52 protein-coding genes, 3 tRNA genes and 1 riboswitch (2 of these 56 cut by a window edge) are annotated in these 57405 nt (G+C 68.7%); of the genes, 23 read left to right on the forward strand and 32 right to left on the reverse strand.

Annotation, left to right across the window (positions count from 1 at the left end; translation table 11 throughout):
* The 6 genes from acs to OC550_RS19930 all read left to right on the forward strand — a co-directional run.
* A protein-coding gene (acs, locus tag OC550_RS19905; RefSeq protein ID WP_262107782.1) for an acetate--CoA ligase crosses the window boundary here: on the forward strand, positions 1 to 1603 show its 3' portion. Its footprint begins 389 nt before the window's first position; only the last 1603 of its 1992 coding nucleotides appear in the window; the start codon falls outside the window, past its left edge; its stop codon occupies positions 1601 to 1603.
* Positions 1604 to 1992: 389 nt separating this feature from the next.
* Entirely contained in the window at positions 1993 to 2289 is a 297-nt protein-coding gene (locus OC550_RS19910; RefSeq protein ID WP_262107669.1) for a hypothetical protein, read from the forward strand.
* A gap of 780 nt (positions 2290 to 3069) precedes the next feature.
* A riboswitch (SAM riboswitch) is annotated at positions 3070 to 3169 on the forward strand.
* Between the two features lie 117 nt (positions 3170 to 3286).
* Entirely contained in the window at positions 3287 to 4468 is a 1182-nt protein-coding gene (gene sfnG / locus OC550_RS19915; protein ID WP_262107670.1) for a dimethylsulfone monooxygenase SfnG, read from the forward strand.
* Complete coding sequence (locus OC550_RS19920; protein ID WP_262107671.1) at positions 4469 to 5944, forward strand: O-acetylhomoserine aminocarboxypropyltransferase/cysteine synthase family protein; 1476 nt, start codon at positions 4469 to 4471, stop codon at positions 5942 to 5944.
* A complete protein-coding gene (locus OC550_RS19925; RefSeq protein WP_262107672.1) occupies positions 5941 to 6441 on the forward strand; it encodes a CoA-binding protein in 501 nt (166 codons plus the stop codon). Before OC550_RS19920 ends, OC550_RS19925 begins: the two co-directional genes overlap by 4 nt.
* A 172-nt stretch (positions 6442 to 6613) precedes the next feature.
* Entirely contained in the window at positions 6614 to 12469 is a 5856-nt protein-coding gene (locus OC550_RS19930) for a peroxidase family protein (protein ID WP_262107673.1), read from the forward strand.
* Positions 12470 to 12780: 311 nt separating this feature from the next.
* Here OC550_RS19930 and OC550_RS19935 read toward each other — a convergent pair whose 3' ends face one another.
* The 4 genes from OC550_RS19935 to OC550_RS19950 all read right to left on the reverse strand — a co-directional run bounded on the left by OC550_RS19935 (position 12781) and on the right by OC550_RS19950 (position 16867).
* The gene (locus OC550_RS19935; protein WP_262107674.1) at positions 12781 to 13710 is read right to left on the reverse strand and encodes a hypothetical protein; all 930 of its coding nucleotides are present in this window, start codon (positions 13708 to 13710) and stop codon (positions 12781 to 12783) included.
* The gene (locus tag OC550_RS19940) at positions 13707 to 14252 is read right to left on the reverse strand and encodes an RNA polymerase sigma factor (RefSeq protein WP_262107783.1); all 546 of its coding nucleotides are present in this window, start codon (positions 14250 to 14252) and stop codon (positions 13707 to 13709) included. Before OC550_RS19940 ends, OC550_RS19935 begins: the two co-directional genes overlap by 4 nt.
* Positions 14253 to 14560: 308 nt before the next feature.
* Positions 14561 to 15367 carry a carbon-nitrogen hydrolase family protein gene (locus OC550_RS19945; RefSeq protein ID WP_262107675.1) on the reverse strand — a complete coding sequence of 269 codons (807 nt, stop codon included), beginning with the start codon at positions 15365 to 15367 and terminating at the stop codon, positions 14561 to 14563.
* Positions 15368 to 15577: 210 nt separating this feature from the next.
* Positions 15578 to 16867 (reverse strand): adenylosuccinate synthase, encoded by a 1290-nt coding sequence (locus tag OC550_RS19950; protein ID WP_262107676.1) that lies wholly within the window; start codon positions 16865 to 16867, stop codon positions 15578 to 15580.
* A gap of 176 nt (positions 16868 to 17043) precedes the next feature.
* On the opposite strand from OC550_RS19950, the gene OC550_RS19955 reads away from it, so the two are divergent.
* Positions 17044 to 17898, forward strand: coding sequence for a DUF72 domain-containing protein (locus tag OC550_RS19955; protein WP_262107677.1), 855 nt, complete (start codon positions 17044 to 17046; stop codon positions 17896 to 17898).
* Between the two features lie 12 nt (positions 17899 to 17910).
* Here the strand turns inward: OC550_RS19955 and OC550_RS19960 are convergent, their stop codons facing one another.
* The 8 genes from OC550_RS19960 to pyrE all read right to left on the reverse strand — a co-directional run bounded on the left by OC550_RS19960 (position 17911) and on the right by pyrE (position 25755).
* The gene (locus tag OC550_RS19960) at positions 17911 to 18537 is read right to left on the reverse strand and encodes a thymidine kinase (RefSeq protein ID WP_262107784.1); all 627 of its coding nucleotides are present in this window, start codon (positions 18535 to 18537) and stop codon (positions 17911 to 17913) included.
* 117 nt (positions 18538 to 18654) lie between these two features.
* Positions 18655 to 19074, reverse strand: a complete 420-nt coding sequence (locus tag OC550_RS19965; protein ID WP_262107678.1) for a DUF3151 domain-containing protein — start codon at positions 19072 to 19074, stop codon at positions 18655 to 18657.
* A 2-nt stretch (positions 19075 to 19076) separates the two neighbouring features.
* Entirely contained in the window at positions 19077 to 20123 is a 1047-nt protein-coding gene (fbaA, locus tag OC550_RS19970; RefSeq protein WP_262107679.1) for a class II fructose-bisphosphate aldolase, read from the reverse strand.
* Between the two features lie 84 nt (positions 20124 to 20207).
* Entirely contained in the window at positions 20208 to 20399 is a 192-nt protein-coding gene (locus OC550_RS19975; protein WP_262107680.1) for a hypothetical protein, read from the reverse strand.
* Positions 20400 to 20691: 292 nt separating this feature from the next.
* Entirely contained in the window at positions 20692 to 21333 is a 642-nt protein-coding gene (locus OC550_RS19980; RefSeq protein WP_262107681.1) for a TrmH family RNA methyltransferase, read from the reverse strand.
* Between the two features lie 73 nt (positions 21334 to 21406).
* Positions 21407 to 24073: an ATP-dependent helicase HrpB gene (gene hrpB / locus OC550_RS19985; protein ID WP_262107682.1), complete on the reverse strand. Its 2667-nt coding sequence runs from the start codon at positions 24071 to 24073 to the stop codon at positions 21407 to 21409.
* Positions 24074 to 24152: 79 nt separating this feature from the next.
* Complete coding sequence (locus OC550_RS19990; protein WP_262107683.1) at positions 24153 to 25163, reverse strand: thioesterase domain-containing protein; 1011 nt, start codon at positions 25161 to 25163, stop codon at positions 24153 to 24155.
* 25 nt (positions 25164 to 25188) lie between these two features.
* Positions 25189 to 25755, reverse strand: coding sequence for an orotate phosphoribosyltransferase (pyrE, locus tag OC550_RS19995; RefSeq protein WP_262107684.1), 567 nt, complete (start codon positions 25753 to 25755; stop codon positions 25189 to 25191).
* Positions 25756 to 25883: 128 nt separating this feature from the next.
* Between pyrE and OC550_RS20000 the strand changes: the two genes are divergently transcribed.
* Positions 25884 to 26303, forward strand: a complete 420-nt coding sequence (locus OC550_RS20000; protein ID WP_262107685.1) for a VOC family protein — start codon at positions 25884 to 25886, stop codon at positions 26301 to 26303.
* 3 nt (positions 26304 to 26306) lie between these two features.
* Here OC550_RS20000 and OC550_RS20005 read toward each other — a convergent pair whose 3' ends face one another.
* Positions 26307 to 27458, reverse strand: a complete 1152-nt coding sequence (locus tag OC550_RS20005) for an ROK family transcriptional regulator (protein WP_262107686.1) — start codon at positions 27456 to 27458, stop codon at positions 26307 to 26309.
* Positions 27459 to 27618: 160 nt separating this feature from the next.
* Between OC550_RS20005 and OC550_RS20010 the strand changes: the two genes are divergently transcribed.
* The 10 genes from OC550_RS20010 to OC550_RS20055 all read left to right on the forward strand — a co-directional run bounded on the left by OC550_RS20010 (position 27619) and on the right by OC550_RS20055 (position 38439).
* Complete coding sequence (locus OC550_RS20010; protein WP_262107687.1) at positions 27619 to 29271, forward strand: sugar ABC transporter ATP-binding protein; 1653 nt, start codon at positions 27619 to 27621, stop codon at positions 29269 to 29271.
* Positions 29268 to 30305, forward strand: coding sequence for an ABC transporter permease (locus OC550_RS20015; protein WP_262107688.1), 1038 nt, complete (start codon positions 29268 to 29270; stop codon positions 30303 to 30305). Before OC550_RS20010 ends, OC550_RS20015 begins: the two co-directional genes overlap by 4 nt.
* Positions 30302 to 31417 carry an ABC transporter permease gene (locus tag OC550_RS20020; protein WP_262107689.1) on the forward strand — a complete coding sequence of 372 codons (1116 nt, stop codon included), beginning with the start codon at positions 30302 to 30304 and terminating at the stop codon, positions 31415 to 31417. The genes OC550_RS20015 and OC550_RS20020 overlap by 4 nt, the downstream gene beginning before the upstream one ends.
* Entirely contained in the window at positions 31417 to 32640 is a 1224-nt protein-coding gene (locus OC550_RS20025; RefSeq protein ID WP_262107690.1) for a substrate-binding domain-containing protein, read from the forward strand. Before OC550_RS20020 ends, OC550_RS20025 begins: the two co-directional genes overlap by 1 nt.
* Before the next feature lie 51 nt (positions 32641 to 32691).
* Positions 32692 to 33540: a sugar phosphate isomerase/epimerase gene (locus OC550_RS20030; protein WP_262107691.1), complete on the forward strand. Its 849-nt coding sequence runs from the start codon at positions 32692 to 32694 to the stop codon at positions 33538 to 33540.
* 37 nt (positions 33541 to 33577) lie between these two features.
* Entirely contained in the window at positions 33578 to 34798 is a 1221-nt protein-coding gene (locus OC550_RS20035; protein WP_262107692.1) for a Gfo/Idh/MocA family protein, read from the forward strand.
* A 36-nt stretch (positions 34799 to 34834) separates the two neighbouring features.
* Positions 34835 to 35830: a sugar phosphate isomerase/epimerase gene (locus OC550_RS20040; RefSeq protein WP_262107693.1), complete on the forward strand. Its 996-nt coding sequence runs from the start codon at positions 34835 to 34837 to the stop codon at positions 35828 to 35830.
* Positions 35831 to 35917: 87 nt separating this feature from the next.
* Positions 35918 to 36742: an ammonia-dependent NAD(+) synthetase gene (gene nadE, locus OC550_RS20045; protein WP_262107694.1), complete on the forward strand. Its 825-nt coding sequence runs from the start codon at positions 35918 to 35920 to the stop codon at positions 36740 to 36742.
* Positions 36743 to 36805: 63 nt separating this feature from the next.
* The gene (locus OC550_RS20050) at positions 36806 to 37609 is read left to right on the forward strand and encodes an exodeoxyribonuclease III (protein WP_262107695.1); all 804 of its coding nucleotides are present in this window, start codon (positions 36806 to 36808) and stop codon (positions 37607 to 37609) included.
* Between the two features lie 2 nt (positions 37610 to 37611).
* Positions 37612 to 38439 (forward strand): hypothetical protein, encoded by an 828-nt coding sequence (locus tag OC550_RS20055; RefSeq protein WP_262107696.1) that lies wholly within the window; start codon positions 37612 to 37614, stop codon positions 38437 to 38439.
* A gap of 41 nt (positions 38440 to 38480) precedes the next feature.
* On the opposite strand, the gene OC550_RS20060 is transcribed toward OC550_RS20055, so the two are convergent.
* From OC550_RS20060 to OC550_RS20130, 15 genes are all read right to left on the reverse strand, one after another.
* The gene (locus OC550_RS20060; RefSeq protein WP_262107697.1) at positions 38481 to 39749 is read right to left on the reverse strand and encodes an RNA polymerase sigma factor; all 1269 of its coding nucleotides are present in this window, start codon (positions 39747 to 39749) and stop codon (positions 38481 to 38483) included.
* A 25-nt stretch (positions 39750 to 39774) separates the two neighbouring features.
* Positions 39775 to 40218, reverse strand: coding sequence for a YciI family protein (locus OC550_RS20065; protein ID WP_262107698.1), 444 nt, complete (start codon positions 40216 to 40218; stop codon positions 39775 to 39777).
* 69 nt (positions 40219 to 40287) lie between these two features.
* Complete coding sequence (locus OC550_RS20070; protein ID WP_262107699.1) at positions 40288 to 41412, reverse strand: LacI family DNA-binding transcriptional regulator; 1125 nt, start codon at positions 41410 to 41412, stop codon at positions 40288 to 40290.
* Positions 41409 to 42371 (reverse strand): carbohydrate ABC transporter permease, encoded by a 963-nt coding sequence (locus tag OC550_RS20075; RefSeq protein ID WP_262107700.1) that lies wholly within the window; start codon positions 42369 to 42371, stop codon positions 41409 to 41411. Before OC550_RS20075 ends, OC550_RS20070 begins: the two co-directional genes overlap by 4 nt.
* Complete coding sequence (locus OC550_RS20080) at positions 42368 to 43333, reverse strand: carbohydrate ABC transporter permease (RefSeq protein ID WP_262107701.1); 966 nt, start codon at positions 43331 to 43333, stop codon at positions 42368 to 42370. The genes OC550_RS20075 and OC550_RS20080 overlap by 4 nt, the downstream gene beginning before the upstream one ends.
* A gap of 88 nt (positions 43334 to 43421) precedes the next feature.
* Positions 43422 to 44777 (reverse strand): ABC transporter substrate-binding protein, encoded by a 1356-nt coding sequence (locus OC550_RS20085; protein WP_262107702.1) that lies wholly within the window; start codon positions 44775 to 44777, stop codon positions 43422 to 43424.
* A gap of 208 nt (positions 44778 to 44985) precedes the next feature.
* Entirely contained in the window at positions 44986 to 45597 is a 612-nt protein-coding gene (locus OC550_RS20090) for a hypothetical protein (RefSeq protein WP_262107703.1), read from the reverse strand.
* Entirely contained in the window at positions 45594 to 46214 is a 621-nt protein-coding gene (locus OC550_RS20095) for a hypothetical protein (RefSeq protein WP_262107704.1), read from the reverse strand. The genes OC550_RS20090 and OC550_RS20095 overlap by 4 nt, the downstream gene beginning before the upstream one ends.
* Positions 46211 to 46588: a hypothetical protein gene (locus OC550_RS20100; RefSeq protein WP_262107705.1), complete on the reverse strand. Its 378-nt coding sequence runs from the start codon at positions 46586 to 46588 to the stop codon at positions 46211 to 46213. Before OC550_RS20100 ends, OC550_RS20095 begins: the two co-directional genes overlap by 4 nt.
* Positions 46585 to 46776 (reverse strand): DUF2273 domain-containing protein, encoded by a 192-nt coding sequence (locus OC550_RS20105; protein ID WP_262107706.1) that lies wholly within the window; start codon positions 46774 to 46776, stop codon positions 46585 to 46587. Before OC550_RS20105 ends, OC550_RS20100 begins: the two co-directional genes overlap by 4 nt.
* Positions 46773 to 47312, reverse strand: coding sequence for an Asp23/Gls24 family envelope stress response protein (locus tag OC550_RS20110; protein ID WP_262107707.1), 540 nt, complete (start codon positions 47310 to 47312; stop codon positions 46773 to 46775). Before OC550_RS20110 ends, OC550_RS20105 begins: the two co-directional genes overlap by 4 nt.
* 142 nt (positions 47313 to 47454) lie before the next feature.
* A complete protein-coding gene (locus OC550_RS20115) occupies positions 47455 to 48021 on the reverse strand; it encodes a hypothetical protein (protein ID WP_262107708.1) in 567 nt (188 codons plus the stop codon).
* A 140-nt stretch (positions 48022 to 48161) separates the two neighbouring features.
* Positions 48162 to 48234 (reverse strand) — tRNA-Phe (locus tag OC550_RS20120).
* A gap of 56 nt (positions 48235 to 48290) precedes the next feature.
* Positions 48291 to 48364, reverse strand: a tRNA-Asp gene (locus tag OC550_RS20125).
* An 83-nt stretch (positions 48365 to 48447) separates the two neighbouring features.
* Positions 48448 to 48520, reverse strand: a tRNA-Glu gene (locus OC550_RS20130).
* A gap of 126 nt (positions 48521 to 48646) precedes the next feature.
* On the opposite strand from OC550_RS20130, the gene OC550_RS20135 reads away from it, so the two are divergent.
* The 3 genes from OC550_RS20135 (at position 48647) to OC550_RS20145 (ending at position 51801) form a co-directional block, all read left to right on the forward strand.
* Positions 48647 to 49006, forward strand: coding sequence for a metallopeptidase family protein (locus tag OC550_RS20135; protein WP_262107785.1), 360 nt, complete (start codon positions 48647 to 48649; stop codon positions 49004 to 49006).
* A 2-nt stretch (positions 49007 to 49008) separates the two neighbouring features.
* Positions 49009 to 49941: a cation diffusion facilitator family transporter gene (locus OC550_RS20140; RefSeq protein WP_262107709.1), complete on the forward strand. Its 933-nt coding sequence runs from the start codon at positions 49009 to 49011 to the stop codon at positions 49939 to 49941.
* A 264-nt stretch (positions 49942 to 50205) separates the two neighbouring features.
* Positions 50206 to 51801 (forward strand): NlpC/P60 family protein, encoded by a 1596-nt coding sequence (locus OC550_RS20145; RefSeq protein WP_262107710.1) that lies wholly within the window; start codon positions 50206 to 50208, stop codon positions 51799 to 51801.
* Between the two features lie 42 nt (positions 51802 to 51843).
* Here the strand turns inward: OC550_RS20145 and OC550_RS20150 are convergent, their stop codons facing one another.
* On the reverse strand, positions 51844 to 52860 hold the full coding sequence (locus tag OC550_RS20150) for a universal stress protein (RefSeq protein WP_262107711.1): 1017 nt from the start codon (positions 52858 to 52860) through the stop codon (positions 51844 to 51846).
* A 128-nt stretch (positions 52861 to 52988) separates the two neighbouring features.
* Between OC550_RS20150 and OC550_RS20155 the strand changes: the two genes are divergently transcribed.
* Positions 52989 to 53531 (forward strand): FAD-dependent monooxygenase, encoded by a 543-nt coding sequence (locus OC550_RS20155; RefSeq protein ID WP_262107712.1) that lies wholly within the window; start codon positions 52989 to 52991, stop codon positions 53529 to 53531.
* A gap of 6 nt (positions 53532 to 53537) precedes the next feature.
* Here the strand turns inward: OC550_RS20155 and OC550_RS20160 are convergent, their stop codons facing one another.
* Positions 53538 to 54131: a copper resistance CopC family protein gene (locus OC550_RS20160; RefSeq protein WP_262107786.1), complete on the reverse strand. Its 594-nt coding sequence runs from the start codon at positions 54129 to 54131 to the stop codon at positions 53538 to 53540.
* Between the two features lie 76 nt (positions 54132 to 54207).
* Here OC550_RS20160 and OC550_RS20165 point away from each other — a divergent pair, with 76 nt between their 5' ends.
* Positions 54208 to 55668: an NCS2 family permease gene (locus tag OC550_RS20165; RefSeq protein WP_262107713.1), complete on the forward strand. Its 1461-nt coding sequence runs from the start codon at positions 54208 to 54210 to the stop codon at positions 55666 to 55668.
* Positions 55669 to 55944: 276 nt separating this feature from the next.
* On the opposite strand, the gene OC550_RS20170 is transcribed toward OC550_RS20165, so the two are convergent.
* Positions 55945 to 56817, reverse strand: coding sequence for a spermidine synthase (locus tag OC550_RS20170; RefSeq protein ID WP_262107787.1), 873 nt, complete (start codon positions 56815 to 56817; stop codon positions 55945 to 55947).
* Positions 56814 to 57405, reverse strand: partial view of an O-methyltransferase gene (locus tag OC550_RS20175; protein ID WP_262107714.1) — the 3' portion only. It continues 92 nt past the right edge of the window; 592 of the gene's 684 nt are visible here — the last part of the coding sequence; the start codon falls outside the window, past its right edge — the gene reads right to left on this strand; it ends in the stop codon at positions 56814 to 56816. Before OC550_RS20175 ends, OC550_RS20170 begins: the two co-directional genes overlap by 4 nt.

A 57405-nucleotide genomic window follows, 5' to 3' on the forward strand; every position in this document is an offset into this window, starting at 1 on the left:
CCTGCCGGTGCTGGTGGAAACCGTGGTCATCACGCTGGCCTGCGCCCGGATCGGCGCGGTGCACTCGCTGGTCTTCGGCGGGTTCTCGGCGGAGGCGCTGCGCTTCCGCGTCGAGGACACGGGCGCCAAGCTGCTGGTCACCACGGACGGCCAGTTCCGCCGCGGGACCGCCGTGCCGGTGAAGGACAACGCGGACGCCGCGGTCTCCGGCGAGAACGCGATCGAGCACGTCCTGGTGCTGCGCCGCACGGGCAGCGACATCGCCTGGACCGAGGGCCGCGACGTGTGGTGGCACGACGTCGTCGACACCCAGCCGCGCGTCCACGAGGCCGAGGCCTTCGACGCCGAGACGCCGCTGTTCATCATGTACACCTCGGGCACCACCGGCCAGCCGAAGGGCCTGGTCCACACCACCGGCGGCTACCTGACGCAAGCCTCGTTCAGCCACGAGTACCTCTTCTCCAACCCGGACCCGGCGCAGCGCGACGCCGACGTCCACTGGTGCACGGCCGACCTGGCCTGGGTCACCGCGCACACCTACGAGATCTACGGGCCGCTCTCCAACGGCGTCACGCAGGTCATCTACGAGGGTGTGCCCAACGCGCCGCACCCCGGCCGCCACTTCGAGATCATCCAGCGCTACGGCGTCACCAGCTACTACACGGCGCCCACGCTGGTCCGCTCGCTTATGGGCTGGTTCCCCGAGGGCATCCCGGCCGAGTACGACCTCAGCTCCGTCCGCCTCTGCGGCACGGTGGGCGAGGCCGTGAACCCTGAGGCGTGGCGCTGGCTGCGCACGCAGGTCGGGCGCGATTCGCTGGTACCCGGCCAGCCGTCGTCGGGCGTTCCCATGGTGGACACCTGGTGGCAGTCCGAAACCGGCGCCACCATCCTTTCGCCGCGCCAGACGGATGCCTCGTTCAAGGCCGGCTGCGCCACCCGCGCGCTGCCGGGCGTGGCCACGGACATTGTCGACGACGGCGGCGTCCGGGTGGGTGCCAACGTGCAGGGCAACATCGTGGTCACCAGGACCGGCCCCTCGATGGCCCGGACCGTGTGGGGCAACCCGGAGCGCTACTTCACCAGCTACTGGGAGAAGTACGCCGCCCAGGGCTGGTTCCTCGCGGGCGACGGCGCGCGCTTCGATGAGGACGGCGACACTTGGATCCTCGGCCGCACGGACGACGTCATCAACATCTCCGGGCACCGGCTATCCACCATCGAGATCGAGTCCGCCCTGGTCTCCCACCCCGCCGTGGTGGAGGCCGGCGTGTGCCCGACCTACGACGCGAAGACCGGCCACGCCGCCACCGCCTTCGTGGTGCCGCTCGACAAGTCGCTGATCGCCGCCTCGGTCGCCGCGGACCCGACGCCGGAACAGGCGGCGGCGATCGCGGCGCTGCGGGCCCACGTTTCGACCCAGATCGGGCCGATCGCCAAGCCCCGCGACGTCGTGTTCGTCCCCGACGTGCCGAAGACCCGCAGCGGCAAGATCATGCGCCGGCTGCTTACCCAGCTGTTTGAGGGCACCGCCCTGGGCGACACCACCAGCCTGCAGAACGAGCCCTGCATCGCGGACATCAAGCAGATCTGCACCCGCTAGGCCGCCGGGTCCGGGCCGCCCGCCCGCCCGGACCCGGCCCGCGCCCGGCACCTCCCCGCCCGGACCCGAGACCCCGGCACCTCCCCGCCCTCCCCGCCGTCCCGACACCCCTCACTGCCTGCCTCGAACTTCCCTCGCTTCCCATCGGTCCGCCGCAAAAGCGCAGGTCAGCTCAATGCTTGAAGCCTAAAGCAGGAAACGAACGCCAAATCGAGGGAAGTTTGTGCCTCTCGTGCTCAGGCTCCGCGGCGGAGCACCGACATGACCTGCGCCAGAACAGCTTGTGGGCGAAACACCACGTCCTCATAGACGTACCGGAGGGTCGGCAGTCCGCTAAGGACCCCTTCGTTGTTCCGCCGTCGGTCTTTGCGGAATGCGTCCCGCGTCCAGTGGAAGTCCATGCCGTCAAGCTCCACAATGAGCCGCCCTTCGATGAGCAGATCCACTCGGCCAAGGCCGCGGATCTCGACCTGTGTCTCCACGCGCAGGCCGGCTGCCCGGAACAGCTCGCGCGCTATGACCTCCAGTGGGGAGTCCGCATCCTTCCCTATTCGTTGCACGACGGCTCGGCGTGCCCCGTTTCGTGGACCAGGCAAATGACGTACGAGTTCCGCCTGGCCAACAGCCCCGCGGCGGACAGCAGACTCGGCAAGGACAAGCGCCTCCAACGGAGGACGGCATCGTAGGGTGTGCAGCACAGCGTCGATGACTGGCACATAGGCACCCGGCAGGCGATCTCCGACCAAGGCGCTGCGGTGTGTAGTGACCGATTTCGGCAGGCCCCCATGGTCTGACCAGAGATGGAGGCACTCCGGATCCTTGATGGTCCAAAGCCGCAACTCCTTTGCCGCTGAGATGCAGGTGATCAGACCGTTGACCTTCAATGCCGTCCGGATTTCCGGTTCCCCGTCGGGGACGCCCGCCAGCCCCCGACGCACTAGCTGGACTGCCCCCGCTCGGACAGCAGCTTGGATCCTTGAACGGCTGTGGCCCGCCCGCATAAGGTCTGCGTAACGGGCGGTGCCCCCCAGCCGGACGACGTCTGCCGCTAGACGTTGGTGGTCTTCCATGGCAGGAGCCTGCCGGAAGCGCTCGGCTGAATCCACCGTCGGCGGCAGTGCTGTGGACAACGCACGCATCGTGCATCCGCCAACCTCCCTCGCTTCCCGACCGTCTCCACTAAACGTGCAGGTCAGAGCGTTGCTTGAAGTCTAAAGATGGAAACGAATGCTTAACCGAGGGAGGTTCGCCGCACCGCGTTCCTTTGGGCGGCCCTCCAGGCCGGGTGGCCCTTCCGAGGCTGCGGGGAAAGACGCGGGCCGACGGCGGGAGGCCACGACGGCCACGGCCGCCCGGCAGCTGTGGAAAACCAGCGGGGACGGCGGCGGCGTTCGGGGAATTCCCGGCGGGACGCAATGCGGCTCAACATTCTTGGAGCCGCGCCGGACAGGCTGGCAGAATAGCAAGGACCATCCCGAGCGGCTGAGAGATCTGGCTCTTTGACGCCGCAGCAACCCTCCGGACCTCCCCGTCCCGGAAAGGTGCTACCGCCAGAAGCGATGGAGAGAGCGCAAGCAATCTTTGATCCGGATGGCGTCGGCCGTTCGGCAGGCGCCTGATGGACCGTCATTACCCGGGATTCCCGTTCACGCGCTTTAAGCGCCGACCATCAAGGAATTCGCCATGAGCACGACCGTCAACACCACCGTGGCCAACCTCGAAACCCCGCTGAAGTTCGCCTACTGGGTTCCCAACGTCTCCGGCGGCCTCGTCGTCTCCACGATCGAGCAGCGCACCAGCTGGGACTTCGACTACAACAAGAAGCTCGCCCGCATCGCGGAGAACTCCGGCTTCGAGTACGCCCTGACCCAGACCCGCTACGCCGCCAGCTACGGCGCGGACAAGCAGCATGAGGCCACCAGCTTCTCGCTCGCCCTGCTCGGCGCCACCGAGCGGCTCAACGTCATCTCCGCCGTCCACCCGGGCATGTGGCACCCCGGCGTCCTCGCCAAGTTCATCATCACCGCGGACCACATCTCCGGCGGCCGCGCCGCAGTGAACATCGTGTCCGGGTGGCTGAAAGACGAGTTCGTCAACTTCGGCCTCGAATGGCTCGAGCATGACGAGCGCTACGTCCGTACCGAAGAGTTCATCAACGTGCTCCGCGGCCTGTGGACCCAGCAGAACTACAGCCAGTCCGGCAAGTACTACAACATCAAGGACTTCACTCTGAACCCGGCTCCGGTGGACGTCCCGGGCCGCGCCCATCCGGAGATCTTCTTCGGCGGCAATTCCACCGCCGCCCAGGCCGCCGCCGGCCGCACCGCGGACTGGTACTTCTCCAACGGCAAGGACCTCGAGGGCTTCAAGGACAACATCGCCGGAGTCCGCGCCGCCGCTGCCACCGTCAACCGCACCCCGAAATTCGGCCTCAACGGCTTCGTCATCGCCCGCGGCACCGAGGCGGAAGCCAGGGACACCCTCCGCGAGATCGTCGAGAAGGCGCACCGCCCCGCCGTCGAAGGTTTTGCCGCCGCGGTCAAGGAAGCCGGCCAGTCCACCCGGGACGGCAAGGGCATGTGGGCGGATTCTACGTTCGAGGACCTCATCCAGTACAACGACGGCTTCAAGACCGGACTCATTGGTACACCCGAGCAGATCGCCGAACGTATTGTTGAGTTCAAGAAGATCGGCGTGAACCTCATGCTGACCGCCTACCTGCACTTCCAGGAGGAAGTCGAGGCGTTCGGCCGCGACGTACTGCCGATCGTCCGCGAACTCGAGGCGGATCTCGCACGCGCCAACGGCACCGAGCTCAACACGGCGCTGCTGCCCGCCACCAACTTCGAAGGAGCTGCCCTCTAAATGGCTGAACGCACATTCGGCTTCCGCACCCGGGCCCTGCACGCCGGCGGAACCCCCGACGCCGAGCACGGCGCCCGGGCGGTGCCCATCTACCAGTCCACGTCCTTCGTCTTCAAGGACACGGACGACGCCGCCAACCTCTTTGCGCTGCAAAAGTACGGCAACATCTACTCCCGTATCGGCAACCCCACGGTCGCCGCGTTCGAGGAGCGGATCGCCTCGCTCGAGGGCGGGATCGGCGCGGTCGCCACGTCGTCGGGCATGGCCGCGGAGTTCATCACCTTCGCCGCGCTGGCCGGCGCCGGGGACCACATCGTCGCCTCCTCGAAGCTATACGGCGGCACCATCACCCAGCTGGACGTGACCCTGCGCCGCTTCGGCGTCGAGACCACGTTCATCGACAGCACGGACCCGGCGGACTTCGCCGCGGCCATCGGCGAGAACACCAAGGCCGTCTACACGGAGATCGTGGCGAACCCGTCCGGCGACATCGCGGACCTTGAGGGCCTGGCCAAGGTAGCACACGACGCCGGTATTCCGCTGGTCGTGGACGCCACCTTGAGCACGCCGTACCTGATCCGCCCGATCGAGCACGGCGCCGACATCGTCATCCACTCCGCCACCAAGTTCCTCGGCGGCCACGGCACCACCCTCGGCGGCGTCGTCGTCGAATCCGGCCGGTTCAACTGGGGCAACGGCAATTTCCCGCAGATGACCGAGCCGGTGCCGAGCTACGGCAACGTCTCCTGGTGGGGCAACTTCGGCGAGTACGGCTTCCTGACGAAGCTGCGCTCGGAGCAGCTGCGCGACATCGGCCCATCGCTCTCCGCGCAGTCGGCCTTCCAGCTGCTGCAGGGCGTGGAGACGCTGCCGCAGCGGATGGACGAGCACCTGGCCAATGCCCGCCGGGTGGCCGAGTGGCTCGAGGCGGACGAGCGAGTGTCCTGGGTCAATTACGCCGGGCTCCCCTCGCACCCGCACCACGAGCGCGGGCGGAAGTACCTGCCGCAGGGCGTCGGCTCCGTCTTCTCCTTCGGCGTGAAGGGCGGCCGCGTGGCCGGCCAGAAGTTCATCGAATCGCTGCAGCTGGCCTCCCACCTGGCCAACATCGGGGACGCCCGCACCCTGGTCCTGCACCCGGGTTCCACGACCCACCAGCAGCTGACCGCCGACCAAATGGTCGCCGCCGGCGTGCCCGAGGACCTGATCCGCATCTCGGTCGGCCTCGAGGACGTCGAGGACATCCTATGGGACCTGGACCAGGCCCTGGCCGAGTCCCAGCGGGCCGGCGCCGAGCACGGCCCCAGCCGCGACCACGAGGACGACGCCTTCGACACCTCCGAGTTCGCCTCGCCGACCTACGCCGGCGAGTCCTGCACCGTCCCGGCGGCCCGCGCCGCCCGCACGGAACCCGGGACCCGCGTGGTCGAGTCCGTCGAGGAACTCGTCGAAGCCGAAGAAGGAGCTGCAAAGTGAGCGTTTCCGCACCCGCGCGCACCTGGGTCGGGCCGTCCGCCCCGGAGCGCCTGAACATCCTGCGCAACACCACGTCCATCGCGATCGTGGGCGCGTCGGACAAGCCCAGCCGGGCGAGCTACTTCGTGGCCACCTACCTGCTCTCGTCGAGCAAGTACAAGGTCTACTTCGTGAACCCGGTGGCCAAGGAGATCCTCGGCCAGCCGGTGTACAAGTCGCTGGCCGACCTGCCTGAGGTACCCGATCTGGTGGATGTCTTCCGCAAGCACGACGACCTGCCCGGCGTGCTGGAGGAGACCCTCGCCGTGGGAGCCAAGACCATCTGGCTGCAGCTCGGCTCCTGGCACGAAGATGTCGCCGCCAAGGCCGAGGCGGCCGGGCTCAACGTGGTGATGGACCGCTGCGTCAAGATCGAGCACGCCCGCTTCCACGGCGGACTGCACCTGGCCGGATTCGACACCGGAGTGATCTCGTCCAAGCGCCAGCTCACGGCATAGTACCTACTGAACCGGCGGCGAGGGCCGGCATCCCCAACGAGGGGGTGCCGGCCCTCCCCCATTTCAAGGTTTTTACCAAGGTGTCCCGTAGACGATGGTCTCCGGCCAGAGCAATGAACGATTCAATCCCGGTCGCGTGCTTCGGCTCCCAATTGAGGCCAAGGGGTCTTCGATGTTCACTCACCGCACAAAGGGGAAGCGGGCGGATGCGCGGGGGCGCAGAGTATCCGACCGTGACAGCAGCAGGCCGGACACCGGCCGGAAAAACAGCAGGGCAGGCAGCCGCGGCGTCGCAAGTGCGCTTGCCCTGGTCCTGACCACGTCGCTCGGGCTCCCGGCCCTTGCCGGCCCGGCCCACGCCGTCGTTGGCCAGGGCTTCACCGTCACGCCAGCTGATCTGGCGTTCATTCTCAAGCAGATCAAGATCTCCGAAGCCCATGTGGCCAATACGACGTCGGCCACCGGACCTTGCGGCGCCCTGCTCGGCAATGGTGCCAACCAAGTGCCCGGGGCGCTCGTTTCCTACGGCTTGCGCACGGTTGACGGGACCTGCAACAACCTGCAGCAGGACCGCCAGGACTACGGCGCGGCCAACAAGGCCTTCCCGCGGCTGACCGAGCCGCAGTTCCGGACGGCCGAGGACTCGCAGTCACCGCGCGTGCAGGCCAGCGCCGATCCCGGCTACGCCGCCAAGACGGATGTCTGGGACTCGCAGCCTCGCGTGATCAGCAACCTGATCGTGGACCAGACGTCCACCAACCCGGCCGCCGTGGACGCGGCGGCCTTCCCGGTCCGCAGCCAGGGCGGCGAAAGCATCGTTCCCTGCACCACCCAGCCCACCGAAACCGAACCGGGCGCGCCGGAAGGCTGCGTGCCCGCCGGCGAGACGCTGTTCATCCCGAACATCACCACCGACGTCGGACTCTCCCCGCCGTACAACGGGCTCTTCACGCTGTTCGGCCAGTTCTTCGACCACGGCCTCGACCTCGTGAGCAAGTCCGGCGGCACGGTGTACGTCCCGCTGAAGGACGACGATCCGCTGATTCCGGGCCGCGACGGCCAGCTGGGCACCGCCGACGACCTGCCGCCGCAGCTGCGGTTCATGGCCGTCACCCGCGCGACCAACCAGCCCGGACCCGATGGCCAGATGGGCACCGCGGACGACATCCAGGAAGCGACCAACCGCACCAACCCGTACGTTGACCAGTCGCAGACCTACGCCTCCCACCCGGCGCACCAGGTGTTCCTGCGGACCTACACGGCCAACACCGAGGGCAAGCCGGTCTCCACCGGCGAGCTGCTCACCTCCGCCGACGGCGGCATGGGCACCTGGGAACTGCTGAAGAAGCAGGCGGCGGAGCGGCTCGGCCTGCGCCTCGTGGATGCCGACGTCCTGGGCATCCCGATGATCCTGACGGACCCGTACGGCAAGTTCGTGCCGGGTCCCGAGCGCGGCCTGCCGCAGTACGTCACGCCAACCGGCCTGGTCGAGGGCAACCTCGCCGATCCGGTTCCGGCCCCGGCCAACGTGGAACGGGTGAGCGAGGCATTCCTGGACGACATCGCCCATAACGCGGCGCCCAACCCCGGCCTGGCTCCGGATCCGGACACGACCTTCACGCCCGCGACCGCCCGCCAGGCGGCGGGGACGTACGACGACGAAATGCTGAACCGCCACTTCGTCGCCGGCGACGGCCGCGTGAACGAGAACATCGGCCTGAGCATGATCCACCAGATCTTCCACTCCGAACACAACCGGCTCGTCGATGACATCCAGCGCGTCCTGACCGAGGATGCAGCGGCCTCTTCCCGCGGCGCCGCGGCCCTGGAGGAATGGAAGCTCGCCGCCGGAGCCGAGGGCTGGAACGGCGAGCGCCTGTTCCAGGCCGCCCGCTTCGTCACGGAGATGGAGTACCAGCATCTGGCCTTCGAGGAGTTCGCGCGTAAGGTGCAGCCGCTCGTCGAGCCCTTCTCCGGCTACCACGACGACGTGGACCCGGCGATCACGGCCGAGTTCGCGCACGCGGTGTACCGCTTCGGGCACTCGATGCTCACCGACACCATCTCGCGCACCAACGCGGACGGCTCCGCCAACGACATTTCGCTGCTGGACGGCTTCCTCAACCCGCTCGCCTACGACGACGGCGGCACGGCCGGCGACCTGGATTCGCACCAAGCGGCCGGCGCCATCGCCATGGGCATGTCGAACCAGGTCGGTAACGAGCTGGATGAGTTCGTCACCGACACGCTGCGCAGCAACCTGCTGGGCTTGCCCCTCGACCTGGCCGCGATCAACCTGGCCCGGGCCCGGGAGACCGGCGTTCCCTCGCTGAACAACCTGCGCAAGCAGCTGCACGGGTCAACCAATGACAGCCAGCTGGCTCCCTACAAGAACTGGACCGACTTCGGCCTGAACATCAAGCACCCGGAGTCGCTGGTCAACTTCGTCGCCGCCTACGGCACGCACGAGACCATCACCTCGAAGACCGCGCTGGCCGACAAGCGGGCCGCGGCCCAGCTGCTGGTCGACCCGCCGATCGGCACCCCGGCGGAGTCCATCCCGGCCGACGCCGAGGACTTCATGACCGCCTCCGGCACGTGGGCCGCCAAGGCTACCGGGCTGGACGAGGTGGACCTCTGGATCGGCGGCCTGGCCGAGCGCACCAACCTGTTCGGCGGCCTGCTCGGCTCCACGTTCAACTACGTCTTTGAGAAGCAGATGACGGATCTGCAGAACGGCGACCGCTTCTACTACCTGGTCCGCACTCCAGGCATGAACCTGTTCTCCCAGCTTGAGGGCAATTCCTTCGCCGAGATGATCATGCGCAACACCACCGCGCACTCGATGACCGCCGATGCGTTCTCCACCGCAGACTGCAAGTTCCAGCTGGGCAACCTCGCCGGAACCGGCAGCAGCGTCGCCGACGATGCGGGCTCGGAGTGCAACGAGACAGAGCTGCTGATCCGCATGCCGGACGGCACCATCCGCTACCGCACCACCAACTCCGTCGATCCGGCCGGCATCAACGGCCAGAGCGTCTTCAACGGCACCGATGCCACTGACCGGTCCTGGGGCGGCGTGGACAACGACACGTTCTGGGGCGGCCCCGGCAACGACCGCATCGAGGGCAACGACGGCGCCGACACCGCACTGGGTGGCGTGGGCAACGACATCATCACCGACATGGCCGGCGACGACGTCCACAAGGGCGGCCCGGGCAACGACGCCATCGACTCCGGTCCCGGCCTCGACATCGTGCTCGGCGGCGACGGCCACGACCTGCAGAACGGCGGCCTCAACACCAACGAGCACTTCGCCGGCAACGGGGATGATCTCATCATCGCAGGCAGCGGCGCGGACACCGTCTTCGCCGACTCCGGTGACGACTGGATCGAAGGCGGTGACGGGGCCGACCTGCTGCAAGGCGATTCCGGCGCACCCTTCTTCGATGATCCCAACAAGCCCGGCCATGACGTGATCAGCGGCCAGAACGGCGACGACGACTACGACGCCGAGGGCGGCGACGACATCATGCTCGCCGGCCCCGGCATCGAACGCAACGCCGGTGCGGCAGGCTTCGACTGGACCAGTTACCAACTGGATCCCATCGCGGCCGACTCTGACCTGGACCTGAGGCTGCTGGGCGTTCCGCTTCCCGTGGACGTCCTCCGCGACCGCCACGGAGAGGTTGAAGCCTCCTCGGGCGGCGCCAAGAACGACATCCTCCGCGGAGACAGCATCGTTCCGCGCCTGGCTGTCGCAGAAGGAGCCTCCGGCAGCAACTGGCTGGATGAAGCCGGCGTGAACCGCATCGCCGGCCTGCGCCAGCTGCTCCCGGCCGGCGCCGCCACCGGCGACTCCGTCTGGGGTGAAGGCAACATCATCCTCGGCGGTGCCGGAAGCGACACCCTCGAGGGCCGCGGCGCGGACGATATCCTGGACGGCGACAAGTACCTGAACGTGCGGCTGAGCGTGCGCACGGACCGGAATGATGCCGCCACCGAGATCGGTTCCGCCACCTCGCTGTCCAAGCCGTACCTGGCCGGCAGCACGGAAACGCTGCAGCAGGCGGTCTTCGCCGGCAAGGTGGATCCGGGCAATATCGTCGTCGACCGGGAGATTCTCGACGGCGGCGCCTCAGGGGGCACGGACGTCGCGGTGTTCTCCGACATCCAGGCGAACTACACCGTCACCACCACGCCCGCAGGTGCCGCCCTCGGCGCTCCCGGCAGCGTCACCACTGTGACCCATAACGACGGCGGCGACGCCGGCGACGATGGCGCGGTCACCGGCGACGGAACGGACACCCTGCGCAACGTCGAGAAGCTCATCTTCGCGGACACCCAGGCGCCGGCCGCCCCGACGGCTGTCACCGCCACGGGCGCCAACGCCTCGGCGATCGTGACGTGGTCTGCTCCGGCCGGCTCCTCGATCACGGGATTCGACGTCCTGGTCGCAGACGCGCAGGGCAACCAGGTCGGCCTGCTCCGGCCCGCCGATGCAGCCGCAACCTCGCTGCTCGTGGACGGCCTGGCCAACGGAACGGCCTACCGCTTCCAGGTACGCGCGGTGAACGAGGTCGGGCCCGGTCCGTACTCCGCCCTCAGCGCGGCCGTCACCCCGGCTCCGGTTGCACCCGGCGCCCCGGCCATCGCGTCGGTTACCGGTGGCGACCTGCAGGCAACCGTGAACTGGACCGCGCCTGCGGACAACGGCGGCTCGGCCCTGACCGGCTTCGCGGTCCGGGTGATCGACGCGGCCAACAACCAGGTCGGCGACCTGCGCACGGCAGCCGCCGGCGCAACCAGCCTGGTGGTCACCGACCTGCCGGCCGGCAGCCCGGTCCGTTTCCAGGTCGCCGCGGTCAATGGGATCGGCCAGGGAACCTTCTCGGCCGCATCGGACGCCGTGACTCCGGTGGAGACCGTCGCCCCGAGCATCTCGGACCGGACACCTGCGGCGGCAGCCACGGGCGTCCGCCGGGACTCCAACATCGCGGTGACCTTCAACGAACCGGTCAGCGGCATCAGCGGAACCACGCTAGTGCTGCGCAACGCGGTCACCGAGGAGATCGTCGAGGCCACGGTCAGCTATGACCAGACGACCATGACGGCGCTGCTGGATCCCGCCGCCGACCTGCGCGGCGGCACCCAGTACCGGGTGACAGTGAGCGGAGGCGCCGCGGCAGTCCGCGACACCTTCGACAACGCCCTGGGCTCCGACAGCTGGACCTTCACCACGGAGAACGGGCTGGCCAAGACGGTCGACTTCACCGGTGACGGCGATGCGGACGTGGTAGCCCGGGACGGCCAGGGCCGGCTCTGGCTCTACCCCGGCAACGGCACCGGCGGACTGGACGCGCGGACACTGATGGGCCGCAGCGGCTGGAACGCGATGTCCGCCATCACCAGCACCGGTGACTTCGACGGCGACGGCACTGCCGACGTCATCGCCAAGGACCGGGTGGGCACCGGACAGCTCTGGCTCTACCCGGGCAACGGCACCGGCGGACTCGAACCCCGGGTCCTGCTCGGCCGAAGCGGCTGGAACGCCATGAACACCCTGTTCAGCGGCGGCGACATGAACGGCGACGGCGACACGGACCTCATGGCCCGTGACGGCAACGGCCGGCTGTGGACCTACCCGGGCACTGGCGCGGGCCGGCTCCAGGCTCGGATCCTCACCGGTTCCAGCGGCTGGAATTCCATCACCAGCCTGCTGAGCGCCGGGGATTCCGACGGCGACGGCACCACCGATGTCCTGGCCCGGACCAGCGACGGACGGCTCTGGCTCTACCCAGGCGCTGGCAATGCCCGGCTCGGTAGCCGCAGCCAGATGGGCACCGGCTGGAATACCATGCGGGCCATCTTCAGCCCGGGCGACCTCAGCGGCAACGGCACTTCCGACGTCGTCGCGAGCCACTCGGACGGGCGCCTGCTGCTCTACCCGGGCAACGGGACCGGCGGCCTGCAGGCCGCCCGGGTCATCGGCACCAGCGGCTGGACGGCGATGAGCATCCTGTTCTAGCGGCCGCTACCTAGAGAGGCCAGGCTCCGGATTCCGGGGCCTGGCCTCTTGCCTGCAAGGCCGCGGCACTGTACAGCATCGACCCCTCCTGTACTCCTTTAGCCTTCAATCATCGCGCTGACCTGGGCGTTTAAAAAGCTTGAAGAAAGCTGTGCAGAATGGCGGGCTCCGGCCCCTCCGCTAGCCCGCGGCCCCCTCCTAGCACTGGCCGGTCGGCGCGGGCTGCCTCTGGCCCGGAGGCTCCTCTTGGAGCCGGGCCGGGACTCCGGACCTGCCGCTGGCCGGCGGTCAGCCCTGGCTCTCGCTTGGGCCTAGTCCGTCGGCTTCCCGGCGGTCTCCTTCAGCTGCCCGGGAGCATGCTCGGCCTTTTCCTTGAGCTGTCCCGGGGCCTGCTTGGCCTTCTTCAGCTGTCCCGGGGCCTGGGCGGCTTTCCCGGGCGGGTTGACGCTGATTCGCTGCGGGGCGCGCTCGGCCGGGCGTTCGGCGCCGTCGGCCTGGCCCACCGGCTTCTCCAGGACTTCGTTCTTCTTGGCCTGTCCCGGAACCAGTTGGCCGTTGCCCGGCGCGATACCCGTGCGGGAGGCGGAATCATCGGACCGTCCAGCGCCCTCGGCAGCCTCCCCGGGGACACCCTTGGCGTCCTCGGCGGCCTTCTTTGCCTGGGCAGCTTCCTCGGCTGCGGCCGCCTTCTTCACCGCGGCGGCCTTCTTTGCCTCGGCCGCCTTCTTCACCGCGGCGGCCTTCTTGGCCTCGGCCGCCTCCTTCGCCTCGGCCTTGGCCGCATCCGCCCGGTCGGCTGCCGGGTCGTCCTTCGCGTCGGCTGCCGGCGTCGTCGCCGGCGCGGCCGGGCCGCCGGCGTCCCGCGTGGCCTCCGGAACGGGCGCACCCGCGGAATTGCCGCCGTCGTTCTGTTCCTTCGCCTGCACGCCGGGCTGCACCAGGACCACGGCACCGTCCACGGCATCCTGCAGGCTGTGCCGGAAGTCCGGGCTCACGGCAGCGACGGTGCCGACGCCCAGTCCCATGGACGCGGCGACGACCACACTGAGCAGCGCGCCACGCCGCCTGCGCCGGCGCAGCGGCACGACGTTGGAGCCAAAGAGCGCGGACAGCTCGGCGGAGGGAGCCGGCGCGGGGCCGGTTCCCAGGTCGCGCAGCGAAGCCAGGGCGCGGGAAAGTCCGGGGTTGTCCCCGCCTCCGGACAACAAAGCGTCCAGTTCGTCCTCGGGCTGCCTGCTCATCGTGCTTCTCCTACATGGCTGTCCATGACCAGTTCCTTCAATTTAGCCAGCGCCCTGCGCTGCAACTGCTTTACGGATCCCTCGGTCCGGCCCATGATGCGGGCGACCTGTTCGATCGGCAGGCCCGCAATGATCCGCAGCGACAGGACCTCCCGCTGATCCGGGTTCAGCGCGCCGAGCAGCCATTCGGTGTCCCCGCCAAGGCCGGCGAGCGCCAGCTGTTCGGCGGACTCGGTGGTCCGCAGGTCCAAGTCCGGGTCGTATTCGGCCAGGTGCGGCTGGCGGGCCCGCTTGCGCGAGGCGTCGACCGCCCTGGCGTGGGCCACAGAGAATGTGAAGGTCCGCAAGCCCTCAACGCCCCCGGTCACGCTCTCCAGCTTCCGGAAGACCGTCAGGAAGACGTCCTGGGCGGTGCCCTCCGGGTCCTCGAGCCCCTTGGTCTTCAGGTAGCCAAGGACTTGAGGCGCCAGGCTGCGGTAGATCTTCTCCGCCGCCCGGCCGCTTCCGGCAACGGCTGTTGACAGGTCGTCGTCTGTCAACATGGCGTCCACGGGCGGTCCTTCGCGTCACAATCGGTGCGGCGACCCTAATCATAGCTGCGCTCTTTCCAACGAACGCACCGGCTGATTGCTACCCGGCACTGCTGACCATGCGGATAAGTGAGGCCGCGCCCGAGCTCGTTGGGGGGGAAGCTCCGGCGCGGCCTCTACATATACGTAATCGACCGGGGTGGCGGGAAGGTTACGGTCCGGACAAAAGTTTTCCGAGAAGTTTTTGGGACGGTCCTGAGAACGATCCCGGCCAGGTCCGGAGCCGGCGGCGGGGCGGGCGAATGCCCCGGGACAAGGCGTCAGTGGGCCTCGACGACCTCGACCTTGCTGGCCAGCCGCCGGTTGTGCAGGACCGGCAGGAACTCGCGGACCTCGTCGATGCGCCGCCGCGTCACATCCACCGTCACGATGCCGCGCGGCTCCTCGTTGAGGTAGTCCTGCACCACGCCCATCGGATCCAGGATCGCGGAGTGGCCCACCGTATGGCTGCTGGAAGTGCCGGCCGCGGCGACCCAGCAGGTGTTCTCGATGGCCCGCGCCTTCAAAAGGGTTTCCCAGTGGTCGATCTTGTGGTCACCCTTGAACCAGGCCGCCGCCACGCAGATCAGGTCCGCGCCCTGGTCCGCGAGGCCCCGTGCCAGCTCGGGGAAACGGAGATCGTAGCAGGTCATGATCCCGATGCGAAGTCCGCCGATCTCCGCCAGCTTGAGTCCGCCGTCGCCCGGTTTGATCCGCTTCGACTCCTGGTAGGAGAACGCATCATAGAGGTGCAGCTTGCGGTAGGTCTCCACGATCCGGCCGCTACCGTCCACGACCACCAGCGTGTTGTACGGGCGCTCCTCGCCGCTGGATTCGTAGCCGCCTGCGATCAACGCGATGCCGGTCTCCGCCGCGATGAACGAAAGCTGCTGGACGAACTTGCTCCAGTGCCGGTCGACGGCGGCGGCAAGGTCGCCTTCGACCTTGCCGATGGTGAACATGGACTCTTCCGGGAACAGGATCAGCTCGGCGCCGGCGGCCACAGCCTCCTGGGCGAGGCTGCGCATCACCGCGAGGTTTTCGGTGACGTCCCCGGACGGACCGAACTGTCCGACACTGACCTTCATTGGTGCGCTCCCGTCTGCTGGCGGTGGATGTTTAACCAGACTACAGACATTGCCCTTCGACGGCTCTCCGGCAGGAGCACGACGGCGGCGCCCGGCCATGCGGGCACGGCACCTACGTTGCGGCGCAGGCGAGGATCGCCTCCACGGAGCGGGGCCGTCCGGCGCAGGACCTCGCCGTCGTCGTTCGTGGCGAAGTCCTGCGCCCGGTGGTTACTCCGCGATAAGGTCCCGCACCACGATGGTCTGGTCCCGGTCCGGGCCGACGCCGATCGCGGAGAACCGGGTGCCGGACATCTTCTCCAGTGCCAGCACATAGTTCCGCGCATTGTCGGGCAGGTCCTCGAGGGTCCGGGCGCCGGTGATGTCCTCGGTCCAGCCGTCGAAGTACTCGAAGATCGGCTTGGCGTGGTGGAACTCGGTCTGGGTCATCGGCATCTCGTCGTGCCGGACGCCGTCCACGTCGTAGGCCACGCAGACCGGGATGCGCTCGATGCCGGTGAGGACGTCCAGCTTGGTGACGAAGTAGTCCGTGAAGCCGTTGACGCGCGAGGCGTGGCGGGCCAGCACGGCGTCATACCAGCCGCAGCGGCGCGGACGGCCGGTATTCACGCCGAACTCGCCGCCGGTCTTCTGCAGGTACTCGCCCATCTCGTCGAAAAGTTCCGTGGGGAACGGCCCGGCGCCGACGCGGGTGGTGTAGGCCTTGATGATGCCGACGCTCCGCGTGATCCGGGTGGGGCCGATGCCCGAGCCGACCGAGGCGCCGCCTGCGGTCGGGTTGGAGGAGGTCACGAACGGGTAGGTGCCGTGGTCCACGTCGAGGAACGTCGCCTGGCCGCCCTCCATCAGCACGACCTTGCCCTCGTCCAGCGCCTTGTTCAGCACGTAGGTCGAGTCGACCACCAGCGGGCGCAGCCGGTCCGCGAAGGACAGGAAGTACTGCACGATCTCGTCGACCTCTACACTGCGCCGGTTGTAGACCTTGACCAGCAGCTCGTTCTTCTGGCGCAGCGAGCCCTCGACCTTCTGGCGCAGGATGGACTCGTCGAAGACGTCCTGGACGCGGATGCCCAGCCGGGCGACCTTGTCCATGTAGGCCGGGCCGATGCCGCGGCCGGTGGTGCCGATGGCCCGCTTGCCCAGGAACCGCTCGGTCACCTTGTCCATGGTCTGGTGGAACGGCGCCACCAGGTGGGCGTTGGCGGAGACGCGCAGGCGGGAGGTGTCCGCGCCGCGGGCCTCGAGTCCGTCGATCTCCTCGAAGAGGGCCTCGAGGTTGACCACGCAGCCGTTGCCGATGATCGGGGTGGCGTTCGCGCTGAGGATGCCGGCGGGAAGGAGCTTCAGCTCGTACTTCTCTCCGCCGACGACGACGGTGTGTCCGGCGTTGTTGCCGCCGTTGGGCTTCACGACGTAGTCCACTCGCCCGCCGAGCAGGTCCGTGGCCTTGCCCTTACCTTCGTCGCCCCACTGGGCCCCGACGATCACAATTGCTGGCATGGGATCCTCCCCCATCGATGCAGCGGGAACCTGAAGGAGGATTCGGCCTGCCGGCAGCCCCGCCACGCATGAGAACGCCCCGCACTCGCGCGGAGTTTTGGGGCTCTTACCAGCCAAGTTTAGCCGATGTGCCGCCGCCAGCCGGAATCGGGGGACATTGGGGGTACGTTCGGTTTATGGCGGCAGCAGGGCCGGTCGCACGGATCGGCATTTCCGGATGGCGTTACGCGCCGTGGCGCGGCACGTTCTATCCCAAGGGGCTGCCGCAGCGGCGGGAGCTCGAATACGCGGCCGGGCACCTGGACTCCCTCGAGCTCAACGGCTCCTTCTACTCGCTGCAGCGGCCCTCCAGCTGGCAGCAGTGGCGCGACGCCACACCGCCCGGGTTCGTCTTCGCGGTCAAGGGCGGCCGCTACGTCACGCACATGCAGCGGCTGCGCAACACCCGCCAGGCACTGGCCAACTTCTTCGCCTCCGGGATGCTCGCGCTCGGCGGCAAGCTCGGCCCGTTCCTCTGGCAGACCCCGGAGACCCTGCGCTATGACCCCGCCGTCGTCGAGGAATTCCTGGCGCTGCTGCCAAGGACAACGACGGCGGCTGCGCGCCTTGCGTCCGAGCACACCGACAAGGTGAAGGACCGGTCCTGGTTCGAGGTGGCCGAGGAGCGGCCGCTGCGGCACGCGATGGAGGTGCGCAGCCCCACCTTCATCGACGAGCGGTTCTACGAGCAGCTGCGGCAGACCAACACGGCCCTGGTCATGGCGGACAGCGCCGGGACGTGGCCGATGCTGCACGAGGTCACGGCGGACTTCGTCTACGTGCGGCTGCACGGAAAGGACGAGCTCTACGTCAGCGGGTACAGCGATGAGGACCTGGACCGCTGGGCCGGAACCGTGCACGGCTGGCTGGACGGTACGGGCTGCCCGGACGGCACGGGCCGGGACGTCTATGTGTACTTCGACAACGACGTGAAGGTCCACGCGCCCTACAACGCCATGGGACTGGCCGAGCGGGTCGGCCGGCGGCCCTAGGTTCCCGCCCGCTCAGGAACCGAGCCGGCTGCCCGATGCCTCGAGGTAGCAGGTGCCGCAGAGCGACTCGTAGGACACGTCCTGCCCGTCGATGGCCACCTGGTCGCCGTCGAACACGATTTCGTCGCCCACCCGGCGGGTGTTGAAGACGGCCTTGCGCCCGCAGCGGCAGATAGTCTTCAGCTCCTCGAGCGTGTGGGCGATTTCCAGCAGGCGGCCCGCACCCGGGAACGCCTCGGTGCGGAAATCCGTGCGGATGCCGTAGGCCAGGACCGGCACGTTGTCCAGCACGGCGATGCGGAACAGGTCATCAACCTGCCCCGGTTCGAGGAACTGCGCCTCGTCCACCAGCAGGCAGGCCACCGGCTGGATGTCGACATGCTCGAGCAGCGCGTCCGGGTCCTCGCCGGAGGCCATCTGCGCGAAGCGCTCCCGTACCGACTCGCCCGGCCGGATCAGGAAGTCCGCCTCGCGCTTGACGCCGAGGCGGGACACGATGGCGGTGTCGCCCTTCGTGTCCACGTGCGGCTTGGCCAGCACCACCCGCTGCCCGCGCTCCTCGTAGTTGAACGCGACCTGCAGCAGCCCGGTGGATTTCCCGGAGTTCATGGCGCCGTAGCGGAAATAGAGCTTGGCCAACATCGTCCTTTCAAACGGTCCGGCGTCGATTCTAATGGGCGAAGGACGGCCCGGGAGACAGGAAACGGGAGCGTGCCCGCAGGCAGCTCCCGTTTCCGTTGTGGTTCCGCTCGGTGCTCAGGCGCCTTCGATCGCGGCCCTCGCCGACGGGTCGGACTCGTCCAGGAACTTGTTGATCCGGTCGACTTCCTCGCTCTCGCCGATGGCGGCGGCGGCGCGGCCCAGCGCGTAGAGGGCGCGCAGGAAACCGCGGTTCGGCTCGTGCTCCCACGGGATGGGTCCGGCACCGCGCCAGCCCGCGCGGCGCAGCGCGTCCAGGCCCCGGTGGTAGCCGACGCGGGCGAAGGCGTAGGACTCGATGGTCCGGCCTTCGGCGAAGGCTTCGTCCGCCAGGATGGCCCAGACCAACGACGACGTCGGGTGCTTGGCTGCGAGGTCAAGGGCCTCGTCTCCGGCGTAGAGCCGGGCCAGCACGTCGGTTTCCTCCGGCAGCTCGGTGGCGTCCGGGCCGAGCAGGTTCTTGCGGAATTCGGCCACGTCTACTTGACCGACTTTCCGGCGGAGCCGAGCTGCTGGGCAGCCTCGACAACGCGGGCGGCCATGTTCTTCTCCGCGGCGGCGCCCCACACGCGGGGGTCGTAGGTCTTCTTGTTGCCGACCTCGCCGTCGACCTTGAGCACGCCGTCGTAGTTGGCGAACATGTGGCCGGCGACCGGACGGGTGAAGGCGTACTGGGTGTCGGTGTCCACGTTCATCTTGATGACGCCGTAGGAGACCGCGTCGGCGATTTCCTGTGCCGAGGAGCCGGAGCCGCCGTGGAACACCAGGTCGAACGGCTTGTTCTTGCCGATCTTGCCGCCGACCTCGTCCTGGATCTGCTTGAGCAGTTCGGGGCGCAGCTTGACGCCGCCCGGCTTGTAGACGCCGTGGACGTTGCCGAAGGTCAGCGCCGTGATGTAGCGGCCCTTCTCCCCGGCGCCGAGGGCCTCGATGGTCTTCAGGCCGTCGTCGACCGTGGTGTAGAGCTTCTCGTTGATCTCGTTCTCGACGCCGTCTTCCTCGCCGCCGACGGTGCCGATCTCCACCTCGAGGATGATCTTGGCGGCCGCGGTGCGGGCCAGCAGGTCTTCGGCGATGCGCAGGTTTTCTTCCAGGGTCTCGGCGGAGCCGTCCCACATGTGCGACTGGAAGATAGGGTCCTCGCCGCGCTTCACGGCGGCCTCGGACTCGGCGAGCAGCGGCAGCACGAAGGCGTCCAGCTTGTCCTTCGGGCAGTGGTCCGTGTGCAGGGCGACATTGACCGGGTACTTCTTGGCGACCTCGCGGGCGAACGCGGCGAAGCCCAGCGACCCGGCGACCATGTCCTTGACGCCGGCGCCGGACCAGTAGGCGGCGCCGCCGGTCGAGACCTGGATAATGCCGTCGGAACCGGCGTCGGCGAAGCCCTGCAGCGCGGCGTTGAGCGTCTGCGACGACGTCACGTTGATGGCAGGGTAGGCGAAGCCGCTGCTCTTGGCGCGGTCGATCATCTCGGCATAGATCTCAGGGGTTGCAACAGGCATGCGGACTCCTTGATAGAGAGACAAGTTCTTGAGGACTTCACGCCTCCATGTCCCATCCTAGCCAGCGGCCCCGCACGCGCGGCATGGACAAAGAACTGTGAAGCGTCCTCAGCCCAGGACCACGAGCAGGACGATGAAGCCGATGAGGGCGGCGGCGGTCAGCGCGAGACCCGCCGCGGCCAGGCCCCGCGGCGCGCTGCGGCGGCCGCCGATGGCGCTGCCGACCGAGACCGCGGCGCCCACGGGCAACGCCAGAACGCCGGGGATCCGGATCCAGTTCGGCGGGTTCCAATCCGTCACGGAGAGCGCCCATGTCCAGCAGAAAACCGCTAGCGCCAGCGCCCCGAAGGCGAGGCAGACCATGCCATACCGCCGCCCGTCCGGCACCCCGGAAGCCGGCGCCGCGCGCCCCGGGCCCGTTCATAACTTCCTCGTCCTGCTGGCATCGCCCACCGTCCTTCCGGCTTCCATCATCGGCCGGAGCCGCCATGGGCGCCAGAGCAGGAGTGCTCCGCCGGCTCTGGCTCGGAGAGGGCCGGCAAGCTGGCCCAAGCCCGCCCCGCCCGGGACGCTAATACCGAGGTTGAGGACGCTAGACCTTCTGGCCGAAGACGTGGCGCCGGATCCACGCGTGCATGGCGATCGACGCCGCAGCGGAGGCGTTGATGGAACGGGTCGAGCCGAACTGGGCGATGGACAGAGTCGCGTCCGCGGCCTGGTGCACCTCCGGCGTCAGCCCCGGGCCTTCCTGTCCGAACACCAGCACGCAGTTTTCCGGCAGGTCGTAGGTCTCCAGCGGCACGGAATCCGGAAAGTTGTCGATCCCGATGATCCGCAGCCCCTCGCCCTGCGCCCAGGCGACAAACTCCTCCACGGTGGGATGGTGCCGGACGTGCTGGTAGCGGTCGGTGACCATCGCCCCGCGCCGGTTCCACCGCCGTCGTCCGATGATGTGGACTTCCTTGGCCATGAACGCGTTGGCGGTGCGCACCACCGAGCCGATGTTCAGGTCATGCTGCCAGTTCTCGATCGCGACGTGGAAGCTGTGCCGGCGGCAGTCCAGGTCCGCGACGATCGCCTCGTGCTTCCAGTAGCGGTACCCGTCCACCACGTTCCGGGTGTCCCCGTTGGCCAGCAGTTCGGGATCCCAGTGCTCGCCCTCGGGCAGCGGGCCTTCCCAAGGCCCCACGCCCACGCTCGGTGCGGCGGGGGCGGCGCTATCGTTCTCTTCCACCTTTCAAGGGTAGGCGACCCCGGGGACTTGGATAACGACGGCGGAGCGGGACTGTCTCGGCCGCCGCCCACGCCTACATCCGCCGCTTGGTCTTCGCCGTGGCCGGAGCCGTCCACGGATCTTCGGGCCAGGGGTGCTTCGGATAGCGGCCGCGCATCTCGGCCCGGACCTGGGCGTATGGGCCCGACCAGAAGGAGGCCAGGTCGTCCGTCACCGCGAGCGGCCGCCCGGCCGGGGAGAGCAGGTGGAACAGCACCGGCACCCGCCCGTCCACCAGCCGGGGCGTCTCCGCCCAGCCGAAACACTCCTGCAGCTTGACCGCCACCACGGGCCGGCCGCCGTCGTTCCCCACGTCGGGATAATCGATCCGCACCCGCGAACCGCTGGCCACCTCGAGCCGCTCCGGCGCCAACTCGTCCAGCCGGCCGGCTTCCGGCCAGGGAAGCAGCCGGCGCAGCGGGTCCGCCAGGCTGATCCGCCCGGCCGGGGTTCCGCCGGCGAGCGCGTCGATCTCCGGCGCCAGCCACTCCTCCAGCCGCGACAGCAGCGCCCGCTCGGCCATGTCCGGCCACGGCTCTCCCAGTTCGTGGTGCAGCAAGGCGAGCCGGCGCCGGAGCGCGTCCGCGGCATCGGACCAGCCGATCACGCCCAGCCCCTCGGCCGCGAGCGCCCGGGTCACGGCGGCGTGCCCCTCCCGCGCCGACGGCTTCACCGGCGTGGAGGCCAGCACAATCGCCCCGAGCCGCCGCTCGCGCCGCGCGGCGACCTTCCCGCCGTCGAACCTCGCCTGCACATCGTCGCTGAGCAGATGTCCGACGGCGGCTTCCGCGGTGTCCGCTCCCAGCGGCGCGGCGGCGCGGATCACGGCGCCCGTGCCGGCGGCGTCGCGGCCCTGCGCCCGGGAAACCTCGGCGACCGCCAGCCATTCCTGGCCGGCCAGCGAGCTTCCGGCGGGAAGCCCGGCGCGGGTCCCGGAGGCCAGCAGGTAGCTCTCCTGCCCTCCGGCCTGCCCCGGCATCCGCCGCGCCACTCGCTCCGGGAAGGCCAGCGCGACGACGAGCCCGACGGCTTCCCCGTCCGCCACGGGTGCATCCAGCACGGCGTCTGGAACGATGCCGTGGGCTTCCTCCCGGGCAATGGTGCCCATGCGCCGGGCTTCTTCCCGCCACCGGCCCGCGGCGGGATTCCTGCCGGAACGCAGCTCCGGCAGGAGCCGAGTGAGGTCCGCCCCGGAGGCCCTGGCCTCGCCCTCGACCATGGCGACCACCTCGGCCGCGCGCCCGGCGCCGGCTTTACCGCCAAGCAGCCGGGCGCCGACCAGCAGCGCCCGGGCCAGCCGCGGGTCCGCGGGAATCCGTGCGAGCGTCCGGCCCAGCTCGGTGGCGAGTCCGTCCGGTGCCGCAGCGCCGAGGCCGCGCAGCACCCGCATGGCCTCCTCCATGGCTCCCGCCGGCGGCTCGTCCGGCAGTGCCAGCCCCTTGCCGCCGGGCGCGCCCCAGCACGCCAGGACCAGCGCGGCACCGGTCAGGTCCGCGGCGGCGATCTCCGGCGTGGGATGGGCCGGCGCGGCGGCGAAGGTTCTCTGGTCGTAGCAGCGGACCACGGTGCCCGGTCCCTGCCGGGCGGCGCGGCCTGCCCGCTGTTCGGCGGATGCCCGGGAGGCGGAAACCGTCACCAGGCCGGACATTCCGCGGTTGGAATCGCGGCGCGGCTCGCGGGCAAGTCCGGAGTCGACCACCAGCCTCACGCCCGGCACCGTCAGCGAGGATTCGGCCAGCGCCGTCGAGACGATAATGCGGGGACGGCCGCCGGGTTCGCGGCCTGAGACGGCGCGATCCTGTTCGGCGGAACTGACCTGGCCGTGCAGCTCCAGCACCTCGGTCCCCGCGGCCCTGGCGCCGAGCCGCGCGGCAACGTGGGAGACCTCGCGGGCGCCCGGAACGAAGACCAGCGCATCGACACCGGGATCGCGGGCCACGGCGCGCCGGTGTGTTCCGGCCGCCGTGTCAGCCACGTGGTCCAGGAAGGCGCGGGACACGCCGCGCTCGTCCAGGCGCGGGCCCGGCGCCGGGACCCAGTCCACCTCCAGCGGATGCAGCGCCGAAGGACAGTCGACCACGGGCGCCGGCCCACCGCCGTCGTACTTCCCGATGAGGGATGCGAAGCGCGGGGCGTCCAGGGTGGCCGACATTGCCACCAGCGCCAGGTCATCGCGCAACTGCCGGACCTCGCCGAGCATGCCCACCAGCAGGTCCGTCTCCAGCCCGCGCTCGTGCACCTCGTCCAGGACCACCGCCGCTGTCCCCTCGAGCCCGGGATCCGCGAGCAGGCGGCGCAGCAGGATTCCGGGCGTGACGAATTCGATCAGCGTGCCGGGGCTGGTCCTGCGCTCCCCGCGCACCGTGTAGCCGACGCGGTCACCCAGACGGCCGCCATCGAGAAAGGCCAGGCGGCGCGCCGCGGCGCGGGCGGCGACCCGGCGCGGCTGCGTGACCACCACGCGGTGCGGGGAACGCTGCCCCGCGGAGGCCGGGCGGGCGACGAGGTTGGCCACCAGCGGCGGGACCAGCGTGGTCTTGCCGGTGCCCGGCGGGGCCTGCACCACCGCGGTCCCCGCCGGCGCGCCCTCGCTCAGCGCCGCTGCCAGCTCGCCCAGTGACCGCGCAAAAACCAGACCGGCGCCGATTGCGGCAAGGTCGAATACATCAGGGGCATCGGGAACGCGGGGCGAAGCTGTCACGGTTCCCATTCTCCCCTCCAGCGGAAGCCCAAAGCTCCGGCCGTCCCTCTCTGTGTGGACGCCGCGGGCTTGTGGAGGGCTAGTACACCGACACGCTCTTACCGCCGCCGGGCATGGGGAAGAACTCGTCCTCGACCCCCTCGATCAGCGGCTGGTAAATGCCCGGGTTCCACTGCGGCGACGCGTGCGCCGGCAGCGCTCCATGGGTGACGAGGTCGGCCGTGAGCAGGTTCGCCTTGAAGTTCACGCTCCAGCTGCGACGCGCCGTTCGATAGTCCACCGTGCCGTCGTCGGGATTGCCCATCCAGGCAATCTTGGTGTCCCCGATGCTGTGCTGGAAGCGCTTGGCATCGAAGTGGTAGATGTACGAGGACTGCGACTGGATCAACGTGCTGGAAACGGCCAGCGGGGACAACTGCTCCAGGGTCTGCTCCAAAACCTGGCGCCAGCTGCGCTCGTGCTTGTTGACGATCCGTTCGCCGAGCTCGTAGCCACCGCGCAAATAGCTGGGCACGCGGTAGCCGGCCTCATAAAAGAAGACGACGCTTTCGAACATCGCCTGGTCCAGCACGTCGAATCGGCTGTACGGGCTCGAGTCCATCATGATCAGCCGCACGTCGACCCCTTTGGCCAGCATGCGAGCGGTCATCTCCACCGCGACCATGCCGCCGAAGCTGTGCCCGTAGAAGTACAGATGCCGCAGCTGCCGCTCGTTGACGTACCGGTCCAGCACCTCCGCGAGATGCTGGAGATCCATGCCTTGGTTGGAATACCCCGCGACCGCCATCTGTCCGCGCTGTGTGAGTGCAGGCCGGAGGGAGTGCAGGATGAACAGGCCCTCTTCCCAGCTGGTCTTGTATCCGGGAAAGAGGATCCAGCTGGTGCTCGGGAAATTCTCTTCGGCGTATGTATCCGGCAGGTTCAGGATCTGCGGAAGCTGGCGCTGTTCCTGGACGGTCTTGGTGGTCACGAGGTCGGCCGCGGTGGCCAGCCCGAAGGCGGACCCGATCAGGAAGGAGCGCCGCGAGACACGGTGCATCCCTGCGGCCAGCCTCAGCCGGCGGGCGTGCTCGTCATCCCGTGAAGCCATCTTGCTGCCGGCCGCCGCCGGCGTCCTAGTCGAGGCCCAGCTCGTCCTTGCCGAACGCGAACAGATAGGGCACGCCGGCTTCCTTCTCGATCCGCTCCTTCGCGCCGGTGTCGCGGTCCACGATCACCGCCACGGCCCTGACGTCGCCGCCGGCGTTCCGGACGCCCTCCACCGCTGTCAGCGCGGAGCCACCGGTCGTCGAGGTGTCTTCCAGTACGACGACGGGGCGGCCCTTCACGTCCGGACCCTCCACCTGGCGGCCCATGCCGTAGGACTTCTGGGCCTTGCGCACCACGAACGCGTCGATCTCCCGGCCGGCGTCCGTCGCGGCATGCATCACGGCCGTACCGACCGGATCCGCACCCATTGTCAGGCCGCCCGCCGTCGCGAAATCGATGCCCGCGTCGTCCAGCATCTGCAGCATGACCCGGCCCACCAGCCGCGATGCCTCGTGGTGCAGCGTGACCCGGCGCAGGTCGATGTAGTAATCCGCTTCGGCACCGCTGGACAGCGTGACCTTTCCACGGACCACCGCCAATTCCTTGATCAATTCGAGCAGGCGGGCGCGGTCCACGGAAGAAGTCTGGGTCATGCCACCAGTCTAATAGTCGTGCGCGTACCCCCGCCCGGCCCCGGTCCGATTGCCCCCGGCTGGGGCTTCCACTCATCCGCTCCGCGCTGAATACTGGGACCCGTACGTCTCAACGAGGAGGACCAGATATGACCACGCGTCTCAATCCGTACCTGAGTTTCCGCGACAACGCCCGGGAAGCCATGGCCTTTTACCACTCGGTCTTCGGCGGTGACCTGAACACCAGCACCTTCGGCGAGTACGGCGCCAGCGATGATCCGGGCGAAAAGGACAAGGTCATGCACTCGATGCTGGAGGCACCGAACGGCCTGGTCCTGATGGGTGCGGACACTCCGAGCAGCATGGACTACAACCCTGGGGACAACATCTCGATCTCGCTCAGCGGCGAGGACGAGGCGGAGCTGCGCGGCTACTGGGACAAGCTGGCGGAGGGCGCCAACGTCGCCGAGCAGCTTGCGAAGGCGCCGTGGGGAGACACTTTCGGCATGCTGACGGACAGGTTTGGCATCAACTGGCTGGTCAACATTGCCGGCCAGCCGCAGCCTTAGCGGCTAGCGCGTGGCGGCCTCGATGGCTTCGGGCGAGAGCACGTGGCTAATGGCGAGCGAGGCCGCCCCCAGCACGCCGGCGCGCCGCCCGGCCACCGACGGCGCGATGCGCAGATGCTCGGTGGCCAGCGGCAGCGAGCGCCGGTAGACCACCTCGCGGATCCCGGCCAGCAGGTGCTCGCCCGCCTGAGCCAAGCTGCCGCCGATCACTATCACCGAGGGATTGACCAGATTCACACAGGTCGCCAGGACGTCGCCGATATCCCGCCCGGCCTGGCGGACCACGTGGATCGCTTGCAGGTCGCCCGCCCGCACCAGGTCAATGACGTCCTGGCTGGTCTCGGCCACCCGCCCTTCGCCGGCCAGGACGGCGGCCAGCGCGGGTCCGCCCGCGAGCGCCTCCAGGCAGCCGGTGTTGCCGCAGCGGCACAGCACGTCGCCGCCGCGTGGAACCCGGACGTGTCCGAGGTCTCCGGCGGTGCCCTGGGCGCCGCGCTGAAGCTGGCCGGACGAAATGATCCCGGCTCCGATCCCGGTGGCGACCTTAATGAACATCAGGTCCCGGATTTCCGGCCATGCGGTGGCCTGCTCGCCCAGGGCCATGATGTTGACATCGTTGTCCACCAGCACGGGAACGTTGAAGTGCTGCTGCACCATCGCCGGAACGTCAGCGCGGTCCCACCCCGGCATGATCGGCGGGTTGATGGGCCGACCCGTTTCGTGCTCCACCGGCCCGGGCAGCCCGATGCCGATGGCCCCGAGATCCTCGGAGGGCCGGCCCGCCTGCTCCAGCAGCCGGCCGACCGCCGAACCGAGCCAGTCCAGCACTTTTTCCGGCCCGTCGGCGATGTTCAGGGCCTCCCGCTCTTCGGCCAGCACTTCGCCGGCGAGGTCGGACAGGCTGACCAAGGCGTGCGTGGCGCCGAGGTCCGCGCCAGCGACCACTCGGGCGGAGGGATTCAGCGCGAACAACGACGGCGGCCTGCCGCCTGTGGAGGCGGCCCCTCCGAAGGGAGCGATGTAGCCGAGCTTCCGCAACGCTTCCACCCGGGAGGCGACGGTGGAGCGGGCGAGGCCGGTCAACTGCGCCAACTCCGAGCGCGTGCGCGGCCGGCCGTCACGAAGCAACTGGAAAATGTCGCTCGCACCGGGCATTGCCGGGAAGGCATTCCCTGCCGGCGGGACAGTGGGCTTCAACACACTTTCAGTAAAACATGCTGCGCTTTGGTTCGTCTGCCTCCGACTAAGTTCTCCTGGCACAAGCACTTTTGTTTGACCCTCGACAAAAGTATGTGACCCGTGCCACAGTTGGAGCGTGGGTGAGGTCATCAGCGAAAACGCCGCCCCTGAGCCCTCGATAGGGACAGGCGAGGTACCGGCAGGGCGTCCGGAACGTGTGCCGGTGCTCGAGGTCCGCGGGCTGGGCAAGAGCTTCTTCGGCATTCCCGTGCTCCAGGACGCCGGGCTGAGCCTGCATGCCGGAGAGGTCCACGGCCTTGTCGGCGAGAACGGCGCGGGAAAATCCACCTTGATGAAGGTCCTCGCCGGCGTCTACCAGCGGGACCAGGGCACCGTCCTGATCGACGGCAGGGAAGTACACTTCAGCCATCCCACCCAGGCACACGAGGCCGGGCTGTCCACCGTGTTCCAGGAGTTCAACCTCCTGCCGGACCGGACCGTTGCGGAGAACATTTACCTCGGCCGGGAACCGCGCAAGGGCCTGTTCGTGAACCGCGCACTCATGAACCGGACGACTGCGGAACTGCTCGACTCCCTGGGCATCACCAGCATCCGGCCGACGGCGCAGGTCAGATCGCTCTCGGTGGCCGAGCAGCAGATCGTCGAAATCGCCAAGGCCATCAGCTACGACGCGCGGATCATTTCGATGGATGAACCAACGGCAGCGCTGGCCGGCCCGGAGGTGGACCTCCTCTATGCCATCATCGACAGGCTGCGCGAGCGCGGAACGGCCATCCTCTACGTCTCCCACCGGCTGCGCGAAATCTTCGACCTGTGCGACACGATCACTGTCCTGAAAGACGGCCGCATCGTCGACACCCGACCGGCTGCCGAGCTGGACGATTCCGCCTTGGTCCGGATGATGGTCGGCAGGCCGATGTCCGCTTATTTTCCGGACAAGCTGCCGGAGGACGAGATGGCTGAACCGCCGTCCACCACTCCGTTGCTGGAACTTTCCGATGCGGGCAATGACCAGATCGACGGCATCAACCTCACCGTGGAGGCCGGCGAGATCGTGGGCGTTGCCGGGCTCCAGGGCTCCGGCCGCACCGAACTCGTGCAGGCCGTTTTCGGGGCGCAGCCCTTCACCCGTGGAACCATGCGGGTTGACGGCATCGAACTGCTTCCACATTCGGCCCGGCAAGCCATCCGCGGGCGCATCGCGTTGATCACCGAGGACCGCAAGGCGGAGGGGCTCAGCCTGAACCTGTCCCTGCTGGACAACGCGCTCGGCGTTATCCGCTCCGTCTTTCCCGGACAGACAAGTGCCGCGAAACGGGATGTCCCGGGCATGTTCTCCTCCTTGGAGGTAGTGGCCCGGGACCTTGACCAGGAAGTGCAATACCTCTCGGGCGGCAACCAGCAAAAGGTGGTCCTGGCTAAGTGGCTGGCGATCAATCCCCGAATCGTACTGCTGGACGAGCCCACCCGGGGCATAGACGTCGGCGCGAAGGTGGCCGTTTACCGCCTGATGCGCCAGCTCGCTTCCGAAGGCGCGGCCGTGCTGATGGTCTCCAGTGAACTGCCCGAAGTCATCGGGATGTCCGACCGGATCGTCGTGATGCGGGACGGGCGCCTGGCAGGCGATCTGCCGTCCGGTGCCACCGAGGAACACATCCTGCAGCTGGCCACGGGCGCCCGGAACGGCAGCGGAAACAACGACGGCGGCAGCGCACGTCCCGGCAGCTTCCCGCCGCCGGGCGCCGAAGGCGAGGGGGAACCGGCATGAACAGCACACGGAAGGCCAGCGGTTTCTTCGCCCGCCTATCCTCAACCCAGATCGTCTACCTCGTCGCCCTCCTGACGCTCATCGTGGGAGCCATACTGGTCGCCACCACGGGCAGGAGCTTCTTCAGCCCGGGCAACATCTCCAGCATCCTCACCGGCACCAGCGTCCTCGGCTTCATCGCCATCGGCCAGACCCTGGTGATCCTGGTCGGCAGCCTCGACCTGTCGGTCCCGTATGTCACCAGCCTGGCCAGCCTCATTGCAGCGGGCGTTATGGCCAACAACAGCGCGAACATCCTGCCCGGCGTGCTGCTGGCCCTCGGCGCCGCCGCGGTGATCGGCCTGGCCAATGGCCTGATCGTCGCCGGCCTCAAAGTGCACGGCTTCATCGCCACCCTCGGCATGGGGCTGATCATCAGCGGCTATCTGGCCACGAATTTCAAGGGCAGCTTCGGCCAAACCCCGTTCGACTTCCGGCTGGTCGGCGCCACGGGCCTGGGGCCGGTGCCGATCTCGACCTTGATCATGCTCGCCTGCGCCGTCCTCGCGATGCTGCTGCTCCACCGCACGCGCACGGGCCACCACATCTACGCCGTCGGCGGCGACCTGAATGTGGCCCGGATGTCCGGCATCCGCGTCCAAATGCCGATCATCACGGCCCACGTCCTCTGCTCACTCCTGGCCGGCATGGCCGGGCTGCTGCTGGCCAGCCGCCTCGGCGTCGGCAGCCCGACGGTCGGCTCCCAAGGCGGCTACGACCTTCTCTCCATCGCAGCCGTCGTCCTCGGGGGCACAGTGCTCTCCGGCGGCAAGGGAACCATCACCGGAACCCTGGGCGGCGTCCTCATCTTTGCCATGCTGGACAACATCATGTCGGTCATGCAGGTGAACCCGTTCCTGAAGGACGTGGTCCGCGGCGTCGTCATCGTGGTCGCGGTGGCCGTCTACGCCCGGCGCAGCATCGTCAAGCGCCCGCCCCGCTTCGGCCACGGGCAACCGGAGGAACCGGCCAGGAAGCAGGAGGTGGCGGCATGAGCCGGACCCTGCAGCCCGAGGGCGCCGCCGTCCTGCGGCAGAACCGCGCCGGCGCCGGCGAACGCTTCCTGCGCGGCCTGGTCACCCCCGGGGGCGCCGTCTTCATCCTGCTGGTGGCGCTGCTGGCTGCGATCATCGTCGTCAATCCATCCTTCGGTGAACCCGAGTCCTTCATCCGCTTCATCGGCCGCACTGCGCCGATCGCGATCGCTGCCATAGGCCAGTACTTCGTGATCGTGGCCGGCGAGTTCGACCTCTCCATGGGTTCCGTCGTCACGATGCAGGTCATTGTGGCCGGGAACCTGATCGGGGACGACGACGCCAAAGTCGTTCCGGTGCTGCTGCTCATGCTGGTCCTCGGCGCCCTGATCGGCCTGATTAACGGCCTGGTGACCACGCTGCTGAAGGTGCCCAGCTTCATTGTCACGCTGGGCATGATGCTCGCCCTGTTCGGGCTGGTCATGTACTGGACCGGCGGCGCCGCCCAGGGGAATCCGGCCGACACTTTCCGCCAGATCGGCCGCGGCGGGATCCAGGACGTACCGGTCTTCGGCGTCATCCCGTACCCGGTCATTATCCTGGCCGTGGCAGCCGCACTGGGATTCTGGCTGATGCGCCGGCCCTACGGCCGGACACTCATCGCTGCAGGGGACAACTCCGCCGCGGCGGCGCTGACCGGCGCCCGGGTCTGGTGGGTCCGGACCAGGGCCTTCATGCTCTCCTCGCTGGCGGCGACGGTAAGCGGCATCCTGCTGGTCGGGTATGCCGGCGTGCACCCCTCGGTAGGCCGGGGATACGAATTCACGGCGATTACCGCCGTCGTACTTGGCGGAGTGGTGCTGGGCGGCGGCCGCGGCTGGCTGCTCTCGGCCGCCGCCGGCGCATTTGCGCTGGAGTCGCTCTTCACGCTGCTGAATTTCCTGGGTGTCCAGTCCACCTGGCGGGACACCGTGCAGGGCGTCATTATCATCGTGGCCGTGGCCGCAGCGGCCAGGTCGTGGCAGCGCCGGCGCAGGGGCAGCGCCCTTCCGGCCCGCGCTGGGCAACACCGCATTACCGCACCGTCAGCAACGCCCGCCAAGGGCACCGAACAGGGAGGAAACGGATACTGATGCGCACCAAGGGGATCCGGACAGCGGTCACGCTCGCAGCGGCATCATCGTTGCTGGCGCTGACCGCATGCACCACCGACTCATCCATTACCGAGGACACCGGCGCCGCTTCGGAAGGCGCCTCGCCCGGCGCGACCGAGCAGGCCGAGTGGTTCGACCAGGCGCTCTACGACGAGCAGAACGAACAGCTCACCGCCACTTTCGAAGGCAGCCCGGACGAGCCCTGGCTCCAGTACATCGCGGGCGACATGACGGACACCTCCGGCTTCGCCAGCGAGGGCGAACACAAGGTCTGCTTCGCCAACGCGTCCATCTCCAACCCCTGGCGGCAGACCGGCTGGATCACCATGAACCAGCAACTGAAGGTGCTGCAGGACGAGGGCGTGGTTTCGGAGATGGAAACCCGGGATGCCAAGGACAACGACAACACCCAGATCGCGGACATCGACTACTTCATCAACGAAGGCAACTGCGACGCGTTCATCATCTCGCCCAACTCCACGGCGGCCCTGACGCCTGCGGTGGAACGTGCCTGCGAAACCGGCAAGCCCGTGGTGGTCTTCGACCGCGGCGTCGAGACGGACTGCGCGACCACGTTCATCCACCCCATTGGCGGCTTCGCCTGGGGCATCGATAGCGCGAACTTCCTGACCGAGCGGCTGCAGGAAGGCGACAAGGTTGTCGCGCTGCGCATCCTGCCCGGCGTGGACGTGCTGGAACAGCGCTGGGCGGCCGCGGAAAAGATCTTCACGGAGAAGGGCATCGAAGCCACTGACTACTTCACCGGTGCCGACCCCACCGAGATCAAGAAGATCATTTCTGACGAGCTGGCCACCGGTGACGTCCAGGGCATCTGGATGGACGCCGGCGACGGGGCCGTGGCGGCCATCGAGGCCTTCGAGGATGCCGGCAAGGACCTGCCGGTGATGACCGGCGAAGACGAGCTGAGCTTCCTGCGCAAGTGGAAGGACACCGGGATGGACGCCCTCGCCCCGGTCTACTCCAACTTCCAGTGGCGCACCCCGCTGCTGGCTGTCCAAAAGATCTTCGCCGGCGAAGAAGTCCCCGCCGAGTGGGTGCTGCCGCAGGAGCCGATCCCCGCTGAGGAACTCGACGACTGGCTGGAGCGCAACGAAGGCATGCCGGACGGGCACTACGCCAAATTCGGCGGCGAGGACCTGCCCGGCTACCCGGAAGTCTGGCAGCAGCGGCAGATGCCCTGACGCCGGGCCAACACAAACCGGCACCATCCAAGCAGCGAAGGGAGGCAGGCCGTGCAGCGGCTGATCGGGATCAACACCTGGGTGTGGGCATCACCGTTGACCGATGCCGGCCTGCCCTCTTTGCTGGAGCACATCGCGGCCCTGGGCTTCGACGCGGTGGAACTGCCGCTGGAGAACGCCGGGGACTTCAGTGCCGCCACCGTCCGGGGGGCGCTGGAGCGCACCGGTCTCAGACCGTTCATCGTCGGCGCGATGGCGCCGGGCCGGGAGCTGCTGCTGGCGGACGGGCCGACCATCGCCGCCACGCAGGAGTACCTGCGGGCGTGCATCCGGATGGCGTACGACGTCGGCGCTCCGGCCGTGTGCGGGCCGTTCTACTCCCACACCGGGCGGGTATGGCGGATGGACGCTGCCGAACGGGCCGAGGCGTACCGGCAGCTGCGCGGAAACCTGGCGCCGCTGGCCGCCGAAGCCGCGGAGGCCGGCGTCGTGCTCGGCATAGAGCCGCTGAACCGCTACGAAACCTCCCTGCTCAACACCACCGAACAGGCGCTGGAAGCGCTGGATCCGCTGCTGGGAAACGGCGTCGGCCTGGCCCTGGACACCTACCACCTGAACATTGAGGAGCGCTCCAGCGCCGCCGCCATCCGCGCCGCCGGCGGGCACCTGGTGCATCTGCAGGTCTGCGGCAATGACCGCGGTGCTCCCGGCGAGGACCAGACGGACTGGGCCGGCATCATCAAGGCGCTGGACGACGTCGGCTACGCCGGGCCGATCAATATCGAAAGTTTCACGGCGGACAACGCCTCGATCGCCACCGCGGCATCGATCTGGCGGCCCCTTGCACCCACCCAGGACCGGCTGGCCGCGGACGGGCTCGCATTCCTGCGCAGTCTCTGACCGGCATCCCGCCGCAGCCCCAGGAGAGAGGAACACGATGACCGCAACCGCGTCCGGCCAGGCCGGCCCGGCCGCCATCACGGCCCCGTTGGGGGTGGCCGTGGTGGGGCATTCGTTCATGGGTAAGGCCCATTCGAATGCGTGGCGGAACGTCAACGCATTCTACGGCTCACCCGCCGTCGCCCAGCGGATCATCGTGGGGCGGGATCCCGGCCGGGTCGCAGCCGCAGCGGACCGGTACGGCTGGGCCGAAAGCGCCACCGACTGGCGGCGCGTGCTTGAGCGGGAGGACGTCCATATTGTCGACATCTGCACGCCGGGCCAGCTGCACGCCGAACTGGCCGTCGCCGCGCTGGATGCCGGCAAGCACGTGCTGGTCGAGAAGCCGCTGGCCAACAGCGTGGCGGAGGCCGAGCTGATGGCCGCCGCCGCGGAACGGGCCGCGGCCCGCGGGACGATGTCCATGGTCGGCTTCAACTACCGCAGGGTCCCGGCCCTCGCGCAGGCCCGCGCCATGATCGCAGGAGGCCGGCTGGGCGAGCTCCGGCAGCTGCGGATCGCCTACCTGCAGGACTGGCTCGCCGACCCGGCCGCGCCGATGACGTGGCGGCTGCGGCGGGAAACCGCGGGCTCCGGGGCGCTGGGTGATCTCGCGTCGCACGCGGTGGACCAGGTGTACTTCCTGACCGGAGCGCGCGTCACCGGCGTTTCCGCCCGGCTGGCAACGTTCGTCCCGGAACGCGAAGGCCCCTCCGGGGCGGAGTCGGTGACGGTGGACGATGCGGTCTGGGCGACGCTGCAACTGGATTCGGGAGCCGTGGTCTCGCTCGAGGCCTCTCGGTGCGCCACCGGCCGGAAGAATGCGCTGCAGATCGAGGCCTATGGTTCCCTGGGCAGCGTGCGCTTCGACCTGGAGCGGATCAACGAACTCCACTATTACGACGCCGGAGCCCCGGACGCGCTGCAGGGTGCGGCCAGGATCCTGGTCACCGAACCTGCCCACCCCTACCTCGAGGCCTGGTGGCCGCCGGGTCATGTGCTGGGCTGGGACCACACGTTCACCAGCCAGGCCGCCGACTTCCTCGCGGCCATTGCCGGCGGACGCCCGCCGGAGCCGTCCTTCGCGGACGGGCTGGCCGTGCAGCGGGTGCTCGCCGCGATCGAAAGCAGCGCTGCCCGGGACGGAGCCGCCGTCGAACTCCCCCTCTCCGGAACCCGGCCCTCGAGCGGCACCGAAGCCGCCGTGGAACCCCACTGATCCGTCGAGCCCTACGCAAAGGAGCACCCTGCAGCCATGCCACGCAACTACACGCTCTTCACCGGCCAGTGGGCCGATCTGCCGTTCGAGAAGGTCGCCGAGCTCGCCGGCCGGTGGGGCTATGACGGCTTGGAGATCGCTGTATCCGGGGACCACCTGGACGCCTGGCGGTGGGACGACGACGCCTACATCCAGGACCGGCTGGACATCCTGGAGCGCCACGGGCTGAAGGTCTGGGCGATCTCCAACCATCTGAAGGGCCAGGCGGTCTGCGACGATCCGATCGACTTCCGGCACCGCAACATTGTCGGGGCGAAGGTCTGGGGCGACGGCGATCCGGACGGCGTCCGGGCGCGGGCCGCCGAGGAGATGAAGCTGACGGCGCGGCTGGCGCAGCGGCTCGGCGTGAAGACCGTGGTCGGCTTCACGGGTTCCTCGATCTGGCAGTACGTGGTGATGTTCCCGCCGGTGCCGCAGGATGTGATCGACGCCGGCTACCGCGACTTTGCGGACCGCTGGAACCCGATCCTGGATGTTTTCGACGAGTGCGGCGTGCGGTTCGCCCACGAGATCCATCCCTCCGAGATCGCCTACGACTACTGGTCGACGGTCCGGACGCTGGAGGCCATCGGCCATCGCGAGGCGTTCGGGCTGAACTGGGATCCCAGCCACATGATGTGGCAGGACATCGATCCGGTCTCGCTGATCTGGGACTTCAAGGACCGGATCTACCATGTGGATTGCAAGGACACCAAGCTGCGCATAACCGGGCGGAACACCCGGCTCGGTTCGCACCTGCCGTGGGGAGATCCGCGGCGCGGCTGGGACTTCGTCTCGGCCGGACGCGGCGACGTCCCGTGGGAGGCAAGCTTCCGCGCGCTGGCCGCCATCGGCTATCACGGGCCGATCAGCGTCGAATGGGAGGACGCCGGGATGGACAGGATGCAAGGCGCGCCCGAGGCCCTGGCCTTCCTGAAGGGGTTCGATTTGGAGCCGCCCGCCGGATCCTTCGACGCCGCGTTCACGCAATAGCGGTCACCGACACCTGCGGCGCAGCTTCGGTCGTGCCATTTCGCCGTCGAAACTTCCCTGAAACAGCCAGCCGAGTACGCTGGGCACATGCGTGAACTCCAAGCCACCATCATCGAAGAAATGGGCGTCCTGCCCTCCATCGAACCCGCCGATGAAGTCCGCAAGCGGGTCACGTTCCTCAAGGAGTACTTGAAGGCCACGGGCATGAAGGGCTTCGTGCTCGGCATCAGCGGCGGCCTGGATTCCACCTTGGCCGGCAGGCTAGCCCAGCTGGCCGTCGAAGAGCTGTCGGCTGAAGGCATGGACGCCCAGTTCGTCGCGGTCCGGCTGCCGCACAACGTGCAGCATGACGAGGAGGATGCCCAGGCCGCGCTCCGGTTCATCGCGCCCAAGACGTCCCTGACTTTCAACATCGGCCCGGCGGTCGAGGGTTTCTCGGACGAGTTCCAGAAGGGCACCGGCGAGGGAATCAGCGACTTCGACCGGGGCAACATCAAGGCGCGGGTGCGCATGACCGCGCAGTACGCCCTGGCCGGCCACCACGACCTGCTGGTCCTCGGCACGGACCACGGCGCTGAATCCGTGACCGGGTTCTTCACGAAGTACGGCGACGGCGGCGCCGACGTCCTGCCGCTGTTCGGCCTGAACAAGCGCCAGAACCGCCAGCTGCTGCAACATCTGGGCGCCGAGGAGCGGCTGTACCGGAAGGCACCGACGGCCGACCTGCTGGACGACCAGCCGGGCCGGACCGACGAGGACGAGCTGGGCCTGACCTACGACCAGATCGACGACTACCTCGAGGGCCGCGAGGTGCCCGAGGCAGTCGCGAAGAGCATTGAGCACCGCTACCTGCGGACCCGGCACAAGCGCACCGTGCCCGTGAGCATCTTCGACAAGTGGTGGAAGAGCTGACCCTTCCGCCACAGGCCGGCCGCGGCGCGCTCTATGTCCGGCCGGTTGGGTAACGTAGCAGTTGTGAAGATTGCTACCTGGAATGTGAACTCCATCCGTGCCCGTGCCGACCGCTTGGAACAATGGCTGCTGCGCTCCGACGTCGACGTCGTTGCCATCCAGGAGACCAAGGCCACGGACGAGAACTTCCCGTGGGATCTCTTCGAAAAGAACGGCTACGAGGTGGCCCATTTCGGGCTGAACCAGTGGAACGGCGTCGCCATTGCCTCCCGCGTCGGGCTGGAGGACGTCGAGCGCACGTTCCTGGACCAGCCGCACTTCGGCAAAACCGAGGACGCGGTCCATGCCGAGGCCCGGGCCATAGCGGCCACCTGCGGCGGCGTCCGGGTCTGGAGCCTCTACGTGCCCAACGGCCGCGCCATCGGTGATCCGCACATGCCGTACAAGCTGAAGTGGCTGGATGTGCTCCGCAACAACGCCGCCACCTGGCTGCAGGCGGACCCGGAGGCCCAGATCGTCCTGGCCGGCGACTGGAACATCGCGCCGCGGGACGAGGACGTCTGGGACATCGATCTGTTCCGGCGGGAAGGCTTCACCCACGTCACCGAGCCGGAGCGGGCCGCCTTCCACGCCTTCGAAGAGGCCGGGTTCGTCGACGTCGTCCGCCCCTTCCACCCGGGCCCGGGCGTCTACACGTACTGGGACTACACCCAGCTGCGCTTCCCGAAGAAGCAGGGCATGCGCATCGACTTCCTGCTGGCCTCCCCCGCCCTGGCCAACCGCGTCTCCGGCGCCCTGATCGATCGGGAGGAACGCAAGGGCAAGGGCGCCTCGGACCATGCGCCGGTGATCGTGGAGCTGGACTAGCGATGGCCAGCTTCCCGTACGTCTCCTACCTGCGCGTTTTCGAGCCTCTCGACGCGTTCGCCGATGAGCAGCAGGTGCTCATCATGGACCAGCGCAACCGGGACCGCAATGACACGGAGGAGCTGGACCGAGGGCTGTCGCTGGGCCGGATCACCCGGACGGTGTCCGATCCGTTCCCGCACAGCAGCGACGACCTGGTCAGGGTGCTGCACTACCCCTCGCCCGAAGGCCTGACCACCCCCTACTACTGCCCGAACCAGCTCGCCGTCCGCAGCACGCTTGCCGCCGAATCCATCTCGCACAGCCTGCACAATCCGCTGCTCGGCCTGCTGCTGCCCGAGGCGGCTCGGGACGCGCAGCAGCAGCGGCTGGACCCGGACAGCTTCGCCGACTCGCTGGCCAAGCTGCACACCCGCAGCAGCACCTGGGGCATCCCCTTTGGCTGGTTCGTGCTCTTTCGAGAGGATGACCACACCGAAGTCGTGGAGGGCAAGCACGGCATCGAGACGGTCCGCATCAGCGCGCCGCTGAGCCAGTGCATCGACCGTGCCCGCCACGCCGCGGCGTCGCTGGCCGTCGCCGCGCCCGGGCTGGACCTGCTCGACGAGCTGACCGAGATCACCGAGTGGATGCAGACCTTCACCCTGACGGGCATGCTCGAACTCGATTACGGCCGGGTCGCGGACCTGGTCTATCCGGACGAGTCGCCCGGAGATGTCCAGGCCGGCATCGAATCGCTGGCCGAAGGCGACATGACGGCCGCCGCCGCGGCCTACCGCCGGCTGGCCACCCGCTGGATCAAGATCCGGCAGCTCGCCCGCGCATCCTGACCGGCGAACGACTCACCCTCCTTCCGCCGCGGGCGCCCCAATTACGACGGCGGTGCTCCCCCGGGTGCCGCGCCAGCGGCTTTTCGTTCCAAGGTTTCCCGTGCGCGGTCGTTCCTCGCGAGCGCCGCCGCGACTGCGAACTCGGCGCGGGCTTCTTCCGTCCGCCCGAGCCGGGCCAGGAGTTCTCCCCGCACGCTGGGCAGCAGGTGGGACCCGCGCAGGACCCCTTCGGCGGTGAGCCGGTCCGCGATGGCCAGCCCCGCCGCCGGCCCGGCCGCCATCGACACCGCCACGGCCCGGTTGAGCTCCACGACCGGGCTCGGCGCCAGCCGCCCGAGCGCCTCGTACAGCAGCACGATGCGTGCCCAGTCCGTCTGATCGAAGCGCAGCGCCGTCGCATGGCATGCGGCGATGGCCGCCTGGAGCGCGTAGTTGCCGCGGCCGCGCCCCAGCGAGTCGGCCCGCGCCAGGGCGGCCCGGCCCCGCCGGATCTGGGCATGGTCCCAGCGGCTGCGGTCCTGGTCCGCCAGCAGGACCGGCGCGCCTTCCGGCCCGAGGCGCGCGTCGAACCTCGAGGCCTGGAACTCCATCAGTGCCACCAGGGCGTGGGCCTCGGGTTCGCGCGGAACCAGCCCGGCGAGGACGCGGCCGATCCGCAGCGCCTCGTCGGCGAGGTCCGGACGGAACCACTTGTCCCCGGAGGTGGCGGCGTACCCCTCGGTGAACAGCAGGTACACCACGGCCAGGACCGCTTTGAGCCGCTCGCCCCATTCGTTCGGTTCCGGGGTTTCAAACGGCACGCGGGCCGCGGCGAGCGTCTTCTTGGCCCGCACGATCCGCTGCTGCACGGTGGGCACGGACACGAGGAAGAGCCGGGCGATGTCCTCCGTGGTCAGGCCGCCGACGATGCGCAGGGTCAGGGCCAGCTGCGCCTCGCGCGACAGGACGGGGTGGCAGGCGATGAACACGAGCCGCAGCACGTCGTCGTCCACCGGCTGCCACGCCGTCTCCGTGGCTTCCGCCAGCCCGCGGCCCAATTCGCGGTAATGCTCGTCGAGCCGCTCGGCCCGGCGCCAGGCGTCGATGGCCTTGCGCTTGGCCACCGCCGTGAGCCAGGCTCCCGGGTTGGCCGGCACACCTGATTCCGGCCACTGCGCCAACGCGTCGGCTACTGCCTCCTGGGCGAGGTCCTCGGCCAGCCCGACGTCCCGGGTTGCGCGGGCCAGGCTGGCGACGATCCGGGCGCCCTCGATGCGCCAGAGCGCGTCGAGGCGGCGCCGGATCCCTTCGGCCGCTGATGATTCCGGCATGGCAGTCTCCGCCGGCGGAACGGACCTAGCCGTTCCGGGCGCGCAGCTGCTCTTCCTCCGCGCGCCAGCCTTCTTCCTTCTTGATGTATTCGTTGTCGGCGAAGTCCGCGAAGTCCGCGGCCTCGGTGACGCGCCGGACCTCCAGCTTGACCCCCGATCCCAGCGGGCAGCGGCTCGCCCACTCGATGGCCTCCTCCTTGGAGGAGACCTGGATGATCCAGAAGCCGTTGAACAGCTCGTGGGTTTCACCATAGGGCCCGTCGGAAATGACCGGCGGCTCCTCGGAGAAGTCGACGACAAAGTTCGCGTCCTCGGACACGTCGGCCAGGCCTTCGCCGGCCAGCATGACGCCGGCCTTGATGAGCGACTCGTTGTAGGCACCCATCTTGTTGATCATCTCCTCGAACGGCATGTCCTTGGAGGCGGCGATGGCTTCGTCGGTGCTGCGCATGATGAGCATGTATTTCATGGTTCTCTCCTTGCTGTACGACTTGCTGTACGACTTGCTGGACGAGGGGCGCCGAAGTGCGTCCCTCTACTATGGCGTCGAACGGATGGATCGGAAATCGACAGGACCGCCGAATAACTTTTGGGCCCTCGTTTCCTCGCCGCCGGGGAATGGAGCACCCGGCCGGCGCGAACGGACGTACCCGGCCGGCGGGCCGGTGGAGCGGCGGACAACCAGCCGATGCGGCTGCCAGGGGGGATTGGGCTGCGCGGGGCCGCCGCGCAGTTCGGCCAGCAGCAGTTCGGCCGCGCAGCTGCCCTGCTCCCGCGGATCCTGCCGCACCGTAGTCAGGCCGAGCGGCCCGGAGAAGTCATGGTCGTCGATCCCGATTACGGACAGTTCCTCCGGAACCCGCACGCCACATTCCTGCGCAGCCGCCAGCACACCGAAGGCCATTTCGTCCGAGGAAGCGAACACCGCCGTCGGCCGTTCCCCCGGCACCCCCAGCAGCCGTTCCGCCGCCGCCTTCGCCGCGCCGAACCGGAAATCGCCGAAGACCATCCACTCCGGCCGGACCGGCAGCCCGTGGCGGGCAAGGCTCCGGCGGAAGGCCGCCTCCCGCCGCGCCGGCACGGAGAAATGCACGCCGTGTCCGTCGCCGCCGGCGAGGTAGGCGATCTTCCGGTGCCCCAGCGACACCAGGTGGTCCACCGCATCCCCGGCCGCCGCGGCGTCATCGATGCTCACGTTCCGCAGCCCCTCCACGTAGCCGCCCACCGTGAGGCTCGGGTAGTCCAGCTGCTGCAGCGCCGTCAGCTCCTCCGGCGTGAGCTCCATGCACATCACCAGCAGTGCGTCGATGCGCTTGCGCAGCATTGAACGGTGGAAGACCCGTTCGCGGTTCCGGCCGCTGCCGCCGAGGCTGAACACCGCCAGGTCGTAGCCGGCCGCGCGCAGGGCCCGGTCCACTCCCTCCAGCGCCGCCGCGAAGTACCACTCGTCGATCCGCGGCAGCAGCACCCCCAGGGCCATCGTCCGGCCGGAGGCCAGGTGCGCCGCGGACGACGACGGCACGTACCCGAGTTCCTCGGCCGCGGCCAGCACGCGGTCCCGGGTGGCCGCGGAGACTCCCGGCAGGCCGCGGAGGGCACGGGAGACCGTAGCGGTGGAGACTCCGATGGCCCGGGCGACGCCGTCGATCCCGGTCCCTGTCACCCCTTGAGGCCGCCCGCCATCAGGCCGCGGACAAAGTAGCGCTGGAGCCCGAAGAACACGGCCAGCGGGATGATCATCGAGATGAAGGCGCCTGCCGTCAGCCGGTGCCACTCGTTGCCGCGGGTTCCGGTCAGCTCCGCCAGCCGCTGCGTGATCGGGGCGACGTCGGCCGTCCCGCCGGAGAACACCAGCGCCACCAGCAGGTCGTTCCAGACCCAGAGGAACTGGAAGATCCCGAAGGACGCGATGGCCGGCACGGACAGCGGCAGGATGATCCGCCAGAAGATCGTTGGATGCCCGGCCCCGTCCACCCGCGCGGCCTCGATGACTTCGTTGGGGATCTCGGAGATGAAGTTGTGCAGCAGGAAGATTGCCAGCGGCAGCGCGAAGATCGTGTGCGCGATCCAGAGCTGGGCGTAGCTGCCGGCCGGCAACAGCTGGAACTCGCCGATCTTGAGGTTGATGAAGAGCGAGAGCAGCGGGATCAGTGCCATCTGCAGCGGGACGATCTGGAGGGCAAAGACGAAGATGAACAGCGTGTCCTTGCCGCGGAACCTGCCCCAGGCGAAGATGTAGGCCGCCATGGAGGCGATGACCAGCGGGAAGATGGTCGCCGGGATCACGATGGCCAGAGAGTTGATGAAGTACTGCCCGAGGTTGGGCGAGGAACTGCGTCCGGACGCGAGCACGTCGGCGTAGTTCTCCAAGGTGAACTGGAAATCGCCGAGGAAGGTCCACCAACCGCTGTCCTGGATCCTGTCCTCAGGCCGGAACGAGGAGATCAGGAGGCCGAAGGTGGGGACGGTCCAGAGCGTCGCGATGATGATCGCCGCCGCCGTCGCGCCGCGCGACGTCAGGCGCTGCTTGACCCTCCGGCTGAGCGGCGGACGCGGCGCCTCGATGGCCTCCTCAGTGATGGTCGCGGTGGCCGCGGCCGGGCCTGCTGGGATGGTGCTCATCGGATTTCCCTCTGCTTCTTCAGCTGCCGGGCGTTGTAGACCACCACGGGCAGCACCATCAGGAACAGCACCAGCGCCAGGGCGGCGCCCCTGCCGGGCTCGTTGGCGCGGAAGGCCTGGGTGTACATCTCGTTGGCAATCACGGAGGTCTCGAAGTTGCCGGCCGTCATGGTCCGGACGATGTCGAAGACCTTCAGCGTGCCGATGGTGATGGTGGTGACGACGACGATCAGCGCCCCGCGGATCGACGGGATGGTGATGTTGCGGAACTGCTGCCACGGGCTCGCCCCGTCCAGCCGGGCGGCCTCCACGATCTCCATCGGAATGCCCTTGATCGCCGCGGACAGGATGACCATGGCGAAGCCCGTCTGGATCCAGATCATGACCGCGATCAGGAAGAACGTGTTTTCCGGAGCGTCGAGCAGGAACTGCTTGGGTTCGCCGCCGGCCCAGACCAGCAGTTGGTTCAGCAGGCCGATCTGGTCCTGCTCGCCGCCGCGGTAGGCGTACACGAACCGCCAGATCACGCCGGCACCGACCATCGAGATGGCCATCGGCATGAACACCAGCGCCTTGAGCGCCTTCTCTCCGCGCGCCCGGTCGATGAAAACCGCATACGCCAGCCCCACGGCCGTCGACAGCAGCGGCACCAGCACCACCCACAGCAGGGTGTTGCGCAGCGTAACCAGCGCCTCCGGCTGGGTGAACATCCAGACGAAGTTGTCCAGGCCGTTCGGTTCCCCGCTGCTGTTCGTGAACGCCAGGAACGTGGTCTGCACGGCCGGGCCCACCAGCCCGACGGCCAGCAGCACCGCCGCCGGGGCCAGGAACCCGATGATGGTCGCCTTGTCCCGGAAGGACTTCGGCGCGCGGTCCACGAGCAGCATGATCAGGCCGATGACGGCGGCAAAGACGGCCAGCGCGACGCCGACCTGGACGAATTTCTCGCCAAAGTCTTCCATGGGGCAACCTCCTTGGTGCCGGCAGCTAACGACGACGGGGGCCGGCCCGGTCCCGCACGGGAACCGGACCGGCCGCACTCGTCAGCGGCTACTCTTTGGGCCAGCTGGATTCGATCGAGTCCAGCACCTGTTCGGTGGAGGCACCGTTGATCCATTCGACGATGCCGCCCCAGAAGGAGTTGGCGCCGACGGCGCCGGGCATCAGGTCGGAGGCGTCGAACCTGAACACCGTGTTCTCGTCCTGCAGCAGCTCAATCGACTGCTTGTCCAGCGGGTTCTGCGCCAACGAGGCATCCAGGCCCTTGTTCGCGCTGATCGCCGCGCCCTGCCGGACCCGGTTGTTGGCGAAGTCGGCCGAGGCCATGTACTGCTGGAAGGCCTTCACCTCGTCGCGGTCAGCATAGGCTGCCACGAATTCGCCGCCGCCGGTGATCGCTCCGGCTCCTGCCTCCTGGCCCGGGGTAATGAACGCCCACACGTCGCCGTCCTCGGCCACGTTGGTGCCGTCCGGCCAGTTGGCGGCCTGGAAGGTCGCCTGGTGGTGCATGGCGCAGCTGCCGTCGAGGACGGGCTGGCCGCCCTCTTCCACGGTGGTGGACAGGATGGAGCGGGTGTCGCCGAAGCCGCCGTTGACATAGTCCTCGTTCTTCACGATGGAACCGACGGCGTCGAAGGCCTTCGCGATCTGCGGGTCATTGAACGGAATCTCGTGGTTGATCCACTGGTCGTAGACCTCCGGGCCGGCCTGCCGCAGCACCACGTCTTCGATCCAGTCGGTGCCCGCCCAGCCGGTGGCCTCACCGGCCTCGAATCCGGCGCACCAGGGCTTCATGCTGCCCTCGTCGGCGATGGTCTTGGTCAGGGCCATCATCTCGTCCCAGGTCTTCGGAACCTCCCAGCCCTTCTCCTTGAAGGTGGCCGGCACGTACCAGATGTAGCCCTTGACGCTGGCCAGCATCGGCGCAGCGTAGAAGGTGCCGTCCACGGTGCCGTAGCTCTTCCAGTCCTCCGACCAGTTCTCGTCGACGAGTGCTTCGACCTCGGCCGGCGCGGGCTTCAGGTAGCCGGCCTTGGCGTGCTGGGACAGCAGGCCCGGCTGCGGGATGATCGCGATGTCCGGCGGATTGCCGGCCTTGGCGCGCACGCCAATCTGCGTCTCGAATTCGTTGGACCCCTCGTAGACCACGTCGACGCCGGTGCACGCCTCGAAGTCCACCCAGGAATCCTCCAGCCGCTCGGCCTCCAGGTCGGTGATGGTCGAGTAGACGCTGACCTCCTTGGAGTCGAACGTCCCGTAGCTTTCGTAGGCGGCGCAGTCCGCGGCGGCCTCGCTGCCGCCTTGGCCTTCATTGGATCCGCTGCCGCCGCAGGCGGAGAGTGCCAGGGTCAGCGCGCTGACCGCGGCCAGCGGCAGGACCCCCCTCTTGGTGCGAGAAATTCCCATGGTGTTCCCCCTTGGTCAGGCGGCTCGGGCGTCCGCACAGGGCGGACCCGTGCCCCCGGTTAGGCATCGAGTAGCGCCAACGTAAACGTTTACGCTCGTCGCCGACAAGGGGCTGGCCGCGCCCGAGGACCATCGATACACAATCGTGACCCGAATCACAAAAACGATTCAGCAACCCGCGGCCGGATAAAGGTACGTGCGGCGGGACTCAGTGCACGCGGTCGCCGCGGCCGAGCCGGGTGCGGGCGCTGGCGCCGATGCTGACCACCACGGGAATTTGCCGGCCGAGCACCAGCTCCAGTGCCTCGATCTGGTCGGAGATCTGCTCGGCCAGGACCTGCGGCGCCACCCCCTTGCGCGGCAGCACCTTGACCCGAAGGCCGGGCATGCCACGGTATTCGTAGGTCGCGACCGTCGCATGCACGATGTCCGTGCGCTCGGCCAGGGCACCCCTGAGCGCCTGCTCCGCCAGCGCGCCGCTCAGGGCCACCGAGCCGGGGCCCCCGTCGTCGACGTCGTCCGCGGCCAAGGTGCTGGCCCGGCCCCTGCCCTGCTGCGCAATCCACACGATCATCCCGAGCAGCACCAGCAGCGTCGCCAGCGCGAGGACGATCCAGAGCCAGCTGTCGCGCTGGCCCGGCAGCGTGGTGGCGACCAGGAGACTCTCGACGGCGGCGCCGGCGCGTTCCGTGGTGAGTCGCCACCAGCCGGACAGCCCGGGCACGGCCGCGAGGGCCACGGCCAGGCCGCCTGCGAGCGCCAGCGCCAGGCCGATGATCGCCAGCAGGATCCGATTGAGCGTCCGCGGGGTTTGGTTCACTGGCCCACCACCCCCGAGCTGGAGACGTGGACCCGGACCTCGGGCATCGGCTCGATCCGGGTCCGGAGCAGTTCGTCTTCGACCACGCCCTGCACCAGCGCTTCATCGACGGGCATTCCGGAGGTGGGGCGCAGCTGCACCTCCACCAGGTTCCGGGAGACGGTGACCAGGACCTGTTCGCGCGAGACGTTGGCCGCGGTTCGGGCACGCCGGGCCAGGGAGGAGGCGATGACTTCACTGTCGGCCACCACGATGCCGCGTCGGCTGGGGATCCGGTGCCGGTGCAGCCGGCCCGGAAGCACCGCCTTGAGGAAAAAGACCAGCCCGACGAACAGGAGCAGGAGCCCGGACGTACCGAGGATGAGCGGCTGGACGTTCCCAGGCAGCTGGTGCACCCACGCCGCGGCATCCCGGGGATCCACCAGCCAGTACGGTTGCCCGACGGCCTTGAGCAGTGCCTCCAGGAGGACGACCAGGCAGAGGCCGCCCACCAGCACTGCGGCGACGATGGACGCGGCCGCCCGGGAGCTGTGCAGTTCGCGGGCGGTAAGCCGGTCCCGGAACCGCTCGGGTGCGGCCTGCTCCTGAGGCACCTCTTCGTAGTGGGCCTGCGTCACCGTACCCGTCCTCCGTCCTGGATCCGGGCTCCGGTCACGCGGATGTCCACGCGGCTCAGCGCCGAGCCGGTCAGCTCCGCTATCCGGGCCAGGATCTCGCCCCTGGCTGCATGCACGCGCTCCCAGACCGAGCCCCCGAAGCGGTCGACCAGCAGCGGATCGTGCAGCACCCGGTCGAGCGAAGGAATGCCGATCGGCAGCGCCAGCGACAGGGCCAGCGCGCCGCGGTCATCGCGCCACACGGCCCGGACAAGGTCCGGGGCAACCCCCAGCACCTCGGACGCCACGCCCTGGGCGGTACTGGTGAGCGCCTGGGTGCTGACCCGGTTGTGGCCGGAGAACGTCGTCCTGCGGCCGGTGTCCGCGGCGGTCATGAAGAGGAACGGCGTCCGGTCAGCGCATCCCGCACGCTGCGCAGGTCCAGTTTGCCCTCGGCCACCCGGCCAAGCAGGCCGCCGATGAGCAGGAACACGGCCATCAGCAGGAAGCCCCAGAAACCGTAGACCAGCGCGGCCCAGGCCAGGGCCGCGCCCGCCGCCATTCCGATTGCGGTGTAGCTCATGGCTGGCTTGCCTCCCGTGCGGGCCTGTCCGTCACCGACCGGGCGTCCCCCAGCCCGGGCACGTGCACGTCGTTGATTTCGACATTGACCTCAATGACGTCCAGCCCGACGAACTCCTCCACGGCCGCATAGACCGCGGCGCGCACCTTGTTGGCCAGCTGCTGCAGCGGCACGCCGTACACCGCCACGAGGTTGATGTCCACGGCGACCTGGGTCTGGCCGACCTCGACGCGGACTCCCTGCCCGATGTCGCTGCCGCCGACCGCGTCCCGCAGCGCGCTGAGGGCACGCGCCGTGCCAGTGCCGAGCGCGTACACCCCCTGGACGTTGCGGGCGGCCACGGCGGCGACCTTCGCGACCGCGGTATCGGAGATGGTGGTCCGGCCGGGCGCCGCCGGGGTGCCCGCATCGAGGGAAGTATCGACGGCGAGACCGGGCTCGGGGGCAACGGCCGCGGCGGCTGCCGTGCTGGCCGTCGCCCCGGTGCGTGCTGTAGCTGCCGGGGCCGTCGGGTCCGCTGGTACGGTACCGCCCACGGCCGGACGGTAAGCCGGCGGTCCTCCCGCCGGAAGCTTCCGGTCCTCCATCTGGTCTCCACTTCGCCTGGCGGGGTACGAACCTCCCGCGACTGTCGTCTGCTGCAAGCCTAATGCCAATGTACGACGGCGGCGGGCGGCCTCAGAAGCTGCAGTGGGTATCCAGCCAGTCGTCCAGGGGTTCGAGCGCATCCTGGAACGCCTCGTAATCGAATTCTTCCAGCCCGTCGTGCTTGCCGATTTCGGCCCGCACCTCCCCCAGCGGCTCGCGCAGTTCCGCCGGCGCGTCCTTCGCCAGCTCGCGGACCTCGGCTTCCAGATCCTGCAGTTGCTCTTCATCCACGCCGGAGAACAGGTTCAGTGGTGCGAGGGTGATCACCGCGACGCCCCCCGCGAGTGCGGCACACGCCTCGGTAGCCGACGCGTAGGAACCCCACTGCTCGCCGTCGTCTTTAGCCGGTATCTGGGTCGCAGAATTCGCCGTTCCACCCTCCGGCTGCAGGGTCTTCCCCTCCGGCAACACCGAAGGTACGTCCGAGCCCGGAGTTCCGGCCGGCTGCGACGCCTGGCTTGCTACTTCGCCCGCGCTCGTATTCTCCGCTCCGGTGCATGCCGACAGGGCCAGCATCCCGGCTGCGGCCAGCGCTACCGCGGCAAACGAGAGGGGGCGGTTCAGGCGCGATCTCCCCGAATTTTCCCTTTCCACCACCCCAACAGGCTACTGCCGAAGGCTGGGAACTACATGGGAACGTTTCAGTGCGGATTGCCGGATAACAACCCCGGACTACAGGAAAAGGGCCGGCACGAAAAAGGTCCCCGCCTCATAGAGGCGGGGACCTTCTCAAAGTGTGGCTCCGACCGGCGTCGATCCGGTGACCTTTCGATTTTCAGTCGAACGCTCTACCAACTGAGCTACAGAGCCTGGGAACATCTGCCGATGATCACCGAGGCTTCCGAACCGCGTCCGGAAACCTTCAGCGACCCTGACGGGACTTGAACCCGCGACCTCCGCCGTGACAGGGCGGCGCGCTAACCAACTGCGCTACAGGGCCTCGTTTTTACAAGCATCCATCCTATCAGGCTTTCGGAGCGGTTTTTACCACTTCCTCCTGCCGGAGCCGGATGGCTTCCTGCGTACCCCCAACGGGATTCGAACCCGTGCCGCCGCCGTGAAAGGGCGGTGTCCTAGGCCGCTAGACGATGGGGGCTTCTAGGACCACATTGGCGTTTCCCGCTGTGGACTCTAAAACTATAGGGCCTACCGGAGCAAAATGCCAAAACGGGCAAAAAACGGCGGCGGGGCGGCCGGTAGAGTCTTGAATGTGCCCATCGACATGCCGCTGCCGGAATTCGAGGATGCAGTCAACGACGCGATTGACCGCATCCCGGAAGAGATCGCGCGCGAGATGACGAACGTGGGCATCTTCGTGCAAGAGGAGTACGAGCCGCAGGCTTGGGAGGACCCGGAGACGGAGCTCCTGGGCCTCTACGAGGGAACGCCACTGACCGAGCGGGACCACTGGTGGGAAGCCGGCTCGCTGCCGGACCGGATCACCGTCTTCCGCGGTCCGATCCTGCGGATGTGCGAGTCACGCGAGGAAGTCGTCCACGAGGTCCTGGTCACCGTAATCCACGAGGTGGCCCACCACTTCGGCATCGCGGACGAGCGGCTGCACGAGCTGGGCTGGGGCTGACCATGGGACACGGACACAGCCACGGCATTCACGGGCACGCCCAGGGCACGGCCACGGGACGGCACCGCCGCAAACTCGTCTGGGTCGTCTGCATCACACTCGGCGTGGTGGTGGTCCAGGTCGCCGGCGCCCTGCTCTCGGGCTCCTTGGCGCTGTTGGCCGATGCGGGCCACATGCTCTCCGACGCGGCGGGCGTCTTCATAGCGCTGATGGCGGCCTGGATCGCCACGCAGCCGCCGACGGACAAGCGCACCTACGGCTACCAGCGGGCCGAGGTCCTGGCCGCGCTGCTCAACGCGGTGGTGCTGGTGGTGATCGCCGTCGTTATATTCACCGAGGCGATTCGGCGCCTGGGCCAGACCCCGGAGATCCAGACCGGAACGATGCTGCTGGCGGCCACCGCCGGCGCGGTGGCCAACCTGGTCTGCCTGCTGATCCTGCAGGGCGGCCGGAAGGAGAGCCTCAATGTCCGCGGCGCCTACCTGGAGGTGCTCGGGGACCTCCTCGGCTCGGTGGCGGTGATCGCCGCCGGCGTGGTGATCGCGGTGACTGGCTATACCCAGGCGGACACCGTGGCCTCCGTGCTGATAGCGGTGCTGATCCTGCCGCGGGCATGGAGCCTGCTGCGCGACGTGGTGAACGTGCTGCTCGAGGCAACCCCGGAGAACGTGGATGTGGCGCAGGTCCGCGAGCACATCATGTCGGCCGAGGGCGTGGTCGACGTCCACGACATCCACATCTGGACCATCACCTCCGGCGTGCCGGTCTTCTCGGCGCATGTCGTGGTCGAGGACGAGACGCTGCACGCCGAAGGCATCGACCATGTGCTGGACCGGCTGTCAGCCTGCATGGGCAGCCACTTCGACACCGACCACTGCACCTTCCAGGTCGAACCCGTCTCGCACGCCAACCACGAGCTGCGCCACCACGACTAAGCGGCCGCCTATCCGCCGGCTCGGCGTCCCGAGACGCCGGATTCCGACACGCCGCAACAAATGCGACAAAAGTACACAGATGTTATTTACGGTGCCAGAGGGACGATTGTTGCCAATGTGACAGTTGATGCATATCCTCAGAGAGTTGTGAGTGCAGTCCGGCCTCCTGCCAGCGCCCTGCGGCGCGGTCCGGCCGGTCCGGTTCCGTAACCGTCGGCTCCTTTGGGGGGAGCGCGTGCATTCCACGCTCGCGTAAGGACTTTGATGAGGCTGTCTTCCCGCACGCCGTGCTCCGCCTGGCGACGTACGACGACGGTGCGTGCCGCCGCCGCGGTGGCGACCGCCGTCGTCATTCTCTCCGCCGCCCAGCTGCCCGCAGCGCTGGCCGCCCCCGCTGGCCGGCTCCCGGTGGTCTCGACTGCTGGCCTGGGCATTCCGCTACAGCCGTCGGCGCCAAGCGCGCGGGAGATCGACGCGGCGAAGGGCGATGCCAAGACGACCCAGGCACTGGTCGACCGGATCGAGGAGCAGCTTCGGACCGCCACCGCCGACCTGGAGTCGGCCCGCTTCGAGGCCACCGAACTGCAGAACACCTACAGCGTCGCCCTGCTTGAGCAGCAGGAGCGCCGGGATGAACTCGCCGACGCCCGCGGGAAGGCCCGTCAGGCCGCCGAATACTTCGAATCCGTGAAAGGCCAGGTCGGCCAGCTGGCCGGCGAGCTCTATCGCAACGGCGGGGTCAATCCCGTGGTGACGTCGATTCTGGACAGCAGCAACGCCGACGACGTGCTGTACCGGGCTTCCACCATGGACGCCCTCGCCGCGAACCGCTCGCAGACCCTGGATTCCGCCGCCCAGGCGGCATCGCTTTGGGCGGAATGGGAACTCTATGTCTCCCGCGCGGAGGAGGCCGCCGACGACGCTTCCGTGGCGGCCAGCGCGGCTGAATCCAGCGCCAAAGCCGCCAGCGATGCCCAGGCGGAGCTGGTGGCGCGGCAGGAGGACCAGCGTCGGGGCCTACTAGAGCATCTGGCCGAGTTGCGCGAGACCAGCGTCAAGGAAGAGGACCGTCGGATCGCGGCGCTGGAAGACGCCGAGCGCGAAAGGAAGCTGCAGGCGCTGATCGAGGAGTCCGAGCGGCAGGCCGCAGCAGCCCCGCAGGCGTCGGCCTCCCCGGCGCAGCCCGCTGCGCCGGCCGCTGTGCCGGCCGCCGTGGTCCCCGCCAGCCGGGACATCACACCCGTGCAGACCGCACCGTCGCGGCCGGCTGCCGCACCCGCGCCCGCACCTCCAGCTCCCGCCGCTCCCGCGCGGCCGGCCACCCCGGCGGCGCAGCCGAGTTCCCGGCCCGCTCCCCCGCCGGCTCCGCCCGCACCCGAGCCGGAGCCCGCTCCGGCTCCAGCCCCTGCTCCTGCACCGAAGCCGGCGCCGAAGCCCCAGCCCGTCGTGACGCCGAAGCCGGCTCCGGCACCAGCCCTGAACTACTCGCTGGCGCAGACGGCGATCAACTACGCCGTCGGCAAGGCCAGCAACAAGAAGTCCTTCTACCAGTGGGCCGGCAACGGGCCGTGGGGCTTCGACTGCTCCGGGCTGACCCAGCAGGCCTTCGGCGCGGCCGGCCAGTGGATTCCGCGCACGGCGACGGCCCAGTACACGCAGGCACCGCACAAGGTTCCGCTATCCCAGCTGCAGGCCGGCGACCTGGTCTTCTGGGGCACGGAGGGCAACTTCTGGCACGTGGCGATCTACCTCGGCAACGGCCAGGTGGTGCACGCGATGAACCCGAACGACGGCCTGCGGGTCACGCCGATCGGCTACATGTACGGGACCCTGCACACGTTCGGCGCGCGCTGGAGCTAGGGCTTCCGCAGGCCCGGCCCGTGGAAGCCCTGGCTTCCGGGGTCAGGCCTCGTCCGGCAGCGAGCCGAACTTCTTGCGGTCCTCCAGCCGGGAATCGTGCACGTCCGGGACCACCATGACCGGGCCGCGGGCGTGGTGGAGCACTCCCTGGCTGGTGGAGCCGAGCAGCATGCCGGCGAAGCCTCCGCGGCCGCGCGTGCCCATGACCAGCAGTTCGGCCTTGCCGGTTGCTTCGATCAGCAGTTCCACCGGCGCCCCGTCCTGGACTTCGCCGGTGATCTGCAGCCGCGGGAAATGGCTGGAGAGCCAGGCGACGCCCGCATCGAGTTGTGCCTGGATGTCTGCGTAGAGGGCCTCGCGGTCCAGCGGTGCCGGCACCCAGGCCAGCGATCCGGTGAACGGCGGCAGCGCGCAGACAACACGCAGCGGCAGGCCCCAGCGGGCGGCCTGCTCGGCGGCCACGAGCGTAGCCGCGCGGGCCTGCTCCGAACCGTCGACGCCGACCAGCACAACCTTCTCGACGTCCTCCGGGCGCACCGGGGCTTCCCTGGTTTTGGGCGGTTCGATGTCCACGCCCTCGAGCCGGGACGCACAGGACAGCGGGATCGTCACGGAGGGACACTTGGCGTGGGCGGGGACGGCGCTGCTGACGGAACCCAGCAGGCGGCCCATGAATCCGCCGCGGCCGCGGGTGCCCACCACCACCAGTTCGGCCTGCTCGGACAGTTCGAGCAGCACGCCGGCTGCGTCCCCGGTCTCGACGCTGCCGAGGACCTCGACGTCCGTTCCCCTGACCCTGGCCACGGCCTGCTCGAGTACCGCCTCCGCCCCTTCGCGGATCACGGCGTCATCGAGTGTCGCGTAGCCGGCATCCATGCTGGAGGCGGCGAAGACGGGCACGGTGTAGGCGGTAACGACATGAAGCGGGACGCGGCGCTGGCGGGCCTCGCGGGCGGCCCAGGCGAGGGCGCAGTAACTCTGGTCCGAGCCGTCGACCCCCACCACGATTCCTCGGCGTTCCAGGTTGCCGCGGGCACCACCGGATGTTGCTTCTGTCATTGCTTCCGCCTCCCTCGAGTATGGGCAATGGCTGCGTCGCCAAGTACTTTCAGCTTACTGCCGCGGACACGGTCTTCCCACGTCCCGCACGGTTGGGAAGACCGCGCGGACGTTGTACGGTGTTTGCTGTGTCTGCAGCAGAAGCACCAATCGAGTCCACCACCACGGTGGTCATAGGAGCCGGTCTGCCCGGCCTCGCCGTCGCCAGTGAACTCAGCCGCCACGGGATTCCGTCGGTCGTGCTCGAGGGGATGGGGCGGGCTCCCCGCCGGCGGGCCGGCGTACCCGACTCGGCCGCCATCACGGAACGCTCCGAGCTGCTGCGGCTGCTGCGCGGCTACGCCTCCAGCCACGCCCTTGACGTGCGGCACAGCACGGTGGCCCGGAGCGTCAAGCGCGGCGGCGCCGGCAGCCAGTGGGTGATCCAGACGGAACTGGGCGTGCTGCGGGCCGATTCGCTGGTCATCACCGACTGCCCGCAGAACCAGGTGCGCCGCTTCCTGCGCAGCGCCGGCATCTCCTCGGGGCTGGACATCGTGGCCTCGCTGAAGGCGCTCGGCATCTACCTGGTGGGCGTGACGGAACTGCTGGCGCCGAGCACGCGGGAGATCATCCGGCAGGCCAAGGTGGTCAGCGACTCGATCGCCGGCGGCCGCCTGCTGCTGGCCTGAGCCCCGCTACTCCTCGTCGCGGCCCAGGCGGCGCTTGGCCATCACCCCGATAACGACCGCGAGCACCACCAGCACGGCGGCCATGGCGACCACGCTCCACGGCACGGACTGGCCGGCCACCTCGGTACCCGGTTCCTTGACCGGATTCGCTTCGCCGGTCTCCAGCGGCTGGGGCGTGCCCGCACCCGCGCCCGGAGCGGTCGAGGGTCCGGGAGTGCTGCCCGCGCCCACGGTGAACCCGAAGGTTCCCTCGATCGGATGCGAGTCGGAGGAGACCACGCGCCAGTTGACGGTGTAGCTGCCGGCCGGGGCGCCGTCCTTGACCGGCTGGGTGACGCGCTTGTCCAGGATCTGCACATCGCCCTCGGCCCAGTCGGTGCCGGAGCTGTCCATGATCTGCACCACGGAACCCAGCGCGACGGGAACTCCCGTGAAGTCGAGCGTGACGCCGTCGGGCATCTTGTCCAGTCTTTCGCCCTGTTCCGGGGCATGGCCCGCCAGCTCGTCATGCGCCTGTGCGGCGGCAGCAGGAAAAAGCACGAGGGCGGCAGCCAGGAGCGCTGCCAGCAGGTACCGGGCGGCAGCCGGAATACTCTTCATCACGCCTCCAGCCTACGACGAGGGTTAAGATTCAGGGGAACTTCCAACCCCCAACCACTGTGAAGGAACACCTCCGATGCCCCTACAGGGAACGGTGCGCCACAGGTCCGGCGTACCCGCCAAGATCGACCACTACTTCGAGATCACCCGGCGGGGCTCCAACTTCTCGCGCGAAATCCGCGGCGGTCTCGCCACCTTCTTCGCCATGAGCTACATCGTGGTGCTGAACCCGCTGATCCTCGGCGGCGCGGACGGCAACGGCGACGAGCTCGGCGGGGCCCGGGTCGCCGCAGTCACCGCGCTGGTGGCCGGCGTGCTTACCATCATCATGGGTGTCTGGTCCAAGTACCCCTTCGCACTGGCCACCGGCCTGGGCGTCAACGCGTTCATCGCCGTGACCGTGGCGAGCAACCCGGGACTGGGCTGGCCAGACGTGATGGGCCTCGTCGTGCTCTCCGGCATCACGATGTTCATCCTCGTGCTCACCGGCTTCCGGACGGCGGTGTTCAAGGCCGTCCCGGCGAGCCTGAAAACGGCCATCGTGGTGGGCATCGGCATGTTCATCGCGCTGATCGGCCTGGTCAATGCCGGCTTCGTGCGCCGCATCCCGGATGTCGCCGGCACTACCGTCCCGGTCGGACTGGGCTTCGACGGCAAGCTGGTGGGCTGGCCGACGCTGGTGTTCGTGTTCGGCCTGGTGCTGACAATCGCGCTCTTGGTGCGCAAGGTTAAGGGCGCCATCCTGATCGGGATCGTGGCCGCCACCGTCTTCGCGCTGATCGTGGAGGCCGTGGCGCACCCGGGCTCGCAGGGCGCGGGCGTGCCGACCGGCTGGTCCCTGGTCACGCCGAGCCTGCCGGCCTGGGCCGCGCCGGACCTGAGCCTCATCGGGCAGGTGAACCTCTTCGGCGCCTTCGGAAATCTGGGCGTCACCGCCGCCAGCCTGCTGGCCTTCGCGATCCTGCTCAGCATCTTCTTCGATGCCATGGGCACCATGGTTGGCCTGGCTAACGAGGCGGGATTAACCGACAAGGACGGCAATCTTCCGCGCGTGGACCGGGTGCTGCTGGTGGACGCGGCGGGCGCGATTGCCGGCGGCGGGGCGTCCGTCTCCTCCAACCAAATCTACGTGGAATCCGGCGCGGGCATCGGCGAGGGCGCTCGCACCGGGCTGGCCAGCGTCGTGACCGGACTGCTCTTCGTCATCGCGATGTTCTTCACTCCGCTGATCTACCTGGTGCCGTTCGAGGCCGTGGCGCCGGCCCTCGTCGTCGTCGGTTTCATGATGGTAAGCCAGGTCGGCAAGATCGACTGGACGGACTGGGGCGTGGCGATCCCGTCCTTCCTGACGTTCACGCTCATGCCGTTCACCTATTCGATCGCCAACGGGCTGGGCGCCGGATTCGTCGCTTACGTGCTGATCCGGACGTTCCAGGGACGCGCCAAGCAGGTCCACCCGCTGATGTGGGGCGTCGCCGCGGCGTTTGTGCTGTACTTCGCCATCGGGCCGATCGAGCAGGCGCTGGGGATGATCTAGCCGCCGCACCGTTAAAGACCGGAGCCGGGAGCTGAGCCTAACTTGGGGGGATTAGGCTGATAGCTCCCGGCCTCCGGCACCGGACCAGGTCCGGTTAGCATGCACAGTCGCTCCAGCCACCATCCATAGTGTCGAAGCCGATTTTGTCCTGTGCTGCCTCCGAAGAGCGCCCCCCGTAGGGAACGCGTTCGGGTCCAATGACGGCCATTTCCGACCGTTTGTTCTAAATCATAGCCACACTTCCCATGTGCGGCTATCTACCCCGGTGAAACGATTCTAAGTCGCGGTCGACGGTGGGGTCCAGTCTTCGAGCACTATTGACCCGTGGGCAAAACCGGCCACGTCATCTTCCTGCCACAGGGTCGCCGGGACGGCTCCGCCCAGCAGCCGGCGGACCAGCTGCGGATCCTGTCCCAGCGGGACGTCGCTGCCGGCGATAATCACGTTCCCGTAGCGCCGGCCCTTGAGCATCGGCGGGTCCGCGATGATGACCTGGTGCGGGAAGACCCGGCCGATCGTAGCCGCCTCGGCCCGGGCCCGCTGCAGCGTGGGAGCGTCTCCACAGTTGACCAGGTAGATCCCGCCCGGGGCCAGGACCCGCCGGGCCGCCTCCGTAAACTGCAGCGTGGTCAGCGGTTCCGGCGTGCGGCTGCCGGCGAATACGTCCCGGATGATCAGGTCGCGGCTACCCGGGCTCAGGCTCTCGGTGACCTCGCGGGCTTCGCCCACGCGGATGCGCACCAGCGGAGCCTTCGGGATGTCGAACCAGTGGCGCACCAGCTCCGCGAGCTTCGCATCGATTTCGACGACGACCTGCCGGGCCCGCGGGTAGCACGCGGCGAGGTAGCGGGCCATCGAGCAGGCGCCGCCGCCCAGGTGCAGCGCGCGCAGCGGCGCCTCCCGGTCCCACGTGGACTCGACCAGCGCGGCCATCCACCGCATGTACTCGAAATCGAGCCGCTCGGGCTCGCCGATGACGATGTGCGAGGACTGGACGCCGTTGATCTTCAGCAGCCAGGCATCGCCACCGTCGAAGTCCCGGACCAGCTCGGCCGTCCCGGAGGAGATTTCGTAGCGGCCCTCCACCGGCCCCTCGGCGCCGGGGGCCTCGCGCTGCCGGCGCCGAGGGCCCGGCCGTGCAGGTGCTATTTCACCCGGGCGAGAGCGAAGCCGTCCCACCCCTTGGACCCGAGGGTCTGCACCGCCGTGGCCTCCAGTCGCTCGTCGGAGCCGAGCAGCTCCAGCGCGGCCCGGGTCCCGCGCACGGCCGCCGCGTCGTCGTCGTCCCCCTCGCCGCTGTCCAGCACGCCGCCGCCGCGGACCACGTTGTCCAGCACGATCAGGCTGCCCGGCCGGGTGAGCTTGAGCGCCCACTCGACGTAGTTGGCGTTGTTCACCTTGTCCGCGTCGATGAAGACCAGGTCGAAGGGACCGGCCCCGTCCGCCGCGAGCCGGGGCAGCGTGTCCAGCGCCGCGCCCACCTGGATGCTGACCTTGGCGGCCAGGCCGGCGCGCTCCAGGTTCTTCTGCGCCACCTCCGCGTGCTTCGCCTCGAACTCGCAGGTGATGATCTCGCCGTCCTCCGGCAGGCCGCGGGCCAGCCAGGTGGTGCTGTACGCGCCGAGCGTGCCGATCTCCAGCACCTTGCGCGCCCCGGTCAGCTTGGCCAGCAGCATCAGCAGCTTGCCCTGCGGGGCCGAGACCTCGATCTGCGGCAGGCCGCCCTTCGAGCTGGCT

Origin of the sequence: Arthrobacter sp. Marseille-P9274 (assembly GCF_946892675.1) — a bacterium.
Lineage (GTDB): Bacteria > Actinomycetota > Actinomycetes > Actinomycetales > Micrococcaceae > Crystallibacter.

Excerpts from the sequence above, each read along its gene's own strand:
- sfnG (WP_262107670.1), top strand. The coding sequence starts at position 3,287 with ATGAGCACGACCGTCAACACCACCGTGGCCAACCTCGAAACCCCGCTG.
- OC550_RS19920 (WP_262107671.1), top strand. The coding sequence starts at position 4,469 with ATGGCTGAACGCACATTCGGCTTCCGCACCCGGGCCCTGCACGCCGGC.
- OC550_RS19930 (WP_262107673.1), top strand. The coding sequence starts at position 6,614 with ATGTTCACTCACCGCACAAAGGGGAAGCGGGCGGATGCGCGGGGGCGC.
- OC550_RS19935 (WP_262107674.1), bottom strand. The coding sequence starts at position 13,710 with ATGAGCAGGCAGCCCGAGGACGAACTGGACGCTTTGTTGTCCGGAGGC.
- OC550_RS19940 (WP_262107783.1), bottom strand. The coding sequence starts at position 14,252 with ATGTTGACAGACGACGACCTGTCAACAGCCGTTGCCGGAAGCGGCCGG.
- OC550_RS19945 (WP_262107675.1), bottom strand. The coding sequence starts at position 15,367 with ATGAAGGTCAGTGTCGGACAGTTCGGTCCGTCCGGGGACGTCACCGAA.
- OC550_RS19950 (WP_262107676.1), bottom strand. The coding sequence starts at position 16,867 with ATGCCAGCAATTGTGATCGTCGGGGCCCAGTGGGGCGACGAAGGTAAG.
- OC550_RS19955 (WP_262107677.1), top strand. The coding sequence starts at position 17,044 with ATGGCGGCAGCAGGGCCGGTCGCACGGATCGGCATTTCCGGATGGCGT.
- OC550_RS19990 (WP_262107683.1), bottom strand. The coding sequence starts at position 25,163 with ATGGCTTCACGGGATGACGAGCACGCCCGCCGGCTGAGGCTGGCCGCA.
- pyrE (WP_262107684.1), bottom strand. The coding sequence starts at position 25,755 with ATGACCCAGACTTCTTCCGTGGACCGCGCCCGCCTGCTCGAATTGATC.
- OC550_RS20000 (WP_262107685.1), top strand. The coding sequence starts at position 25,884 with ATGACCACGCGTCTCAATCCGTACCTGAGTTTCCGCGACAACGCCCGG.
- OC550_RS20005 (WP_262107686.1), bottom strand. The coding sequence starts at position 27,458 with ATGCCCGGTGCGAGCGACATTTTCCAGTTGCTTCGTGACGGCCGGCCG.
- OC550_RS20015 (WP_262107688.1), top strand. The coding sequence starts at position 29,268 with ATGAACAGCACACGGAAGGCCAGCGGTTTCTTCGCCCGCCTATCCTCA.
- OC550_RS20020 (WP_262107689.1), top strand. The coding sequence starts at position 30,302 with ATGAGCCGGACCCTGCAGCCCGAGGGCGCCGCCGTCCTGCGGCAGAAC.
- OC550_RS20025 (WP_262107690.1), top strand. The coding sequence starts at position 31,417 with ATGCGCACCAAGGGGATCCGGACAGCGGTCACGCTCGCAGCGGCATCA.
- OC550_RS20035 (WP_262107692.1), top strand. The coding sequence starts at position 33,578 with ATGACCGCAACCGCGTCCGGCCAGGCCGGCCCGGCCGCCATCACGGCC.
- OC550_RS20040 (WP_262107693.1), top strand. The coding sequence starts at position 34,835 with ATGCCACGCAACTACACGCTCTTCACCGGCCAGTGGGCCGATCTGCCG.
- nadE (WP_262107694.1), top strand. The coding sequence starts at position 35,918 with ATGCGTGAACTCCAAGCCACCATCATCGAAGAAATGGGCGTCCTGCCC.
- OC550_RS20055 (WP_262107696.1), top strand. The coding sequence starts at position 37,612 with ATGGCCAGCTTCCCGTACGTCTCCTACCTGCGCGTTTTCGAGCCTCTC.
- OC550_RS20060 (WP_262107697.1), bottom strand. The coding sequence starts at position 39,749 with ATGCCGGAATCATCAGCGGCCGAAGGGATCCGGCGCCGCCTCGACGCG.
- OC550_RS20065 (WP_262107698.1), bottom strand. The coding sequence starts at position 40,218 with ATGAAATACATGCTCATCATGCGCAGCACCGACGAAGCCATCGCCGCC.
- OC550_RS20075 (WP_262107700.1), bottom strand. The coding sequence starts at position 42,371 with ATGAGCACCATCCCAGCAGGCCCGGCCGCGGCCACCGCGACCATCACT.
- OC550_RS20080 (WP_262107701.1), bottom strand. The coding sequence starts at position 43,333 with ATGGAAGACTTTGGCGAGAAATTCGTCCAGGTCGGCGTCGCGCTGGCC.
- OC550_RS20085 (WP_262107702.1), bottom strand. The coding sequence starts at position 44,777 with ATGGGAATTTCTCGCACCAAGAGGGGGGTCCTGCCGCTGGCCGCGGTC.
- OC550_RS20100 (WP_262107705.1), bottom strand. The coding sequence starts at position 46,588 with ATGACCGCCGCGGACACCGGCCGCAGGACGACGTTCTCCGGCCACAAC.
- OC550_RS20105 (WP_262107706.1), bottom strand. The coding sequence starts at position 46,776 with ATGAGCTACACCGCAATCGGAATGGCGGCGGGCGCGGCCCTGGCCTGG.
- OC550_RS20135 (WP_262107785.1), top strand. The coding sequence starts at position 48,647 with ATGCCGCTGCCGGAATTCGAGGATGCAGTCAACGACGCGATTGACCGC.
- OC550_RS20140 (WP_262107709.1), top strand. The coding sequence starts at position 49,009 with ATGGGACACGGACACAGCCACGGCATTCACGGGCACGCCCAGGGCACG.
- OC550_RS20145 (WP_262107710.1), top strand. The coding sequence starts at position 50,206 with ATGAGGCTGTCTTCCCGCACGCCGTGCTCCGCCTGGCGACGTACGACG.
- OC550_RS20150 (WP_262107711.1), bottom strand. The coding sequence starts at position 52,860 with ATGACAGAAGCAACATCCGGTGGTGCCCGCGGCAACCTGGAACGCCGA.
- OC550_RS20160 (WP_262107786.1), bottom strand. The coding sequence starts at position 54,131 with ATGAAGAGTATTCCGGCTGCCGCCCGGTACCTGCTGGCAGCGCTCCTG.
- OC550_RS20165 (WP_262107713.1), top strand. The coding sequence starts at position 54,208 with ATGCCCCTACAGGGAACGGTGCGCCACAGGTCCGGCGTACCCGCCAAG.